The sequence below is a fragment of the Ruegeria sp. YTSA219 genome, assembly GCF_059609985.1.
This window is the reverse complement of the sequence record NZ_JBXWMT010000015.1, coordinates 1-55762: the sequence shown is the minus strand read 5'-3', so window position 1 is coordinate 55762 and position 55762 is coordinate 1. Positions and strand designations below refer to the sequence as shown.

At 57.8% G+C, this 55762-nt stretch carries 58 protein-coding genes (1 of these 58 cut by a window edge); 31 read left to right on the top strand and 27 right to left on the bottom strand.

Annotation, left to right across the window (positions count from 1 at the left end; translation table 11 throughout):
• On the bottom strand, positions 1-131 hold the beginning of the coding sequence (irrA, locus tag AC2FFB_RS17275; protein WP_142639421.1) for an iron response transcriptional regulator IrrA. The gene continues 286 nt to the left of window position 1, outside the view; the window shows 131 of its 417 coding nt (coding positions 1-131); the start codon lies at positions 129-131; its stop codon lies off the left edge, out of view.
• A 187-nt stretch (positions 132-318) separates the two neighbouring features.
• On the opposite strand from irrA, the gene fabA reads away from it, so the two are divergent.
• Genes fabA through AC2FFB_RS17255 form a run of 4 tightly spaced genes read left to right on the top strand, consistent with a single transcriptional unit; the run spans position 319 to position 3131 of the window.
• Positions 319-828, top strand: a complete 510-nt coding sequence (fabA, locus tag AC2FFB_RS17270) for a bifunctional 3-hydroxydecanoyl-ACP dehydratase/trans-2-decenoyl-ACP isomerase (protein WP_142639419.1) — start codon at positions 319-321, stop codon at positions 826-828.
• A 31-nt stretch (positions 829-859) separates the two neighbouring features.
• Positions 860-2089, top strand: coding sequence for a beta-ketoacyl-ACP synthase I (gene fabB / locus AC2FFB_RS17265; RefSeq protein WP_281973459.1), 1230 nt, complete (start codon positions 860-862; stop codon positions 2087-2089).
• 5 nt (positions 2090-2094) lie between these two features.
• Positions 2095-2886 carry an enoyl-ACP reductase FabI gene (locus AC2FFB_RS17260; RefSeq protein ID WP_271951566.1) on the top strand — a complete coding sequence of 264 codons (792 nt, stop codon included), beginning with the start codon at positions 2095-2097 and terminating at the stop codon, positions 2884-2886.
• Positions 2887-2945: 59 nt separating this feature from the next.
• Positions 2946-3131 carry a hypothetical protein gene (locus AC2FFB_RS17255; protein ID WP_142639413.1) on the top strand — a complete coding sequence of 62 codons (186 nt, stop codon included), beginning with the start codon at positions 2946-2948 and terminating at the stop codon, positions 3129-3131.
• A gap of 15 nt (positions 3132-3146) precedes the next feature.
• Here AC2FFB_RS17255 and AC2FFB_RS17250 read toward each other — a convergent pair whose 3' ends face one another.
• On the bottom strand, positions 3147-3575 hold the full coding sequence (locus tag AC2FFB_RS17250) for an FKBP-type peptidyl-prolyl cis-trans isomerase (protein ID WP_142639411.1): 429 nt from the start codon (positions 3573-3575) through the stop codon (positions 3147-3149).
• Between the two features lie 109 nt (positions 3576-3684).
• Here AC2FFB_RS17250 and AC2FFB_RS17245 point away from each other — a divergent pair, with 109 nt between their 5' ends.
• The 9 genes from AC2FFB_RS17245 (at position 3685) to AC2FFB_RS17205 (ending at position 11863) form a co-directional block, all read left to right on the top strand.
• Positions 3685-4371 carry a haloacid dehalogenase type II gene (locus tag AC2FFB_RS17245; protein WP_496729389.1) on the top strand — a complete coding sequence of 229 codons (687 nt, stop codon included), beginning with the start codon at positions 3685-3687 and terminating at the stop codon, positions 4369-4371.
• On the top strand, positions 4371-5198 hold the full coding sequence (locus tag AC2FFB_RS17240) for an alpha/beta fold hydrolase (protein WP_496694535.1): 828 nt from the start codon (positions 4371-4373) through the stop codon (positions 5196-5198). Before AC2FFB_RS17245 ends, AC2FFB_RS17240 begins: the two co-directional genes overlap by 1 nt.
• Positions 5195-6169, top strand: a complete 975-nt coding sequence (locus AC2FFB_RS17235) for a threonine ammonia-lyase (RefSeq protein WP_281995901.1) — start codon at positions 5195-5197, stop codon at positions 6167-6169. Before AC2FFB_RS17240 ends, AC2FFB_RS17235 begins: the two co-directional genes overlap by 4 nt.
• A gap of 57 nt (positions 6170-6226) precedes the next feature.
• Complete coding sequence (gene pcaD / locus AC2FFB_RS17230; RefSeq protein ID WP_281973454.1) at positions 6227-7015, top strand: 3-oxoadipate enol-lactonase; 789 nt, start codon at positions 6227-6229, stop codon at positions 7013-7015.
• A 12-nt stretch (positions 7016-7027) separates the two neighbouring features.
• Complete coding sequence (locus tag AC2FFB_RS17225; protein WP_496690369.1) at positions 7028-7753, top strand: alpha/beta fold hydrolase; 726 nt, start codon at positions 7028-7030, stop codon at positions 7751-7753.
• 73 nt (positions 7754-7826) lie between these two features.
• A complete protein-coding gene (locus tag AC2FFB_RS17220) occupies positions 7827-9026 on the top strand; it encodes a TCR/Tet family MFS transporter (RefSeq protein WP_496714065.1) in 1200 nt (399 codons plus the stop codon).
• A gap of 82 nt (positions 9027-9108) precedes the next feature.
• Positions 9109-10203, top strand: a complete 1095-nt coding sequence (locus AC2FFB_RS17215; protein ID WP_496875232.1) for a zinc-binding dehydrogenase — start codon at positions 9109-9111, stop codon at positions 10201-10203.
• A 24-nt stretch (positions 10204-10227) separates the two neighbouring features.
• Positions 10228-11460 (top strand): mandelate racemase/muconate lactonizing enzyme family protein, encoded by a 1233-nt coding sequence (locus tag AC2FFB_RS17210; protein WP_496703535.1) that lies wholly within the window; start codon positions 10228-10230, stop codon positions 11458-11460.
• A gap of 109 nt (positions 11461-11569) precedes the next feature.
• A complete protein-coding gene (locus tag AC2FFB_RS17205; protein ID WP_142639497.1) occupies positions 11570-11863 on the top strand; it encodes an ArsR/SmtB family transcription factor in 294 nt (97 codons plus the stop codon).
• Here the strand turns inward: AC2FFB_RS17205 and AC2FFB_RS17200 are convergent.
• Positions 11860-14856 carry an ABC transporter transmembrane domain-containing protein gene (locus AC2FFB_RS17200; RefSeq protein ID WP_416383940.1) on the bottom strand — a complete coding sequence of 999 codons (2997 nt, stop codon included), beginning with the start codon at positions 14854-14856 and terminating at the stop codon, positions 11860-11862. The genes AC2FFB_RS17205 and AC2FFB_RS17200 overlap by 4 nt on opposite strands.
• A 214-nt stretch (positions 14857-15070) precedes the next feature.
• Between AC2FFB_RS17200 and AC2FFB_RS17195 the strand changes: the two genes are divergently transcribed.
• On the top strand, positions 15071-15460 hold the full coding sequence (locus AC2FFB_RS17195; protein ID WP_416383939.1) for a DUF3307 domain-containing protein: 390 nt from the start codon (positions 15071-15073) through the stop codon (positions 15458-15460).
• 20 nt (positions 15461-15480) lie between these two features.
• Here the strand turns inward: AC2FFB_RS17195 and AC2FFB_RS17190 are convergent, their stop codons facing one another.
• The 7 genes from AC2FFB_RS17190 to AC2FFB_RS17160 form a co-directional block, all read right to left on the bottom strand.
• The gene (locus tag AC2FFB_RS17190) at positions 15481-16203 is read right to left on the bottom strand and encodes a hypothetical protein (RefSeq protein ID WP_142639393.1); all 723 of its coding nucleotides are present in this window, start codon (positions 16201-16203) and stop codon (positions 15481-15483) included.
• Positions 16204-16258: 55 nt separating this feature from the next.
• Positions 16259-17563: an NAD(P)/FAD-dependent oxidoreductase gene (locus AC2FFB_RS17185; RefSeq protein WP_496694538.1), complete on the bottom strand. Its 1305-nt coding sequence runs from the start codon at positions 17561-17563 to the stop codon at positions 16259-16261.
• Positions 17560-18234: a TetR/AcrR family transcriptional regulator gene (locus tag AC2FFB_RS17180; protein ID WP_282022267.1), complete on the bottom strand. Its 675-nt coding sequence runs from the start codon at positions 18232-18234 to the stop codon at positions 17560-17562. Before AC2FFB_RS17180 ends, AC2FFB_RS17185 begins: the two co-directional genes overlap by 4 nt.
• A complete protein-coding gene (locus AC2FFB_RS17175; protein WP_281973450.1) occupies positions 18235-19779 on the bottom strand; it encodes a trimethylamine methyltransferase family protein in 1545 nt (514 codons plus the stop codon).
• 2 nt (positions 19780-19781) lie between these two features.
• Positions 19782-22184: a GcvT family protein gene (locus AC2FFB_RS17170; protein ID WP_496714064.1), complete on the bottom strand. Its 2403-nt coding sequence runs from the start codon at positions 22182-22184 to the stop codon at positions 19782-19784.
• A 111-nt stretch (positions 22185-22295) separates the two neighbouring features.
• Entirely contained in the window at positions 22296-22925 is a 630-nt protein-coding gene (locus tag AC2FFB_RS17165; protein ID WP_496794166.1) for a glutathione S-transferase, read from the bottom strand.
• 18 nt (positions 22926-22943) lie between these two features.
• Positions 22944-23474: a class I SAM-dependent methyltransferase gene (locus AC2FFB_RS17160; RefSeq protein WP_496698819.1), complete on the bottom strand. Its 531-nt coding sequence runs from the start codon at positions 23472-23474 to the stop codon at positions 22944-22946.
• Positions 23475-23674: 200 nt separating this feature from the next.
• On the opposite strand from AC2FFB_RS17160, the gene AC2FFB_RS17155 reads away from it, so the two are divergent.
• From AC2FFB_RS17155 to AC2FFB_RS17135, 5 genes are read left to right on the top strand one after another with little or no spacing between them, the layout of a single operon-like run.
• Complete coding sequence (locus AC2FFB_RS17155) at positions 23675-25447, top strand: ABC transporter ATP-binding protein (RefSeq protein ID WP_271951542.1); 1773 nt, start codon at positions 23675-23677, stop codon at positions 25445-25447.
• A complete protein-coding gene (locus AC2FFB_RS17150; protein ID WP_496875223.1) occupies positions 25440-27350 on the top strand; it encodes an ABC transporter substrate-binding protein in 1911 nt (636 codons plus the stop codon). Before AC2FFB_RS17155 ends, AC2FFB_RS17150 begins: the two co-directional genes overlap by 8 nt.
• Positions 27351-27364: 14 nt before the next feature.
• A complete protein-coding gene (locus tag AC2FFB_RS17145) occupies positions 27365-28393 on the top strand; it encodes an ABC transporter permease (RefSeq protein ID WP_271951540.1) in 1029 nt (342 codons plus the stop codon).
• Complete coding sequence (locus tag AC2FFB_RS17140; protein WP_281995905.1) at positions 28390-29544, top strand: ABC transporter permease; 1155 nt, start codon at positions 28390-28392, stop codon at positions 29542-29544. The genes AC2FFB_RS17145 and AC2FFB_RS17140 overlap by 4 nt, the downstream gene beginning before the upstream one ends.
• Positions 29541-30884: a CoA transferase gene (locus tag AC2FFB_RS17135; protein WP_496690377.1), complete on the top strand. Its 1344-nt coding sequence runs from the start codon at positions 29541-29543 to the stop codon at positions 30882-30884. Before AC2FFB_RS17140 ends, AC2FFB_RS17135 begins: the two co-directional genes overlap by 4 nt.
• 97 nt (positions 30885-30981) lie before the next feature.
• On the opposite strand, the gene AC2FFB_RS17130 is transcribed toward AC2FFB_RS17135, so the two are convergent.
• Positions 30982-33357 carry a mechanosensitive ion channel domain-containing protein gene (locus AC2FFB_RS17130; RefSeq protein WP_496714062.1) on the bottom strand — a complete coding sequence of 792 codons (2376 nt, stop codon included), beginning with the start codon at positions 33355-33357 and terminating at the stop codon, positions 30982-30984.
• 368 nt (positions 33358-33725) lie between these two features.
• On the opposite strand from AC2FFB_RS17130, the gene AC2FFB_RS17125 reads away from it, so the two are divergent.
• The 7 genes from AC2FFB_RS17125 to AC2FFB_RS17095 are packed head-to-tail and all read left to right on the top strand — an operon-like array spanning position 33726 to position 40222.
• Positions 33726-34940: a glycosyltransferase family protein gene (locus AC2FFB_RS17125; RefSeq protein ID WP_185956733.1), complete on the top strand. Its 1215-nt coding sequence runs from the start codon at positions 33726-33728 to the stop codon at positions 34938-34940.
• A complete protein-coding gene (locus tag AC2FFB_RS17120) occupies positions 34937-36184 on the top strand; it encodes a glycosyltransferase (protein WP_496714061.1) in 1248 nt (415 codons plus the stop codon). The genes AC2FFB_RS17125 and AC2FFB_RS17120 overlap by 4 nt, the downstream gene beginning before the upstream one ends.
• A complete protein-coding gene (locus AC2FFB_RS17115) occupies positions 36184-37260 on the top strand; it encodes a glycosyltransferase family 4 protein (RefSeq protein ID WP_282027598.1) in 1077 nt (358 codons plus the stop codon). Before AC2FFB_RS17120 ends, AC2FFB_RS17115 begins: the two co-directional genes overlap by 1 nt.
• Complete coding sequence (locus tag AC2FFB_RS17110) at positions 37257-37841, top strand: histidine phosphatase family protein (protein WP_282027597.1); 585 nt, start codon at positions 37257-37259, stop codon at positions 37839-37841. The genes AC2FFB_RS17115 and AC2FFB_RS17110 overlap by 4 nt, the downstream gene beginning before the upstream one ends.
• Positions 37838-38986, top strand: coding sequence for a glycosyltransferase family protein (locus AC2FFB_RS17105; protein WP_282027596.1), 1149 nt, complete (start codon positions 37838-37840; stop codon positions 38984-38986). Before AC2FFB_RS17110 ends, AC2FFB_RS17105 begins: the two co-directional genes overlap by 4 nt.
• Positions 38976-39749: a polysaccharide deacetylase family protein gene (locus AC2FFB_RS17100; protein WP_282027595.1), complete on the top strand. Its 774-nt coding sequence runs from the start codon at positions 38976-38978 to the stop codon at positions 39747-39749. Before AC2FFB_RS17105 ends, AC2FFB_RS17100 begins: the two co-directional genes overlap by 11 nt.
• Positions 39746-40222 (top strand): class I SAM-dependent methyltransferase, encoded by a 477-nt coding sequence (locus AC2FFB_RS17095; protein ID WP_496690380.1) that lies wholly within the window; start codon positions 39746-39748, stop codon positions 40220-40222. Before AC2FFB_RS17100 ends, AC2FFB_RS17095 begins: the two co-directional genes overlap by 4 nt.
• On the opposite strand, the gene AC2FFB_RS17090 is transcribed toward AC2FFB_RS17095, so the two are convergent.
• A complete protein-coding gene (locus tag AC2FFB_RS17090) occupies positions 40223-41362 on the bottom strand; it encodes an alpha-D-ribose 1-methylphosphonate 5-triphosphate diphosphatase (protein ID WP_496690381.1) in 1140 nt (379 codons plus the stop codon).
• A 52-nt stretch (positions 41363-41414) separates the two neighbouring features.
• Here AC2FFB_RS17090 and AC2FFB_RS17085 point away from each other — a divergent pair, with 52 nt between their 5' ends.
• Positions 41415-42098, top strand: a complete 684-nt coding sequence (locus tag AC2FFB_RS17085; protein WP_496875222.1) for a DUF1045 domain-containing protein — start codon at positions 41415-41417, stop codon at positions 42096-42098.
• On the opposite strand, the gene phnN is transcribed toward AC2FFB_RS17085, so the two are convergent.
• The 9 genes from phnN to phnG are packed head-to-tail and all read right to left on the bottom strand — an operon-like array spanning position 42080 to position 47747.
• The gene (phnN, locus tag AC2FFB_RS17080; protein WP_496690383.1) at positions 42080-42628 is read right to left on the bottom strand and encodes a phosphonate metabolism protein/1,5-bisphosphokinase (PRPP-forming) PhnN; all 549 of its coding nucleotides are present in this window, start codon (positions 42626-42628) and stop codon (positions 42080-42082) included. The two genes, AC2FFB_RS17085 and phnN, sit on opposite strands and share 19 nt — an antisense overlap.
• On the bottom strand, positions 42625-43308 hold the full coding sequence (phnL, locus tag AC2FFB_RS17075; protein WP_496690384.1) for a phosphonate C-P lyase system protein PhnL: 684 nt from the start codon (positions 43306-43308) through the stop codon (positions 42625-42627). The genes phnN and phnL overlap by 4 nt, the downstream gene beginning before the upstream one ends.
• 11 nt (positions 43309-43319) lie before the next feature.
• Positions 43320-44090 (bottom strand): phosphonate C-P lyase system protein PhnK, encoded by a 771-nt coding sequence (gene phnK, locus AC2FFB_RS17070; RefSeq protein WP_271951522.1) that lies wholly within the window; start codon positions 44088-44090, stop codon positions 43320-43322.
• A 5-nt stretch (positions 44091-44095) separates the two neighbouring features.
• A complete protein-coding gene (locus AC2FFB_RS17065; RefSeq protein ID WP_271951521.1) occupies positions 44096-44500 on the bottom strand; it encodes a VOC family protein in 405 nt (134 codons plus the stop codon).
• The gene (locus tag AC2FFB_RS17060) at positions 44497-45357 is read right to left on the bottom strand and encodes an alpha-D-ribose 1-methylphosphonate 5-phosphate C-P-lyase PhnJ (RefSeq protein WP_142639343.1); all 861 of its coding nucleotides are present in this window, start codon (positions 45355-45357) and stop codon (positions 44497-44499) included. Before AC2FFB_RS17060 ends, AC2FFB_RS17065 begins: the two co-directional genes overlap by 4 nt.
• Positions 45350-45622, bottom strand: a complete 273-nt coding sequence (locus AC2FFB_RS17055; RefSeq protein WP_496714054.1) for a hypothetical protein — start codon at positions 45620-45622, stop codon at positions 45350-45352. The genes AC2FFB_RS17060 and AC2FFB_RS17055 overlap by 8 nt, the downstream gene beginning before the upstream one ends.
• Positions 45619-46710, bottom strand: coding sequence for a carbon-phosphorus lyase complex subunit (locus AC2FFB_RS17050; RefSeq protein WP_496714053.1), 1092 nt, complete (start codon positions 46708-46710; stop codon positions 45619-45621). Before AC2FFB_RS17050 ends, AC2FFB_RS17055 begins: the two co-directional genes overlap by 4 nt.
• A gap of 3 nt (positions 46711-46713) precedes the next feature.
• Positions 46714-47289, bottom strand: coding sequence for a phosphonate C-P lyase system protein PhnH (phnH, locus tag AC2FFB_RS17045; protein WP_496714052.1), 576 nt, complete (start codon positions 47287-47289; stop codon positions 46714-46716).
• Complete coding sequence (gene phnG, locus AC2FFB_RS17040) at positions 47289-47747, bottom strand: phosphonate C-P lyase system protein PhnG (RefSeq protein WP_496875221.1); 459 nt, start codon at positions 47745-47747, stop codon at positions 47289-47291. Before phnG ends, phnH begins: the two co-directional genes overlap by 1 nt.
• Positions 47748-47849: 102 nt before the next feature.
• Between phnG and phnF the strand changes: the two genes are divergently transcribed.
• A complete protein-coding gene (gene phnF / locus AC2FFB_RS17035; RefSeq protein WP_281973432.1) occupies positions 47850-48560 on the top strand; it encodes a phosphonate metabolism transcriptional regulator PhnF in 711 nt (236 codons plus the stop codon).
• A gap of 158 nt (positions 48561-48718) precedes the next feature.
• On the opposite strand, the gene AC2FFB_RS17030 is transcribed toward phnF, so the two are convergent.
• From AC2FFB_RS17030 to phnC, 5 genes are all read right to left on the bottom strand, one after another.
• Positions 48719-49333 (bottom strand): LbetaH domain-containing protein, encoded by a 615-nt coding sequence (locus AC2FFB_RS17030; protein WP_496690386.1) that lies wholly within the window; start codon positions 49331-49333, stop codon positions 48719-48721.
• A 23-nt stretch (positions 49334-49356) separates the two neighbouring features.
• Positions 49357-50724, bottom strand: coding sequence for a phosphonate ABC transporter, permease protein PhnE (gene phnE / locus AC2FFB_RS17025; protein WP_496875220.1), 1368 nt, complete (start codon positions 50722-50724; stop codon positions 49357-49359).
• Entirely contained in the window at positions 50721-51602 is an 882-nt protein-coding gene (phnE, locus tag AC2FFB_RS17020) for a phosphonate ABC transporter, permease protein PhnE (protein WP_496690388.1), read from the bottom strand. The genes phnE (AC2FFB_RS17025) and phnE (AC2FFB_RS17020) overlap by 4 nt, the downstream gene beginning before the upstream one ends.
• A gap of 63 nt (positions 51603-51665) precedes the next feature.
• Positions 51666-52568: a phosphonate ABC transporter substrate-binding protein gene (phnD, locus tag AC2FFB_RS17015; RefSeq protein WP_496875219.1), complete on the bottom strand. Its 903-nt coding sequence runs from the start codon at positions 52566-52568 to the stop codon at positions 51666-51668.
• 68 nt (positions 52569-52636) lie between these two features.
• On the bottom strand, positions 52637-53458 hold the full coding sequence (gene phnC / locus AC2FFB_RS17010) for a phosphonate ABC transporter ATP-binding protein (RefSeq protein ID WP_142639325.1): 822 nt from the start codon (positions 53456-53458) through the stop codon (positions 52637-52639).
• Between the two features lie 163 nt (positions 53459-53621).
• On the opposite strand from phnC, the gene rpe reads away from it, so the two are divergent.
• A complete protein-coding gene (rpe, locus tag AC2FFB_RS17005; protein WP_496690390.1) occupies positions 53622-54308 on the top strand; it encodes a ribulose-phosphate 3-epimerase in 687 nt (228 codons plus the stop codon).
• A 4-nt stretch (positions 54309-54312) separates the two neighbouring features.
• On the opposite strand, the gene AC2FFB_RS17000 is transcribed toward rpe, so the two are convergent.
• The gene (locus AC2FFB_RS17000; protein ID WP_142639321.1) at positions 54313-54744 is read right to left on the bottom strand and encodes a MarR family winged helix-turn-helix transcriptional regulator; all 432 of its coding nucleotides are present in this window, start codon (positions 54742-54744) and stop codon (positions 54313-54315) included.
• A gap of 79 nt (positions 54745-54823) precedes the next feature.
• Here AC2FFB_RS17000 and AC2FFB_RS16995 point away from each other — a divergent pair, with 79 nt between their 5' ends.
• Both AC2FFB_RS16995 and AC2FFB_RS16990 read left to right on the top strand, forming a co-directional pair.
• Complete coding sequence (locus AC2FFB_RS16995) at positions 54824-55192, top strand: antibiotic biosynthesis monooxygenase family protein (protein ID WP_142639319.1); 369 nt, start codon at positions 54824-54826, stop codon at positions 55190-55192.
• 21 nt (positions 55193-55213) lie between these two features.
• A complete protein-coding gene (locus AC2FFB_RS16990; RefSeq protein WP_142639317.1) occupies positions 55214-55663 on the top strand; it encodes a hypothetical protein in 450 nt (149 codons plus the stop codon).
• Positions 55664-55762: the final 99 nt, after the last annotated feature.

Sequence of the window (55762 nt, the reverse complement as noted above, 5' to 3'; positions counted from 1 at the left end):
CTTTCGGCGGTGACGTGGCGATGGCGGCCATCACCGACCAGCAGCTCTGCCAAAGCTACGCGCTGACGCGTCGGACGCAATCCGGCGTGAACCAACCAACCTGTGGCTATGCTCTGGCAATCTGCTGTCATCAGTCCAATACCAATTTGTTGCTGAGGTATATATAAGTGCTGTAGTCAGGTAATTTCAAATGAATTTCATTCGCAGAGAATAATGTAAACACAACATGATGTAGGCCACTGCTCTTGCAGGACCTTGCATACGGGTGCTAGACGAGACCAAATTAGATGGAAAGACCCCTGGCAGGAGAGGCGCAGAATGGCCCAATTCCCAAGCAGCTTTGACAAGGACGATCTGCTGAAATGCGCCCGCGGCGAACTATTCGGCCCCGGGAACGCACAGTTGCCCGCCCCGCCGATGTTGATGATGGATCGGATCACCGAGATTTCGGCCGATGGTGGCGCCCATGGCAAAGGTCATATTCTCGCTGAATTCGACATTACGCCCGACCTTTGGTTCTTTGATTGCCATTTCCCCGGCAACCCGATCATGCCCGGCTGCTTGGGCCTGGACGGTTTGTGGCAGCTGACCGGATTCAACCTGGGCTGGCGCGGCTGGCAAGGGCGCGGCATGGCCGTTGGAGTGGGCGAGGTCAAGCTGACAGGTATGGTACGCCCGGACCGCAAGATGCTGACCTATAAAATCGACTTCAAGAAAGCAATCCAGACCCGCCGCCTGACTATGGGTGTCGCAGATGGTATCGTCGAAGCCGACGGTGAGATGATTTACGATGTCAAGGACATGAAAGTAGTTCTGTCCGAAGCCTGAGCCTGACCGGCCCCAAATAAGGAGCACGCACATGCGTCGAGTAGTTGTCACCGGCTTGGGAGTTGTCTCTTCCATCGGGAACAATGCCGAAGAGGTTCTGACCTCACTCAAGGCCGGCAAGTCCGGCATCGTGGCCAATGACCAGATGGTCGAACATGGCTTTCGCAGCCAGATCGCCGGGTCGCTCAAAATCGACGTTAGCGAACATGTGGACAAGCGCACCCTGCGCTTTATGGGTCCCGGAGCGGCCTATGCGCATATCGCGATGAGCCAGGCGATTGCCGATTCAGGATTGACCGAAGACCAGGTTGCCAACCCACGTACCGGCCTTGTCGCCGGATCGGGCGGACCGTCGACCAGCGCCATGCTGACTGCGCATCAGACCGTTCTGAAAAACGGCGCGACCAAGCGGATCGGCCCGTTTGCAGTTCCTAAATGCATGTGCTCAACCATTTCGGCCAACCTTGCGACCGCCTTCAAGATCAAGGGCATCAATTACTCGATCACTTCGGCCTGTTCGACCTCGTTGCATTGCATCGGCAATGCCGCAGAGCAGATCATGATGGGCAAACAAGATATAATGTTCGCGGGCGGCGGGGAAGAGCTGGACTGGACCTTGTCCTGTCTGTTCGATGCAATGGGTGCCATGTCGTCGAAATACAACGATACGCCCGAAAAAGCTTCTCGTGCATTCGACCAAGACCGCGACGGGTTCGTAATATCCGGCGGAGGCGGTATTGTCGTGCTGGAAGATCTGGAACACGCATTGGCACGCGGCGCCAAAATCTATGCTGAAGTGACGGGTTTTGCAGCAACCTCCGACGGTCACGACATGGTAGCCCCCTCTGGCGAAGGTGGCGAACGCGCCATGCGTCTGGCGCTGGACACCCTGCCCGAAGGCCGCAAGGTCGACTACATCAATGCCCATGGCACCTCGACCCCGGTCGGAGATGTCGGCGAAGTCGAAGCTGTGCGCCGTATTTTTGGCGAGGGTAGCGTGCCGCCGATTTCCTCGACCAAGTCGATGACAGGCCACGCACAAGGTGCGGCTGGCGCGCTGGAGGCTATTTTCTGCCTTTTGATGCTGGAACATGATTTTATAACGCCGTCGATCAACGTCGACACGCTTGCCGAGGGCATCCAGCCCGGAGAAATTGCAACTCAGCTAGTTGAAAATGCAGGTTTGGACAGCGTCATGACCAACAGCTTCGGCTTTGGTGGGACGAACGGGTCCATGGTTCTTTCAAAGTATAACGGGTGAATGGAATGTCAGATCTAATGAAAGGCAAACGCGGCCTCGTTATGGGCGTGGCGAATGACCGTTCGATCGCATGGGGCATCGCAAAGGCCATGCACGAAGCGGGCGCCGAACTGGCATTCACCTATCAGGGCGAGGCATTCGGAAAGCGGCTGGAACCGCTGGCGCAAAGCCTTGGCAGCGATTTCATGGTCGATGCGGACGTCACTGATGATGAGTCGCTGGATCGTGCCTTTGACGAGTTGGCCCAGCGCTGGCCGACCATTGATTTTGTGGTCCACGCCATCGCCTATTCCGACAAGTCCGAGCTTACAGGCCGGTTCCTGGACACCAGCCGGGCGAATTTCAAGAATTCGATGGATATTTCGGCCTATTCGCTGATCGAAGTGGCCCGCCGCGCCTATCCGATGATGAAAGAAAACGGCGGTACGATCCTGACGCTGACCTATCAGGGGTCTAACCGGGTTGTGCCCAACTACAACGTAATGGGTGTGGCCAAAGCTGCGCTGGAATCAGCGACCCGTTATCTGGCCAACGATCTTGGACCTGACGGAATCCGGGTGAACGCAATCTCTCCGGGTCCGATGAAAACACTGGCCGGGGCGGCCATCGGTGGGGCCCGCAAGACCTTCAAGTTCTGCGACCAGAACGCTCCGATGCGCAGCAATGCCACGCTTGAGGCTGTCGGCGGCACCGCGGTTTATCTGGCTTCGGATGCGGGGGCCTGCACCTCGGGCGAGGTTATTCGTGTTGATGGTGGCTTCCACGTTCTGGGAATGCCTCAACCGGACCATATGTGACCATTTCTTTCCCTGTCAGTGCCAAGATTTGACCATCTTTCGCAGGCAGGGATAGTTGCATGAACAAAGCAGAGCAAATCATCGCCAGCAGCAAGCGGGTTTCCCGCCGAAAACCGGGTTTTCTGGGGTTTAGGGGCCGCGTCGCCTTGATGACCCTAACAATGCTGCTGATGCTGTTTGTATTCTTCACTCAGCCGCATGTACGCGAGATCTTTGCATCATGGACCAGCCTGTTTTCAGGCTGATCCAGATCACGGAACTCAATTCACCGAAACCACTTCGATTTCGAAAATCAGGTCCCTTCCGGCCAGAGGATGGTTCGCGTCCAGCGTGACGGTCACCTCATCAGCCTCGACAACAGTTACCGGCAATGCGTGCCCTTCGGGCGTTTGCATCTGCAACTGGGTGCCGGGTTCAAGCGGGATGTCGTCCGGAATACCTTCGCGTGGTATGCTCTGACGCATTTCGGGATTGATCGGCCCATAAGCATCAACGCAGGCGATCTCGACACGTTTTTTGTCCCCGGCCACCAGACCAGGCATTGCACTGTCCAATCCGGGAATAATCTGCCCGGACCCCACCTCGAATTCCAGTGGATCGCGCCCTTGTGAACTGTCAAAGACATTCCCGTCCTGCAACGTACCGGTATAGTGGATGCGAACTGTGTCGCCCTGTTTTATCGCTGTCATTTTGGCCTCCGGCCGATAAAAAATTGAGCGGTCAAACCTAGGCAATGAAGCAACATTGTAAACCCTTAGCACTTTTGCAAACCTGCACCGAATGAACGGAGGGGAATTGATGCCGATCACAACCTGCATTTTTGATGCATACGGCACGTTGTTCGATGTGGCCGCAGCCGCAAGGCAAGCTGCATCAGAACCCGGCTTTGAGGCGTTACAGCAGAAATGGCCGGATCTGGCCAATCACTGGCGCCTGAAACAGTTGCAATACACCTGGCTGCGTGCGGTGGCCGATGCACATGCAGATTTCTGGGACGTCACCCAAGACGGTCTGGATTGGGCACTAGAGGCAACGGGGCTGGACCAGCACCCGGCCCTACGCCAGCGCCTGCTTGATCTCTACTGGGAATTGCAGGCATATCCCGAGGTTCCCGAAATGCTGGCCACCCTTAAGGCCGGCGGGATGCAGACTGCGATCTTGTCGAACGGATCACCGCCGATGCTGGATGGTGCGGTTCAATCCGCAGGGATAAGCGGCGTTCTCGATGATGTTCTGTCGGTCGAAAGCGTCGGCGTCTTCAAACCGCATGCCAAGGTTTATGATCTGGTCGCACAGAGGTTCGGCTGCGAGCGCGACGAAGTCTTGTTCGTCAGCTCAAATGGCTGGGACGCGGCGGGGGCCAGTGGCTATGGTTTCGTCACTGCCTGGGTCAACCGTGCGAACGAACCAATGGATCGGTTGCCATGGCAGCCAACGCATGTACTGTCCGACCTGACATCCATTCCGGAACTTGCAGGATTCTGATGCCCTTTTTTTCGACCAACGACGGCAAACACCTCTATTTCGAAGACACCGGCAGCGGCAGGCCGATCCTGTGTTTGGCTGGCCTTACCCGAAACAGCCGGGATTTCTCATTTCTTGCCCCGCACATGACCGATTGGCGGATGATCGCGATGGATTATCGCGGGCGCGGGCAGTCCGAGCATGACTCGGATCACGGGAACTATAGCCTGTTACGCGAATCTCAAGACGTGATCGATCTGCTGGATCATCTTGACCTGGATCAGGTGACCGTGATTGGGACCTCACGTGGAGGCCTGATCGCGATGACCTTGGCCACCACCCACCCAAAGCGGCTGGCGGCTGTTGTGCTCAATGATGTTGGTCCGGTCTTTAACCCATCGGGCATCGCCAAAATAATGGAATATGTCGGCAAACAACCGGTCTCGAAAACCTATGACGAGGCCGCGCACGCGCTTCAGCACATGATGGGCCCGCAGTTTCCAGGGATTTCGCTGGAAAGATGGCGGCAGATGGCTGAATTTCAAAATCAGGAAACGACAGAGGGTTTGACCCTGCGCTATGATCCGGCCCTGCGCACAGCGCTGCTGGAACAGGCCGCAGCCGGGGCAATCCCGGATATGTGGATATTCTTCGAGGCCCTGCACGACATCCCAACGGGTGTCATTCGCGGTGAAAATTCCGATCTTCTGAGCGCGCAGACATTGGCCGAGATGCAGAACCGGCATCCGGGGTTGATCTCGGCTACCGTGCCCGATCGCGGACACGTGCCGTTTCTGGACGAACCTCAATCATTGGGCGTTATTCGCGAAGTACTGGACGCGGCATGAGCACACTTGAAATGATCGAAGCCGCAGCCCTGCGTCTGCAAGGGCACGTCAGAGAAACACCAATCCTGACCTCTCCGTTTTTGGATGAAATCGCGGGTCGCCGCGTGTTGGTAAAACCGGAATGCCTGCAGCACACCGGCAGTTTCAAGTTTCGCGGGGCGTGGTCGGCCATTTCGGGCCTCAGTGAAGCAGACCGAAAGAAAGGTGTGATCGCCTATTCCTCGGGCAATCATGCTCAGGGCGTGGCTTATGCCGCCGCACGGCATGGTATTTCGGCTGTTATCATCATGCCCTCGGATGCCCCAAAGCTCAAAATCGACAACACGCGCGCTCTGGGGGCCGAGGTGGTTCTGTACGACCGCTCCAATGAAAGCCGCGAAGAAATCGGGGAGGCCGTGGCGGCCAAGCGTGGCCTGACCCTGATCCGCCCCTATGATGAACCGCTTGTGATAGCCGGGCAAGGCACAACCGGGTTGGAAATCGCGCGCCAGGCGGCTGTGCTGGGCGTCGAACAGGCTGATGTGCTGGTCTGTTGCGGCGGCGGGGGGTTGACCTCGGGTATTGCGCTTGCGCTCGAGGGGCACGCACCCGGTCTGCGCGCCCGCCCCTGCGAGCCCGAAGGGTTTGACGACGTCAAACGCTCGTTGGCACTGGGACGAATAAAGAACAACGCGGCCACATCTGGCAATATCTGCGACGCCATTCTGACCCCGCAACCCGGCGACATCACCTTTCCGATCCTGCAACGGCTGTGCGGTCCCGGCCTGTCTGTGACCGAAGAAGAGTCGATGCGCGCCATGGCTTTGGCCTTTCTGCGCCTGAAGATCGTGCTGGAACCGGGCGGTGCGGTTTCCCTGGCCGCAGCGTTGTTTCGCAGGTCCGAAATTCAAGGAGACGCCGTTATCATTGTCGCATCGGGTGGCAATGCGGACCCGGACGTCTTTGCCAAAGCTATGGAGTTCCTGACCTGACAACCGCCGTCGGTTCCGGCAGCGTGTCAGTTCAGCATGCAAAGACAAAGGATTTTTATGCAGATAGCTGACCTTGGGGATGTACAGCTTCATTACCGGATCGACGGCGCCCCACAAGGCGCGCCGATCGTATTCGCGAACTCGCTGGGCACCGATCTGCGCCTGTGGGATGCGATGCTGCCATACCTGCCTGATGGGCTGCGAGTCATTCGATACGACAAACGCGGGCATGGCCTGTCCTCGGCGCCTCAGGCGCCCTATTCGATGGGGGCGCTGATCCGCGATGCCGAAGGCCTTCTGGATCACCTAAAGGTCCGAGATTGCGTTTTTGTCGGTCTGTCCATCGGCGGGATGATCGCGCAGGGTCTGGCCGTCAAACGCCTGGATTTGATTCGCGGGCTGGTTCTATCAAATACAGCGGCCAAAATAGCCACCCCGGCGATTTGGGCGGACCGTATGGAAGCCGTCCGGATCGGCGGCATCGAAATGCTAGCCGACGCAACTATGGAGCGCTGGTTCTCGCGGGCATTCCACGCGTCGCCCCAGCACCTGCTATGGCGCAACATGATGGTGCGGCAACCTGTTGAAGGCTATCTGGGATGTTGCGCCGCCATTTCCGGAACCGATTTTTACACGCCAACAAGTGGCCTGCGTTTGCCGACTTTGGGCATTGCGGGCAGTGAGGATGGCTCTACCCCGCCGGATCTAGTAAAAGAAACCATTGATCTTATTCCCGGTGCCCGTTTCGAATTGATACGCAAAGCGGGCCATCTGCCCTGCGTCGAACAACCCATTGAATACGCGGCCCTACTAAAAGACTTTTTGACTGGCATCGGTCATATCTGAAGGAGCATTGCTTTGGCGGATTTTCTGTTGGTCCATGGCTCATGCCATGGTGCCTGGTGTTGGAGAGACTTGATCCCAGCACTTGAAACACGCGGCCATTCGGTCCGCGCAATTGATATGCCCAGCCACGGATCTGACCCGACGTCGATCGACCAGGTGACCCTGGACAGTTGCCGGAACGCCGTTCTGGCTGCGAGCAGATCGGATACGATCATCGTCGGCCATTCTTGGGGGGGATACCCCATTAGTGCCGCCGCCGAATTGAGACCGGATGCGATGCGCGGACTTGTTTTCCTGTCCGCCTACGTCCCCGAGAACGGATTGTCGATGGTCGAGATGCGCCGGAAATCACCGCGGCAAACAATAGTTGATGCCGTCGAAAAATCGACTGACGGGCTGTCCTATACGGTCAAACCCGATAGCGTGAAGGCCTTGTTTTACCACGACTGCCCGGAAGAGGTCCTGCTTTATGCGCTGGCTCGGCTTTGCCCGCAGGCCATTGCACCTCAGGAGGCACGGCTTACCCTGACAGCACATTTTCAGGATATGCCCAAAGCATATATCCGAACACTCGACGACTATACCATCCCGCCTGAATACCAGCACATCATGAGCCTCAGCATGCCCGAGGGAATGCGCCATTCCATCCAAAGCTCTCATTCGCCATTCTTTTCGCACCCTGAAAAACTGGCCGATCTATTGGACGACATCGCGCAGGGCTTTGATACTCTTGACTGATCTGCGAAATCTTGCGGCTTTCCTCTGAACCTGACCCCCGATAGGGTGCCCGAAACTTTCTTTGTCGGTTCCCATGCGCTTACCTTTCCTGTTTGTTCTTGCCACTGTCATGATTGATGCAATGGGGATTGGCCTTGTGCTGCCCATTATGCCCGAGCTCATTATTGATGTTCAGGGTGGTACGCTGGCCAGCGCGGCGATCTGGGGCGGCGTCCTAAGCACCGCTTTTGCAGCGATGCAATTTATCTTTGGACCGATCCTGGGCAACCTGTCTGACGCTTTCGGGCGCAGGGGTGTATTGTTGGTATCGCTGTTTGTTATGTCGCTGGACTATGTGGTCATGGCGCTTGCTGGCAGTATTTGGCTATTACTTGCCGGTCGGATCGTCGGCGGGATCACAGCCGCAACTCATTCCACCGCCGCGGCGTTCATGGCGGATGTGTCGAAACCCCACGAAAAAGCTGCGAACTTCGGTCTGTTAGGGGCGGCATTCGGGGTTGGCTTTGTCCTGGGTCCGGTCATCGGCGGATTGCTGAGCGAATATGGAACCCGTGCGCCCTTCTGGGCTGCCGCAGCGCTTTCGGCCATAACATTCGGCGTCGGTTTGATGGTGATGCCTGAAACGGTGACCGATAAGAACCGGCGCCCGTTCAGCCTGCGCCGCGCTAACCCCGTGAATTCATTGCGTGCCATCGCGGCGCTGCCGGGAATCCGTCCGATGTTGTGGGTCTATTTCCTCTATTCAGTCTCAATCTACGTCTATCCGGCCATTTGGGCCTATTTCACCGCCGAGCGTTTTGGATGGTCACCCCAGATGATTGGTGTGTCGCTGGGTCTTTATGGAATTGGAATGGCCGCGGTTCAGGGCGGATTGATACGCCCCGCCACACGTTTTCTCGGCGAACGCGTAACAATCCTTCTCGGGATGGTGTTCGAGATTGTCAGCTTTCTGCTTCTGGCTTTTCTGACTAATGGAATAATCGCGCTGATGCTGATCCCGATCACGGCTATCGGCGCAGTCGCAACCCCGGCAATCCAGGCTCTAGCCTCGCGCGCAACACCAGATTCGCAACAAGGAGAGCTTCAGGGCGTGCTAACTTCACTGCACGCGCTTTCCATGGTGATTTCCCCTCTGGTCATGAGCAGCGTATTTGCCTGGTTCGCAAAGCCCGGCACCGCCATCTATTTTCCCGGCGCGCCGTTTCTTCTGGCCATGTGCCTTATGATTGTCGGCCTTATCCTCTTTTACAGATCTCGCCCCATTTCTGCATAACAACGACATGACGATGACGGTTTCGGCCTTGCAGGACATTCCGAACCGCGCCACCGTGATTCAAACCGAATACGAGGACAACATGCAATCCATCAAGGCGGCCGTATGTCGGGCATTCGACAAACCCCTGGTCATAGAAGACGTGCTGATCGCCCCGCCCGCCGCCGGCGAAGTCGAGGTCACCCTGGATGCAGTTGCGATCTGCCATTCCGACATTTCTTTCGCCAGCGGCGCCTGGGGTGGATTCCTGCCCGCTGTTTATGGCCATGAGGCAGCGGGTGTGATCACCGCAACGGGCGGCATGACCGAAGGGTTCGAGGTTGGCGATTCCGTCGTGGTGACGCTTATCCGTGCATGCGGTTCCTGCCCCTCCTGCGCGGGTGGCAAGCCAACCTTATGTGAAACACCCCACGACACTGTAAAAGGTCCGTTGCGCACCGCTGACGGGGGCCCGCTGGAGCAAGCAATGGCGTGCGGGGCTTTTGCCGAAAAAGTCGTGGTCAGCCACCGGCAGATCGTGAGAATTCCCGAGGCCCTGCCAAAGGATGTGGCTAGTCTGCTGTCTTGCGGGGTAATCACCGGTGTGGGCGCTGCCGTGAATGCCGCCGGTCTGCGCCCGGGTCAGGATGTCGTCGTGATCGGGGCCGGAGGCGTTGGCCTGAACGCCATACAAGGCGCACGGATTGCGGGTGCCCGGCGTATCGTTGCGGTCGACATGACCGAGGACAAACTGGCCATTGCAAAGGAATTTGGTGCAACCCACGGCGTTCTGGCCACTTTGGACGCACCATGGAAGGCAGCTTACCGCGCACTTGGCGGTCGAGGGGCCGATGCCGTGCTGATCACAGTCGGTGCAATCCCGGCCTATGACCAGGCCGTTCGCTATCTTGGCCGAGGCGGTAAGGCCATCATGATCGGGATGCCCCATTCCGGCGACATGGCAAGCTATGAACCTGTTGTCCTGGCCGCACTTGGTCAGGGGCTGATCGGGTCAAAGATGGGGGATGTGGTGATCCAACGTGATATTCCCTGGATGATCGACCTGTATGAACAGGGGCGGCTGAGGCTGGATGAACTGATCTCGGGCCGCTGGTCCTTGTCGCAAATCAACGAGGCGATTGCGGATACCAAAACCGGATCGGCCAAACGAAACGTCATCATGTTTGACAGGGCCTAAGCAGCCCCGGCTGGAGTATATCCTATGAAACTGCAGGATCTCGATATCATTGTCACGGCCCCCCCTGCTCCGGGTTGGGGTGGCCGGTACTGGATACTGGTAAAGGTTACCACCGACACAGGCGTCACCGGTTGGGGCGAATGCTATGCTTCATCCATTGGACCTGAAGCTATGTGTCATGTAATCCGGGATGTCTTTGAACGGCATATGCTCGGCGAGAACCCCGAGAACATCGAGCTTATGTTCCGCCGCGTCTATTCCAGCGGTTTTACCCAGCGCCCCGACCTGACCGTAATGGGTGCGTTTTCAGGGCTAGAAATCGCGTGTTGGGACATTCTGGGTAAAGATCGCGACCGTCCGGTTTATGCGCTTTTGGGTGGGCTGGTTAATCAACGCATCCGGGCCTACACCTACCTTTACCCCCTGCCCCGGCATGACCTGGCCGACTTTTGGACTTCGCCCGACCAGGCCGCGGAATGTGCAGCTGAAATGGTGAGCCGCGGCTTCACGGCAGTAAAATTTGATCCCGCTGGTCCCTACACGATCCGTGGCGGGCATATGCCTGCTATGTCCGACATCTCGATGTCAGTTGCCTTTTGCAAAGCGATCCGTGAAGCGGTCGGCGACAGGGCCGACCTGTTGTTTGGCACCCACGGTCAGTTCAACACCGCAGGCGCAATCCGGCTGGGTCAGGCGCTGGAACCCTATTCACCGCTTTGGTTCGAAGAACCTACCCCACCTGACATGATCGAAGACATGGCCCGCGTCGCTCGCAACGTGCGAATACCCGTGGCAACCGGGGAACGCATGACCACCAAAGCCGAATTCGGTGCAGTTTTGCGCGCAGGTGCAGCAGAAATCCTGCAACCCGCCCTTGGGCGTGCAGGTGGGATATGGGAGATGAAGAAAGTCGCAGCCATGGCCGAGATATTCAACGCCCAAATGGCTCCGCATCTCTATGCTGGTCCAGTTGAATGGGCCGCCAACATCCATCTGGCAGCCTCAATCCCAAATCTGCTGCTGCTGGAAACCATTGATACGCCGTATCACGACGCTTTGATCAAAGGTTCACTGCGCGTTGAAAATGGCTTTGTCGTGGCACCGAATGCGCCAGGGTTGGGGATCGAAGTGGACGAAGATCTGGCCCGCTCACACCCCTATACCGGCGATGGGTTGCATCTTCAGATGCAGGAAGAACCTTGCGACTATGCCAACGGCAACGCCTTTCAGGGCGGTGCCCCTGCTGCAAAGGGGTGACAAGTACTGAAATTCTGAGTCATATTGCGCCAAAGCCAAGTTTGGAACCAATACGCACGTGACAGTTCAAGACCACGAAACACTGAATTCGGACGAAACTCCGCCCGGCATGCAGGAAAGTGCAGCACGTGCCGCCGCGTACCTTAAGACGCTGGCGCATGAAGGCCGCCTGATGATTTTGTGCCATCTGGGTGATGGCGAGAAATCGGTTGGTGAGCTGGAAAAACTGCTGCAAATCCGGCAGGCCGCAGTCAGTCAGATGTTGGCACGCCTACGAGAAGAACAGCTGGTGTCGACACGGCGCGATGGCAAAACCATCTACTATTCCCTGCAGGACGGAAATACAGCGAAAGTCATCCAGCTGCTATACGACCTGTTCTGCAAACCTGAAGCCAACCCCTAGTTCGAAACATAGCCGGCGATCACCTGCATCAGCTTGAAAGCGGTTGCGGCATCGTTTTCGACCACGGCCAGGAATTCTTCCTCACCGATACGCAGACAAGACAGGTCGGTTTCCGCAATCATGCTCAGGGCGCGGGGTTCCTTTCGGATCAACCCCAACTCTCCGACCAATGCGCCGGAGCCAACCGTTGCGATCAGTTGATCGGGACCTTCTGGTTGCGGCAAATACAGGCCTGCCTCGCCTTCCAAAACGACATAGGCCCCATCGGTGGGCTGGTCGTCTTTCAGGAACACCACCTCTCCCGGTTGAGCCTGGAACCAGCGCGCACCAAATGCCAGAAGGCGCAGCTGCCTGCGGTCAAGACCGGAAAACAGCGGCGTCTGTTCCAGCGCACGAAGCTTGCGCGCCAAATCGGCTGATGCTGCGCTATCTTCTTCCACGTCGGCGGGTCCTTCGTCTGAAACCACACGACCTTGCCTTATTTCTATGAACATGTCGAATACGTCAGGGTTTTCGTACTGATCGTTCAGATAAATCACCGTCGCATTTGGCAATAGGGCGCGCAGGTTCTTATAGACCGCAATCTGAGTTTCCATGTCATAGCTTGCCAAGGCATTATCAAGGATCAGAATGTCGGGTTTCTTGATCGTAGCCCGCGTAAAGGCCAAAGGTTCGGCGAAAACCGCAGGCAGGTTCTGCCCGCCCAGCGAGACCGGTACATCGTAAATCAGCTCGACCACCAAAGGTCGGGCTCCGTTTTCAGAAAGGACATCAACGATCAGCTTACGGACCTCATCTGATCGCGCGCCGCCGATCTGGCTGACCTTACCGAACAAAGCGTTCTCCATCACGGTCAGACCGGGGGCAAACTCGGTTTCCTTCAGCGGCACGAAGACATCATTCAGATGTTGCAGCAGCTTTTCGGAGTGGCTTTGCCGCAATTCAAGTATGCGGTTTTTCAATTCATCCGTAAACGCGGGGCCAATCTGTTCTGCCGAGATGACAAACGGAACCGCCAGAAGGTTGGCCAGTTGCCCATCATCCAGACCGCTGACACCTTCGTTTCGGGTGCGCTCTACTAGTTCGACGGCAGCTTCGTAGACTTCGGCCTGCAAGCCAAGCTTGCGGAACAACGGGTGGTCCGTGCCGTCCAACCCAAAGATCTGGCGCAACATATCAATGACATCGCGCGTCAGGCCGACCAGGGTTTCGTCCAAGCCCAGCTCGCGCAGCTGCCCCAAAAACACGCCCTGACGGGTCAGTATTTCCTGAGTGACCGGAACGCAGGGTGTCGCGAAAAGCAGGTTTTCCGCGACCGGCAAGGCCGCATTATATGCATTGCGGTCAAAGATCAGAGCCTGCTGTTGCAGCCCAGCCTTGACTACCGCCTCCTGAACTTTGGGCCGTAGTTCAACCAGTTTTCTGACCAACTCGGGGTGCTCGTTGGCTTCGAATGTCTGTTCAGCACCGCGCTGAAACAGGGCAGCGCCCGAACCTAGACCGTCGATCAGTTGTAACCACCAGTCGCGCAAGTCTTCCACGGTGTTCAAACCAGCCAGCGACGGGTCCAGCCAATCAACTCTAAACGGGTCGGTACTGTTGCCCGCTCGTCTTGTTTCAGCAAAGCCGGGGTCGTCTGATTCTGTCGACAGAGGACGAAGACGCATCGGCATCATCACATTGTCGCCCAAAGTTCCCTGAAACATAACCGGTCGCGATGAGGCAAAACCGATCCGCGCAGCAATGACCCCCTGATGCAGCTTTGACAAATCTTCCTGCCCGACCGTTACCCTGCCGGAACTGGGCAGGATCTCTCGGGTCAGCAATTCCGAAACCGCACGCCGGTCTTCTTCGCTGGGCGCAGCGATTCCGATGGTTTTACCGCCTGGGAATGTCAGATCGAGGTCGTCCAGAACCAGATTCCCGTCCATGTCACGAACAGATGCATGTTTCAGAACAATATCCCCGTCCAGCCTGGGATGTTTGTCGGGCTCGCCTTCGAACAGGCTTTCGTCCTGCATTCCAGAGGGCGCAAAGCGTTCGATCACAACATCCCAGCGCAAGGACATATCCTGTGTCTGGTTGTAATATGTGAGCAACTCTTTCCAAGGCGAACTGAGGTCCTTGTAAGCCGCCAAAGCCGCAACCAACGCCCCCAACGAGACCGAGCCCTGCAAGACCAGAATGCCGCCAACCAGATAGAACAGGAATGGGGTAAGCTGCGAAATGAAGTTGTTGATGAACTTCATAAAGAACTTTTTCTGGTAGATATCGAAGCGGATTTCAAACAACCGGCCCAGCTGATCCGAGATCATGGCCCGGCGATACCGCCAGCCGCCATTTGCCCGCAGCGTTGACGCACCTGCTGCGTTTTCACCAATCTGTGCAGCCAGCACGCGCACTTCCTGGATGCGGCTTTTGTTCAACAGATTGATCTGGCGCTGCAGCTTTGGGATCAACCAGGCCTGTAACGGGATCAGGGAAACGGCAGCAAGCCCGAACCAAAAGCTCTGTAGGAACAGGAAGGACAGTATCGTGATCATCTGTCCCGCCTGCAATACCGGCTGGCTGATGGCATCGCCCATCAGCCCACCCATCGGCTCGCTTTCAGCGGTGATCATCGACACCATTTCGCCTTGGCTGACCCGTTCGAAATAGGGTTGCGGAAATCTCAAGGCGCGGCTGATCATCTGATACCGGAATCGGCGCAGCATCCGTTCGCTCAGGACGCCTTTCATGGTGTTGATGCGCATTTTCATCAAACCATGCGCCAGAACGGCGAGCAGAAACCCAATGCATAATATGATCAGAAAATTCGTTTGCGACAGGCTGTAGCCCAGCACATCAACAACAGGGGTCGCAGCCCCGATCGCGTCATTGATGATGCGCTTGGGCAGTTCCAGCGTCAGGTATAGCAGCGGAAACAAAGACGTGGTTACGGCCAGCAAAATCAGCTGGTCGCGCTTTGAATATTTCCAGATAAAACGGAAAATCGTGCGTTCTATGGAACCTGCCCCTGCTGCGGATCACTGACCCGGTCTTTACGAAATTCTCGTAAATTCAACAGTCTGAATTTACCGCAATCAAGCCTGCAGACGCAAATAGTTTCCGAATTGAACAGATATTTGCCGAATGTGAACAAGTTCATTTGCGCAACCTCACATTAGCCCCTACTGTTTGCTTCAGGACGATATCGGGAGGATTCATTTGCCTGCCACTCTAGGCACTGTGTTATTGATGCTCTGCTTATTGCAGATCAAACATATGTTTGCAGATTTTTACCTCCAGACGCCTAAGATGCTGTCCGGCCGAGGCGAATATTTTCACTGGGGACGCGCCCAACATGCCGCTGTACATGTTATTGGGTCGGTGTTGGTTTTCTTGGTATTCGGCACCCCGCTGCCGTTTATCGTAATCATTGCCGGGCTAGAGTGGATCGTTCATTTCAACATCGACTTTGCCAAAGCCAGCTATTCCGACAAAAAACAGCTTATGCCAACCCAGGCAGCCTTTTGGCGGGCAGCCGGGCTGGATCAGTGCATGCATAATCTGACCTATGTGGCAATGGTCTGGGCCTGGGCGACATTCGCGGCCTGAACCAGAATTACCACAGCAATTCAGAGCTGAGTGGCCGATGGATAGAGCGATAGCCACCTCTGGTCTATGGCATCGATCTTCTGCGGGTCGAACTCGGTCTCAACTTCCCAGTACCGGCCAGACTCCACGAAATATCCAAGATCCGACTCCGACCGTATGATCTCAGCCATCCCCGATGTAGAAGGCATCTCGACCGAAGACAAATCTTCGCTGTCGACCGAGGGGTAAACCAGTCGGCTTGGCCCTTCGAACAATCGCACTGTGCGACAGCCCTGCGCCGCAGCAAACAATCCTAGTCGCGCCGACTTCGCCTCAAGCAGTCGCAAGGTCACATCGGATCGCAACGGATCTGCAGCTCCGTTGCCGTAGAAATGCGTCCGACCCTGTCCGGAATAGATCATATCGCAACCGCAATAAGCCAGAACCGAGGGCTGTAATGCAGACAAAGCCCAGTATCCGGCGGTAAAGGCCATCGTTCCCCCGGCATAGACAAACCCACCGAAACCATTCTGTATCGGAACGTATTCATTTGCAGTGACTATACGCTGGATGTCACTGACAGATGTGGGCATGTTCTTGGTCGGGAAATCCTCGGGGTGGATCAGAAAATCCCAGTCTGCGCGGACCCGCCAGGCATTGTTGATAGCGACGATATGCGTGAACGGCGTACGCGCCCAGTCCCGCGCACGCAGCGCGGTGGGGGCGCTGCCGAGGATCAGAACCTTGTTCTTCGATTTGGTCATTATGCGTCCGGGCTCAACTCGATCCCGTGAATGCTAGTGCATCAGGACGCGTCGGCTAGCCCAAAACGGAAAAACTGCTTTCTTTGTTGATCGGGCGCTTGCGGGAATAGAAACCGACATCGATTGTGCGTCCAATATAGGGCAGTTCAAATTGTAGCGGCGCACTGTCATGATCCGCGCCGTCTTCGCAATACCCGATCAGCGCCGTCATCATCTTGCCTGCAATCGGCGCGTTCTTGTACTGATTTCCACTGGATCCGCAGGCCATATAAAAACCGGGAAGGCTGGATTTGTCATAGATCGGAATCCAATCCGTAGACGCATCATACAGGTCCACCACACCGCGGGTCTTGGAAGGAATGCCAAGACTGGGCACTCTCTGGGCATAGCGCATCGCTTGCGTCGTCCACTGGTCGGTAAAGTCACGATAATAGGTTACGTCATCTTCGCACCATTGATGTGGGTCGCATTCGGGGTCTTCCGAGCCCACCAGGATGTGGTTGCCATGCTCTGGCCGGCAATAGCAGGCGATATCGCTGTCCGACACGATTGTCCCGTCATTTTCAAAGTCAAACCCCTCGGGCGCAGGGACGTGAACGACCTCTTGGCGCAAGGGGCGGGTCTGAATGGTCATGTCATCCAGAACATCTGCCATCCCGTTGATGATGGCCGAACCCGGCCCGGCTACGTTAACCACAACTTTCGCATGAATGTCTTCTCCCGATGCCAACCTGACACCAGAAACTCGCCCGTCATCAGTCAAAATCTCGACCACTTCGGCCCCGGTCCGCACTTCGGCCCCGTGCTGTTTGGCGGCATCCATCAGGTTCTGTGCGGATAGGGCCGGATCGGTGACATACCCGGCTTGAGGCCAGTAAACGCCGCCTTGCATCTTGCGTCCGTTGGGCTGCCCAAACTCGGGGTCATCCATGCGACGAGCGGGGGCAAAACTGTCCTGCGAATAGACCGGCAGCCGGTCGGTGACCTGTTCGGGGGACCATTCCTCGAACGGGCAATTCAGCGCGGAGCTGTTCTTCATGTGTTTTTCCAGCAGCCCGTTCGCCTCGGTCTTCATGACCAGACAGCCGGTTTCGCGGAATTGGGCCAGATCGGCGCCTTGCGGCAGGCCAAGATACTCGGCCCAGTCGCGCCAATAATGATAGCCTTCCCAGGCGAATGCCGTGCCGTCAAAGGTGGAATAATGCATCCGAATGATCGCGCAGGATCCGGCGGTTGAGCCATGGCCAACCTGAGCGTTTCGGTCCAGAGATACGGTTTTCCACCCGGCCTTGGCCATTTCAAATGCGATGGCCGCCCCGATCACACCGGTTCCGATGATGATTGCATCTGGTTGACTCATGATGGCTCTCCTTTCCAGTGATGGCGCGAATAGGCGCTGAATTCTTCTACTTCCTCTGGCCTCGGCTCGACCCCGGTGAAGACATATAGATAATGCGGCACCATTGATATCCGCGTGGACATCGGTTCATTCAGCTGCGCCAGATCGTATCCTATCTGCATGTAATACAGCACGCGCGCACGGGTTTCCGCCTCGACCTCGGAATAGCCAAAGCGGGCAAACATGGCGTGCAGCGCTAGCAACCGTCGGGCGTCAGACTGGTCCAGCGCGCGCCGCACCTTGCCCGATTTGCGCGCCCAGTCGCGCACCGCGAAATCCAGCGCGGTGTCAAACAGGTCGGTATTGACGACACAGCGATGCACATTGCACACCGCACCGGTTATCGTCTTTGCCGGAGCTTCGGCCTGCGCGACCAATGCCGCGGTATTGGTGGCCTGCCACCGTGCCAGAAGAGCATCCAGCAGTTCCTGGCGCGATTTGAAGTACCAATAGAAGGACGACCGAGACACGGCCATCCGTTCCGCCAGATTCATCACCTTGATCTGATCGACCCCGTCCGAGATTAGCACATCCAACGCCACGTTCAGCCAGTCGTCGCGCGTGACCTTGACATTTCCGATCAGCGGTTCAGCTTCCGGGTCGTCCCGGTGCAGGATGGGTTTCGTATTCATTTAACTCTCCGGCGGCGCGCCGCCCTCTTCGGTACGTTTGGCAATAAAGTCCTTCAGCGCGCCAATCTGGTCGCTGTTTTGCTCAGGTGGCTGAAAATTGGCCAAAATCTCCTTCCATACACCGGTCGCACGACTGTTTGCGTCCAACGATCCACGCTCGGCCCAGGTGCCGAAATTGGCATAATCATGGACATGCGGCTCATAGAATTCGGTATTATAGCGGTCCATCGTCTGGCTGGATGCAAAGAAATGTCCGCTGGGCTCGACCTCGCTTAGCGCGGTGTCGAACCCAATTTCAGCCTCGCCAGCCTGCGCCCCGGTGCACAGCTCGGCCACCATGTTCAGCACTTCGGCGTCGCAGACCAGTTTTTCAAAGGACACGGTCAATCCGCCCTCTAGCCATCCCGCCGAGTGAATGATCACCGTCGCCCCGGCCATCAGGCACCCCCACAGGCCAAACTGGTTTTCATTTGCCGCCTGCACATCATTGATGTTTGAAGCCGACCCCGCAGCCGAGCGCCACGGCAGGCCCAGATGCCGCGCCAACTGCCCGGCCGCCAGTGAGGCCTGAAAATGCGAGGGCGTTCCAAAGGCCGGAGCACCGGATTTCATATCCACATTGCTGGTGAAAGTGCCATAGCACACAGGCGCACCGGGACGTGCCAATTGCGTCAGGGTCAGTGCGGCCAACGCCTCGGCATGGGACAGGGTGATGGCCCCCGCCACCGTGATCGGTGCCATCGCCCCCATCAGCGTGAAGGGCGTGATGATTGACATCTGCCCGTGCCGAGCAAAGTCGATCAGCCCCTGCGCCATCGGAATGTCCAGCGTGCGCGGGCTGTTCGTGTTGATGATCGTATAGCTGTGCGGGTGGGTCCTAAATTCGTCATCCGACAGGCCCCGCGCGGTCGTCAGCATCTCAAAGCAATCCATCACCTGCGGTGTCCCGCGCGAGAAGAAGAATGGGAACTTGTCTGTCAGCTCCATCTGCGCCTGCGTGGTGAAATAGTGCCGCAGAGGGGTTGGGACATCCTGCGGTTCGACCTGCGGCGAGATCATTTGAAAGACGTCGAAATGATGGGTGAGTTTCAGGAACTCCAGATAATCCTGCCCCGTCGCCGGGCGACGCCCGCGCACCAGATCGGTGGCATTGGGGGCCCCTGCCCCCGGTTGAAACACAAGGCTACCCAGTTCCAGCGTGAAATCCCGGTGCGACGCACCGGCTCGGCAGGTGATGGATTTCGGGGCCGAGGCAACGGCGGCCTCGACCATGTCGCGACCAATAAAAACCATTTCGCTATCGACATCAACGCGCGCGCCAGCTTTGGCAAAAATGCTCCGCGCCTCAGGCAGCAGCACCTTGATGCCCAACTCTTGCAACAAACGCAGCGCGGTTTCGTGCATGTCAGCGATCTGATCCGCCGGAAACACCTCCATCACCGGGAATGGATTCCTCAGCTGGCGGTAGTCGACCTTGCGGTTGGTCGCAGGCGCGGCATCAGCGCCACGCCCTCGCCTTCGCCGTCCACGTTCGGGGTTGGTCATTGTCAGCCCCGCATCGCTTTGCCCTGTGGATCATAGGGCGACGGCGCGATGACCCGCGCAGGTCGTTCGACCCCAACCACATGGACAGACAGTTCAGTGCCTGGTGCGGCCTTGTCACGATTGACCAGCGCCATCGCCAGGGACTTGCCGGTGTAGTGGCCATAGCCGCCCGAGGTGACAAAACCCACGTGCTCTGCCCCTGACCAGACAGGTTCGTATCCGCTGGCATCTGCGTCCAAAGCATCAACCTCAAGCGTCACCTGAACCTGCGCAGGACCATTGCCATCGCGTTCGGCCAAGGCGGCCTCTTTACCGACGAAATCCTTGTCCCAATCGATCCAGCGATCCATACCTGTCATGCCCGGCGTGTACGCTTGCGTGAATTCCGCCGACCAGATGCCAAAGCTCTTCTCAAGCCGCGTGGACAGCATCGCGTTGAAACCGCACTCGCGGATGCCCGCGTCGGCCCCGGCCTCAAGCAACATCCGGCGCAGCTTGATGTGATCGCCATAGCGGCAGTTGATCTCATAGCCTTTTTCACCAGTGACTGACATGCGCGCAACGCGAGCCCTGACAAGACCGATATCAAAATCACCACAGCCCATGAATTTCAGGCCCGAGACGTCCTGCTCGGCCAGTTTTTGGATTACTTCCTGCGATTTCGGCCCGACCAGACCGAACCCGCAATACTCCTCGCCCAGATCGCGAACCTCGACTCCGTCGATCATATGATCGTCGAACCAGCGCATATGCCAGGCGCGCAGGTAATAGCTGCCCATGATCCACCAGGTGCCATCGCCCCAATTCAGAACGGTCAGATCCCCTTTTAGCCGCCCATTCTCACCCAGCATTGGTGCCAACTTGGCCAGTCCCGGCGCGGGCAGTTTCGAAGCCATCACGTGATCCAGCCACAGCTCGGCATTTGGTCCGGTGACCTCGAACCGGGAAAAGCCAGAGATGTCCATCAGGCCGACGCCCTCGCGGATCACCTTGCATTCCTTGGCCACGATGTCATGCGCGTTGGATCGCTTGAGGGTCGGCGTTTCTTCGAACCCTTTCGGCGCGAAGTACAGCGGCACCTCAAGGTCCCAGCTGACACCCCATTTGCATCCCGCTTCAGTCATCGCGTCATGAGCTGGCGCCATCTTCAGCGGACGACCGGCAGGCAGCTGTTCGTTCGGATAATTCATCACGAAACGGCGGGAATAGAATTGCCCGGTGGTTTCACGGATATAGCGTTTGTTCTGGGCAAAATCGCCATAGCGGGCAATGTCCATCGGCCATGCATCGGCCTCGGGCTCGCCATGGATCATCCACTCAGCCAGCGTTTTGCCAACGCCGCCGCCCTGCAGGAACCCGGCCATGACAGCGCAGGCGGTCCAATACCCGCGTTTGCCTGGAACCGGCCCGACCAGCGGGTTACCATCAGGCGAGAATGTAAACGCCCCGTTGACCCAGGTTTTGATGCCGACATTCTGGATCGACGGATAGCGTTCAAAGCCCAACGTCAGTTCATTCTCGATCCGGTCAAGCTGCTCCTGAAACAGTTCCTCGCCATAATTCCACGGCGCGCCGTCCATGGCCCAATGTTCATGGTCGACCTCATAGATACCGACCAGAACGCCCTTTTGGTCTTGCCGCATATAGGTGAACCCCTCGAGGTCCACGGTCATTGGCATCTCAAAATCCGCCGCCGCCACTTCGGGTACTGTATCCGTGATCAGATAGTGATGTTTCAGCGGCGACACTGGCAGCTCAACACCCGCCATGCGCCCGACCTGCTTGGCCCAAAGCCCCGCGGCATTGACCACGTGCTCGCAAGTTATTGTGCCCCTGTCCGTCACGACCTGCCAGCCATCATCGGTCTGGATCAATTCCTCGACCTTGGTCTCCTCGTAATACTCGGCACCGCGTTTCTTGGCGGCAGTTGCATAGGCCTGAACCGTACCGGTCGTGTCGATATAGCCCTCTCGATCGGCCCACATCGCGCCCAGAACGCCGTCAGTCGACATGATGGGACAGCGCTTTTGCGCCTCTTGTGGGGTCAGCAATTCGCAATCATCGATGCCGATGGACTGGAATATACGATAGTTGGCCTGCAGCCACTCCCACCGCTCGGGCGTTCCAGCCAAAGTCAGACCACCAGTCATGTGCAGGCCGATATTCTGCCCGGATTCCTTTTCGATCTCGCTGAGAAGGTCGATTGTATAGGCCTGCAGCGATGCCATGTTCGGATCCGCGTTCAGCGCGTGAATACCGCCCGCCGCGTGCCAGGACGATCCCGACGCCAATCGCCGCCGTTCCAGCATGACCACATCTGACCAGCCGAATTTGGCCAAGTGATACAGAACCGAGGCGCCCACAACGCCGCCACCGATGACCACAACGCGATATTGAGATTTCATTATGCTCTCCCCTGCATGACTCGAGGGAGACGCTAGTGATACTGTTCACACCTGTCTAGACATTTCTGTACAGTGCAAGTGAGCAAGTTCAGACAGCTCAATTTCAACGCCTTAAAGCTGTGCGCTTGGACGCGATGCGATCTTGTCGAACCAAGACAGCGTCGCGGTATTTTCCTGTGGAATCCGCATCTTGATCACACGGGCAAAGTCAACGAACACAAAGGTCGAGATATCGGCCAGCGTGAACTCAGCCCCCGCAACAAACGCACTATCCTTCAGCCGCGTTTCAAGCAAATCGAAAAACCGGCCAACCCGGTCCATGCCACGCTGTGCCAGCTCGGGTATCTGGGCATAGTTCGCCGGGCCAGGAACCGCCCGATCCTTGAACGCGGGATGGGTGTTGCGCAGAGCCTCAGCAATAGGCACTCCACCCTGCTGCTCGACAATGCTGTTCCACATCAGGACCAGCCCCTTTTCATCTGGCGTACGTCCCATCAAAGGTGGTTCGGGAAAGCGCGCCTCAAGATAGGCGGCAATGCCCAGGTTTTCGGTCAGCGTTGCGCCCTCATCCGTCACCAGAACAGGGATCGTCGCATTGGGGTTTACTGCAAGGAAAGCGTCATCCAACTGTTCCGCCTTTGCAATCGAGATATTGCGCGTTTCAATCTCCAGCCCTTTTTCTGCGATGAACATGCGCGCGCGGCGCGGGTTTGGAGCGGTCGTGCAATCATAGAAAAGCATTTGGCAACCCTTTCGCACTCAGCGGCGGTAGATGAAACAACGTCCGTCTACCGCATGCTCAGGCAAGGGCATCTCGGTCAGGTTTTCGAAATACATCCGGTCGCTGGACACCATCAGCCCGCCTTCTGCCAACAACGGTTCTATCAGGGGGGAAACCAACCGCGCGAAAGCATCGTTCTTGTCCCTGTTATGGCCGCCAAGATCCGCATGGATCAAACTGGCCGTCGCCCCAAACCGTTCCAGCGCCGCAGGCAGAGTCTCACGCACATCCCCCAGAATCACCAGATCCTCGGGCGGGGTAGAGTCCGGATGGGAGGCCACGGCGCGCTCGAAAACATAGACCGGACGGTTTTGAATGTACTGAACCATGTGATGATAAGTACGACCATTCCCCAATCCCAGCTCGAACACCGGACCGGACATGGTGCTTGTCTGTGCAATGGCATGGTCCAGGCAGGCACGCTGCGACACCATACGGTCGATGAACAGGTCAAGACGGCTTTGGGGATCGGGCACTGGGAAATCTCTCCTTGATATTTGACGACACATAACCTGTGACCGACATCGCATGTGATGACAAATCCTCAAGGCATTGTGTAGGCAAATCGGCCTCAGTTTCACGTTTTCGCGACATTTCACCCTAAGAACGGGTTTGACTATACAGGCACAACCGCGCGAAACTGCGACAAAAAACACAGGGAGTTGATCAAGCCTATGCCGAGCTACGGCCTAACGGGTGGAATACCCGCATGACTGCGTTGTTGTCTGTCCGGGACCTCAGCATCGGATTTGGTGCCGGAGAGTCTGTGGTTCAAGGCGTCAACTTCGACGTCGAAGCGGGACAGACACTTGCGCTTGTGGGTGAATCAGGGTCGGGGAAAACGATCTCATGCCGGGCTGCGTTGCGCATTCTTCCCCGAGCAGCCCAAATTCGAAGCGGCACGATTACTCTAAATGATTCCAAAGGTATAGAGGAACTGACTCAGATCAGCGAGCGTCAGATGCGCGGCATTCGCGGCAATCGGATCTCGATGATATTTCAAGAGCCGATGCGCTCGCTCTCTCCCCTGCACAAAATTGGCAATCAGGTCAGCGAAGTTCTTTGGCTGCATCGCAATGCCTCCGAGGCACAGGCCCGCAAAACGGTTCTGGAACAGTTCGAACGCGTGGGTTTTCCAGACCCTCAGCGCGCCTATGATTCTTACCCGTTCGAGCTGTCCGGCGGGATGCGCCAACGCGCCATGATCGCTATGGCCATGGTTTCCAAACCGGAATTACTGATCGCGGACGAGCCGACGACAGCATTGGACGTTACGACACAGGCCCAGGTGCTGGGGCTGATCAAGGAGCTTCAGCGTGAAACGGGAATGGCACTGATCCTTGTGACCCATGATTTGGGGGTCGTCGCCAATATGGCCGAACAGGTCGTGGTCATGCACAAAGGCCGCGTGATGGAGGCTGGAGCTGCGGCACCGATCCTGACCAGCCCTGCTCACCCCTATACCCAACAGTTGTTCAACGCCGCGCCCGAGATTCCGGATCAGGACGCGGTTGGCATCCCGATGCCCGACGAAGATCTGATCCTTCAGATGAAGGCCGTGTCGAAAACCTATACGATGCGATCCAGCAAGGGCTGGCAGGGCGAACGCCTGATCCATGCCTGCCGCGGAGTCGATCTGAACCTCGCGCGGGGCAAGACGCTGGCGATCGTCGGCGAAAGCGGCTCGGGCAAAACTACGGCCGCCCGCATCGCACTAGGGGCTGAGCCGCCTGATCCGGGCGGAGAGGTTCTGTTTCGAACCTCCCCCGATGAAGAAGCGATCACCGTTCACAAGATGACCCGGACCCAGCGCACCGCGTTTCAGCGCAAGGCGCAGATGGTGTTTCAGGATCCCTACAGCTCTCTCAGCCCTCGCATGCGCATTCAGGATGCGATGACCGAACCGTTGGAGATTCACCGTATCGGATCGACCGCCGAGCAGCGCGAAAAAGCGGCCGAGATGCTGACACGTGTTGGCCTGAACGCCGATATGCTGAAACGCTATCCCCATGCTTTTTCCGGCGGCCAAAGACAGCGCCTGTCGATTGCCCGCGCAATGATGCTCGACCCTCAGCTTATTGTCTGTGACGAACCCACTTCGGCTCTGGACGTATCGGTTCAGGAACAAATCCTGACGTTGCTGGAACATTTGCAGGACAGCCTGAATTTGTCGTATTTCTTCATCTCGCACGACCTTGCGGTCGTTGCACGCATTGCCGACGAAGTTGCTGTGATGCGTCGTGGGCTTGTCGTGGAACAGGCCCCGCCTGAGACACTGTTTTACAACCCTCGTCACCCTTACACCAAGGCACTGATTGCTGCGCAGCCAGAGCCCGACATCAACCGCCCCATCGACCTGAATTTGGTTGCTTTGGGTGCTGGTTCACCTGACAGTTGGGATGACGCCTTCCGATTTACCGACTCCGTGGTACCTTCATTGGTAGAGATGGAGCCCGGCCATAAGGTACGATGCCATGTTTAAGACCACTCGCCCGCTGTTACTGGCCGTTGCGCTGGCCGCAACATGGGCCCTGCCCGCCACGGCAGACATGCCCGAGTTGCAAGAAAGTACTTTCTGGGAAACCGAAGTGAATGCGGGGAACCTTCCCCCCATACAGGACCGAATTCCCGCCGAACCCCTGATTGTGGATCTTGCTGCAAAAGGCAGGGAATTCGGCAAACAGGGCGGCACTTTGCGCACAATGATTACTCGGTCCAAAGACATCCGGCAGATGGTCGTTTACGGATACGCCCGCCTTGTTGGGTTCGACCAGACCTATCAGGTCGTTCCAGACCTGCTTGAATCCTTCCAGAACGACGACAACCGCAAATACACCCTCAACCTGCGTGAAGGTCACAAATGGTCGAATGGCTCTCCGTTCACTTCCGAGGACTTCCGATACTGGTGGGAGGATGTGGCAAATAATGAACTGCTCAGCCCGTCGGGACCACCGGATTTTCTGATCGTCGAAGGCAAGACTCCGACCGTGACCTTCCCCGATGAAACGACCGTTGTGTTTGAATGGGAAGATCCCAACCCCGGCTTCCTGCAGGCTCTGGCACAAGCGCGCCCGCCTTTCATCTACCGCCCTTCCGAGTTCCTGAAACAGTACCACGAGAAATACGCTGACGCAGAAAAGCTTGCCTTTCAGGTTGAAGATGCCCGCGTCAAAAGCTGGGCGGCTTTACACAACAAACTCGACAACCTTTACAAGTTTGACAACCACGAGTTGCCAACCTTGCAGCCCTGGTTGAATGCAAGTTCGGGCAAAAAGATCCGTCACAACTTTGTTCGCAATCCCTATTTTCATCGCATCGACAGCCATGGGGTGCAGCTTCCCTATATCGACGTGGTCGAGATGGAGATCGTGGCCGGGGGTCTGGTTGCTGCAAAAACCAATGCTGGCGAATCCGATCTACAGGGGCGCGGACTGGCGTTCCGCGACGCTTCGATCTTGAAAAAAGGCGAGGCTGGTGGAGACTACAAAACCTTGCTGTGGAAAACCGGGGTTGCCTCACAGATCGCGATTTACCCCAATCTGAACTACGAAGACGAAGCATGGCGTGCCGTTTTGCGTGACGCGCGTGTTCGCCGCGCGCTGTCTCTGGCAATCGACCGCAATACGATAAATCAGGCGCTGTATTTCAAACTGGCCCATCCCGCCGCGATGTCGGTCTTGCCCGCTTCGCCCTTCTTCAACGAAGAAAACGCAAAGGCATGGGCACAGTACGACATCGAATTGGCGAATGCGCTGCTTGACGAGGCCGGCCTGACCGAACGTGACAAGAACGGCACGCGGCTGTTGCCGGATGGCCGCCCGATGGAACTGGTCATCGAAACTGCAGGTGAGCGGCAAGAGGTCGAAAACGCCTTGCAAATCGTCACAGACACATGGCGCGACATTGGCGTCGATCTTATTATGCGCCCATTGGACAGGGACATTCTGCGCAACCGGGTGTTTGCCGGCAGCACAATGGCGTCCGTCTGGTACGGCTGGGATGACGGCATCCCGCAACACCACACCTCACCAGCTTATCTTGCCCCTACCGATCAGGTGTTTTTGGCCTGGCCAAAATGGGGGCAGTACCATCAGACCGGAGGCGATGTTGGTGAGAAACCCGATATGCCCGAGGCCGAGCGCCTGATGGAACTGGCCCATAACTGGGAGGTCGCCTCGACTGATGAGGAACGCAAGGCCGCATGGGATGAGATGCTGAAAATCCACGCTGACCAACTTTATGCCATTGGCATTCTGAACGGTGCGCCTCAGCCTATCGTCGTATCGAACCGCCTGCGCAACGTCCCCGAGCAGGCCATGTGGGCCTGGGAACCCGGCGCACATTTCGGCATTCACCGGCCGGACGAATTCTTTTTCGCCGACTGATCAGGAGCAGCTACATGGTCATGCTGCGCTATGCAGTCTATCGCTTTTTCACGATGCTGCTGACCCTTCTGGTGGTGTCGGTTCTGGTATTCGTGATTATCAACCTGCCCCCGGGCGACTATCTCAGCAATCAGATCGCTGAACTGCAGGCGTCCGGACAATCGGCGGGTGTGGCCAAGGCAGAATTCCTGCGCGCGGAATATGCTCTGGATCGCCCCATGTGGGAGCAATATCTGATCTGGATCGGTTTCTGGCCTGGCCCGCATGGGTTCGATGGGCTGGTGCAAGGCAACTACGGCTGGTCCTTTGAATTTGACCGCCCTGTCGCAGAAATCGTGGGCGACACGCTGTGGCTGACCGTCGTGGTCAATCTGGCCGCCATCCTGTTCGTATATGCGGTGGCCTTGCCACTGGGTGTCCTTGCAGCCGCGAAGTCGCGGACCTGGATCGACTATACCTCGGCCTTTGTAGGCTATTTGGGTCTGGCAACGCCGAACTTTCTACTGGCACTAATCCTGTTTTACTATGGGCACCGCTATTTCAACCTACCAATCGGAGGCCTGATGGACCCGTCCTTTGAAGGGCTGCCGATGAGTTGGGAAAAGCTGAAATCCATCCTCGTCCATTTGATCGTACCGACCTTTGTGATCGGCACATCGGGCGCCTCGGCCATGATGCAGCGGCTGCGGGCGAATATGCTGGATGAGCTGGGCAAGCCCTATGTGGAAACCGCCATTGCCAAAGGCATGGCCCCGTCACGGATGCTGACCAAGTACCCGCTGCGCGTGGCCTTTAACCCCTTTGTCGCGGATATCGGCAACCTGCTGCCTTCGATGGTGTCCGGCTCGGTTCTGGTATCGGTTGTTCTGGGCCTTCAGACCATCGGCCCGACATTGCTGACGGCGCTGAAGACCCAGGACCAGTTCCTGTCCGCCTTCATCCTAATGTTTGTGGCTTTGCTGACACTGATCGGTACGATGATCTCTGACATTCTGCTGGTCATGCTGGACCCGCGCATCCGATATGAGGGGCGTGAAGCATGACCCAACATCCTGATGGTCGCTATGTCGACGACGCCCCATTCGATCCCGATGCCGCCCTGCAACAGCTTGAGCGCGCCGATTTGGATGCTCCGAACTGGATTCTGGTCTGGCGCAAATTCCGAACCCACAAGCTGGGCCTGATTTCCGGCGTCTTCCTGTTGCTGTGCTATCTCATGCTGCCCTTTGCGGGTTTCATCGCGCCTTATGGCCCGAATGAACGTAATGACGAGCACCTCTATGCCCCGCCGCAAAGCATCAACTGGTTCCATGAGGGCAAATTCATCGGGCCTTATGTCTATTCGATGGTGGCCGAGGCGGATCTGGAGACCTTCCAGTGGAAGTTCGTTGCCGACACCGACACACCGCGGCCAATCAAGTTTTTCTGCGAAGGGGCCGAGTACAAGCTGGCGGGTCTGATCAAGTCGGACACGCATCTGTTCTGCGCGCCTGAAGACGCGACTTTGTTCCTTTGGGGGTCGGATCGTCTAGGCCGTGATGTATTCAGCCGTATCCTCTTTGGCGCCCAGCTGTCATTGACGGTGGGTCTGATCGGGATTTCAGTGTCCTTCTTTCTTGGTATCCTGTTCGGCTCGATTGCGGGATATTTTGGCGGCAGAATCGACTGGGTGATTAACCGTATAATCGAAATTCTGCGCTCACTACCTGAATTGCCCCTTTGGCTCGCGCTATCAGCGGCGGTCCCCTCGAATTGGAGCCCGGTCGCGGTATTCTTCATCATCTCGATTATCCTGGGGATTCTCGACTGGCCTGGCCTTGCGCGATCTGTTCGTGCCAAATTCCTATCGTTGCGCGAAGAAGAATACGTACGTGCAGCCGAAATGATGGGAGCAAGCTCGGGCCGGGTGATCCGCAAGCACCTGCTACCCAACTTCATGTCGCACCTGATCGCATCGGCAACCCTGTCGATCCCGGCAATGATCCTGGGCGAAACGGCGCTCAGCTTCCTTGGGCTTGGGCTGCGCGCCCCGGCCGTCAGCTGGGGTGTGATGCTGAATGATGCGCAGAACCTTGCGTCGATCGAGATCTACCCCTGGACGGCCATCCCGATGCTGCCGATCATTGTCATCGTGCTGGCATTCAACTTTCTGGGTGACGGGCTTCGTGACAGCCTGGATCCATATCAGCAATGACGCTGTTATCCGTACTGCCATCACCCGAAGGGTATCGGACAACCGGCACCGGAGCCCGACCCAGCGTGTATGCAGTCTCCGAACTGGCGACCGCCAGCTTTGCGGCTGTTGGTCAGGAACTGGCACGCCTGATGGGCGCGCTGAACCTGACCCAATGCCCGCCCGAGATTTTGGTCGATCACCGGTTGGCGTCTCTCTGGTACGGATATTCTTTCAAACCCGATGGCTGGGAAATGCCCAACCTCTGGGACAGTATCGCCGGTGATTACCTTGCCAATGACGGTTGGATCAGATTGCACACGAACCTGCCTCAGCACCGTGCGGCCGCCCTGAAAGTCCTGAAGGTCAAAGGAGATCGGGACGCGGTTACAAAGGCTGTTGCAACTATGTCGGCAGCCAGTCTTGAAAACGCTGTCGTGGCTGAGGGCGGTGTCGCAGCCGCCATGCGCAGCCGCGGGGAATGGCAGGATCATCCACAGGGGCGCGCGGTTTCACGGGACCCGCTGATCGGATGGCACAAACCCCGACAGATTAAGCTTCGCGACCGGCCAGAGGCAACGGCCAAGCGCCCGCTGGCAGGTCTGCGCGTGCTTGATCTGACCCGCGTTCTGGCCGGTCCGGTTTCAACTAGAACTCTGGCGGGGTTCGGGGCAGAGGTTCTGCGCATTGATCCTCCGGACTGGGACGAGCCGGGTGTGATCCCGGATATTTCTCTGGGTAAGCGCTGTGCCTATCTGGACCTGAAATCCCCCGCAGGGATCGAGTTGCTACACGGCTTGCTGACCCAGGCGGATGTCTTCATTCACGGCTATCGCCCTGGCGCATTGGACGCGCTGGGCCTCACCCAAGCCAAACGGGACGAGCTTGCCCCGAACAGAGTAGAAGTCACACTGAATGCCTATGGCTGGCAAGGCCCTTGGTCTTCGCGGCGCGGATTTGACAGCCTCGTACAGATGAGCAGCGGGATTGCCGATGCAGGTCGGGTATGGGCCGGTGCAGACAAGCCGACACCCCTGCCGGTGCAGGCGCTGGACCACGCGACTGGATATCTGATGGCTGCCGCCGTCCTGTCAGCATTGTCCGAAGCCGCGAAGGGTGCGCCGATCATGCAGGCCCGATTGTCGCTGGCACGCTCGGCTGACCTGCTGACCATTCTAGGCAAGTTCGACACCAAGACAGAAATTGGCGCTTCGGTTCCTGCTGATTTCACGACCAAGACCGAAACCTCTGGATGGGGACCGGGCCACAGGTTGAAGCCCGCGCTCTCGGTTGGTCCGGCCCAGATGTCGTGGGACCTGCCCGCAAGCAAGCTGGGCACGTCGAGCGCCACCTGGTCATAGCCCTACGCCTACACCCTCGCCGGCAGCCGCGCGGTCCGGCCCAACGCTTTGGAAGGGGTCTCGTCAAAGACGCAGCCCAAAGAGGCGGGTGCGGTCCCTAGCGATCGTCGCCTCCAGGACCGATATCGTCCAGATAATCCTCGTCGATGGCCGCATGCACTGCACCGGTCACCGCTTCGCGTTCCTGCGGTGTCAGGTTTTCGGCCTCTTTTCCGTCAGCAAGCCTGACGGTCACCTCACGATGAGCAAACTTGATCCCTTCGCGAGCAAACAATTCGCGGATATCCTGATAGACCTTCTTACGCACCAGCCACTGATCGCCCGGCTTGGTCATGAACTTGACCCGAATAATCATCGCCGAATCCTGCATTTCGATCACGCCCTGCGATTTCAACGGCTGGATAAAGTTATCCCCAATCACCGGATCGCTCAAAAGCTCTTGGCCCAAATTCTTGATGAGTTTCCGTACTTTTTCGACATCGGTGTCATAGGTCACCCGCAGGGGCAGCTTCATGATCACCCAATCACGCGAATAGTTGGTAAGAACCTTGATCTCGCCAAAGGGGATCGTATTCAGTGCGCCCAGATGGTGCCGCAACTGGAACGACCGGACCGAGATTTTCTCGACCGTCCCCTTCACATCGCCAATGTCGATATATTCGCCTTTGCGGAAGGCATCATCCATCAGGAAGAACGCGCCCGAGAATATATCCCGGACAAGCGTTTGCGACCCGAACCCAACGGCCAGACCCACGACACCGGCACCGGCGAACAGCGGGCTGACATTGATACCCAATTCCATCAGGACAATCAGAACGATGGTCACAACAACAACCGCCAGAATTGCGCCACGGAACAACGGCAGCAGTGTCGCAAGACGGCTTTGCCCGCCTTCCCCGCCCTCGTCGCCCAGTTCAACCTCTCCACCGGCTACGTCTTCTTCCTCAGCAATCTTGGTATCAATCCAGACACGGAAGAAATGGAACAAGATGTAGCCCATGAACAGGATAACCATCACGTCCAGAGCCCGTTCAATAGGTAGGTCTTCGCTCCAGCTTGCGTCAGGATTCCAGATCACAACCAGAGCATATAACCCGACGACAAATGCCAGGATACCGGCCACACGTCGCGCCAGATCCTCATAGGTGACGATCGAGTGCTTTCTCTTTTCCGCTTGCGGGGTTTGAGGAACCTCATCCTCTTCAACACCGACACCAGTCTCTGCGTTCAGCTCTTCAATCTGGCGATTGCGGACGAAGTAGCGTTCAAGCAGATAGTTCATCGCGCCATAGGCAATGACCACAGACATGAAGATGGCATAGCTGCTGGCAACAATCGGAATGGAATTCTCGTTCTCAAGCACCAGATCAACAGCCAGTTTGAACCAGCTGAACACGATATAAACTGCCAGAACCGGCGCCCAGGCAATCGATATCAGGCGCAAAATCCAGGATACCTGTTCCTTTGACCGCCCGCCTCGGATCGCGTTCGAGATGGCGCGCGCGTTGAACAGAATCATCAGAACATTGCCCAAGGCGCCAAACATGGTCAGGCCGCCATAGACCATCGCATAGACATTGTAGTTCAAACCAAAATCCGCAACCCAGGTAGAAAACAATACCACCGAGATATCATATGTCGCGATTGCCGAGGCCCAGACGTAAAGGCGTTTTGCCTCCCGGTCGGAAAAGGGCGGCAGCCGGTACTGACTGAGGTAAGGAGACAACACCATACGCCAAAGATCGGAAACTGTGCGTGCAAGAAAGAATGCCGTGAATATGGCGGTGGTCGTGAACTGAATCGAAAGATCTTCAGCCTCGCCAAAGATCAGATAGCCCACGATCAGGGCCATCAGCATCGCGAAGATCGTGGCCCCAACACCCATGAAAAAGCGAAAGACCAGAAAGGGCATTTTTTCGCGATAGCCCTGCGGATCTTCTTTTGACCGCGCCACCACCATCCTTTTTGCAAGACGCTTGCCGTAGATTTCTATCGACAGCCAGCGCCCCAGAAGAAGGAAGAGTATATTCCAGCCCAACACTTCGACATAGGTCTGTATTCGGCCGTCCGGGCTGGTCTCTCGCAAAACATATTGCACTTCGAAGATCGAATACGGCAAAGCCTGCAGGCGCGACTCCATCGACTCGCGGAACTTCGAGAACCGCTCTTGCGCCTTCATCAACTGTGACCCTTCGGACATCGGGTCATGGGCGATATCGTCGTGCGTCGAGGCGGCATTGCCACCAGATGAGACAAGCTGACCGGCGCTGTCGATGACGATGACGCTTGCACCCGCTTCGGTGGCTGATCGGATCGCGTCAGCCAGTTCGCTTTCCTTATCTGCTTCAGATGTCGTGCCAGACCCCGAACCATACCCGGGTATAAGCGAAGTCTGCGCCGTCGCTTCCGACCCCAGAGATAGCATAGCCACCCAGACGAACAGGGCCATTGCAGCCAATAGGTTAAATCTCATGAATTCTCGCTTCCGGGTCGCATGTTGTCGCAGGTTACAGAAGCTTTCCGAACACTTCAATTTGTGCGCCGCTGCGGTCCCGATAAAGTGCACAGGCGTGTTCCGGGTGCAATGAGTTGGAATCGGATGTTTTCATCCGCTTCAAAACTGAATATGACGGGCTGGGCATACACTTTCGGGCAAGCAGCTAAGGTCTTTGCGCAAAAACGAAAAGGCACCTTGCGGCTTGCCAGAGGAATGGCTGACGTTTTACGCAGTCCCTTCCAGTCGGCGGGTCACAAGGCCCTTTGGCAAGACGGGTGAAAGACGATAAGCTAACAGGTGCCGATGCGCGGACCGACACCAAGACACTTAAGACAGGCGAAGGCATGAGCCTAGGAAGACAAAACGATACTACTGGCCGCGCGCCACGGATCCTGTTCTACAGCCATGACACGTTCGGGCTGGGCCATCTGCGCAGGTCTCGTGCACTGGCCGCCGCAATTACGCAGGCGGATCCAACGGCATCATCCCTGATCCTGACCGGATCGCCTGTCGCTGGCCGGTTCACATTTCCGCGCAGGGTCGACCACGTGCGTCTGCCTGGCGTGACCAAACGGGCGGACGGGTCATACGCGTCTCAGACAATCGGGATGGGGATCGACGAGGTGACCGAGTTGCGATCGGGGTTGATTCAGACCGCCGTTCAGCAGTTTGACCCGGACATTCTGATCGTAGACAAAGAACCCACCGGGTTCCGCGGCGAGCTATTGCCAACACTCGAAAACCTTTTGCTCTCGCAGCGCACGAAACTGGTGCTGGGTTTGCGTGATGTTCTGGATGAACCCGAAGTTCTGGCCGCAGAGTGGGAACGGAAAGAGGCAACTGCAGCGACCGAAAGATTCTATCATGAAATCTGGGTTTACGGGCTGCGTTCGATCTATGATCCGACCAAGGGGCTGCCTCTGAATCACGCGGCCCAGTCGCGCATTCACTGGACTGGCTATTTGCGTCGTGATCTGGGGCCAATCGGTACCCCACCGGAGCAGCCCTATATCCTGATTACCCCAGGTGGTGGTGGGGACGGCAAGGCGATGGTGAACCTGGTTCTTTCGGCTTACGAAAAGGACCCCGACCTGTCACCACGCGCGGTACTGGTCTATGGCCCGTTCCTGTCTGGTGATCTGCGGGACGAATTCGAAACACGTGTGGCTGCCTTGAACGGGCGTGTGACCGCCGTCGGCTTTGAATCCCAGATCGAAACGCTGTTCCACGGCGCGGCTGGCGTCGTCTGTATGGGTGGGTATAATACGTTCTGCGAGGTCCTGTCCTTTGACAAACGCGCCGTCATTGTTCCACGGACCAGTCCGCGTATGGAACAGTGGATCCGTGCCTCACGCGCCGAGGATCTGGGACTGATCCGGATGTTGGACGAGTTCCGTGACGGGCTAACAACCGATTCCATGGTCCGTGCCATTCGCGACCTACCACATCAGCCATTGCCGTCTCAGGCCATTGAACAGGGCCTGCTGGACGGGTTGGACTATGTCACCGGTCGTATTGAGGTATTGCTGAATCAGGAACAGGAACGGGCAACCGGATGACCGCAGGCGCGCCCAATCTGGCGGTGTTGGTCAAAGGGTGGCCGCGCCTGTCCGAAACGTTCATCGCGCAGGAACTTGTTGCTCTGCAAGAGGCCGGCCATGAGTTCGACATCTGGTCCCTGCGTCATCCAACCGATATGAAACGGCATCCGCTGCACGACAGGTTTCGTGGCCAGGTTCGGTACTTGCCGGAATATCTGTATCAAGAACCTCAGCGCATATGGGCTGCCCGCGAACAAGCGCAGCGTCTGCCGGGATACGGCGCGGCCTATAAGGTCTGGCGCGCTGATTTGCGCCGCGATCCCACGCACAACCGCATCCGTCGGTTCGGTCAGGCCTGCGTTCTGGCTGCGGAATTGCCCGCCAGCACACAGGTTCTCTATGCGCATTTCATGCATACGCCCTCGTCGGTCGCGCGCTATGCCGCGATCATGCGCGGCCTTCCGTGGAGCTTTTCAGCCCATGCAAAAGATATCTGGACGTCACCGGACTGGGAAAAATCGGAAAAGTTGCACTCCGACACTTACGGAGCAGCTTTTGGTGCAACCTGCACCGCGATCGGCGCCCAGCATCTGCGCAGCCTCGCCGACGATCCGGCACGGGTTGAACTGATCTATCACGGGCTGGACCTGGGCCGCTTTCCAGCCCCGCCGGAACGCGGCTTACGCCCCGCTGACAGCCCTTTTCATATGCTGTCCGTTGGGAGGTTGGTCGAAAAGAAAGGCTTCGATCGCCTGATTGATGCATTCGCCATGCTGCCGGACGATCTTGACTGGCACTGGACGCATATCGGCGGAGGAAGCCTGAGTGATACTTTGCAGAACCGGGCCGCATCGGCCGGGTTGTCCGGGCGCATCACCTGGAAAGGGGCCTGTGACCAACCTGAGGTCATCGCCGCGATGCGCACAGCAGACCTGTTTGTTCTGCCCAGCCGGATTGCCACAGATGGGGACCGGGATGGCTTGCCCAATGTGTTGATGGAAGCCGCCTCGCAGTATCTGCCGATCCTGTCGACCCCCGTTTCTGCGATTCCTGAGTTTATCGAGACAGGCACGCATGGCGTCCTGACGGATGACGATCCGGACGCGCTGGCAAATGCGATTGCACAGCTGGCGGCCAACCCCGCGCAGGCTGCAGCAATGGCGGGTGCTGCCTATGATCGTCTGATCGCCGACTTCCGCATGGACCCGGGCATAGCGCTTTTGTCTGCCAGGTTAAGCGCGCTGGGCGCGCATAAGAGCTGATGCCGCGCATCGCCTTCTACGCCCCGATGAAATCCCCCAACAGCCCGGTGCCGTCGGGGGACCGGGAAATGGCCCGAAATCTTCTTCTGGCAATCCAAGCCCGAGGGGATGCGGTGGATCTGGCCTCGGACCTGCGCGTATTCGACAAGCACGGCGACAAAGAGGTCCAGGCCAAACTGCGCCATGAGGCTGATGCCGAGGTGCTGCGCCTGACCTGCGACCTGCCTGCTGACACTGCACTATGGGTGACCTATCACAATTATTACAAGGCCCCTGATCTGATTGGACCCCGTGTAAGTACGGCGCGAAACATACCCTATGTTCAGCTTGAAAGCACCCGTGCCTACAGCCGCCTTCAGGGGCCATGGTCAGGGTTTGCCCAAGCGGCCCATCAGGCCTGCGACGCGGCCCGGGTGATCTTTTATCACACCGCCAATGACCTCATCACGCTGGAACGCGAGCAGTTCGGAAATCAGGCGCTTGTCGAGCTTCCGCCGTTTCTTCCCGCCTCCTCGCTGCCGCAGGCCTCTAGCTGCGATGGCCCGATGCTGGCCGTGGGCATGATGCGACACGGCGACAAGCAGGCCTCTTACCGGGTGCTGGAACAGGCACTGCGCCACCTGCAGGGCGATTGGTCCCTGTCTATTGCTGGCGATGGTCCCGCCCGCGCCGAAATCGAAGCGCTGATGGCAAAGTTTGGCACGAAAGTCCGGTTTCTGGGGCAGCTTGATCGCGACGCGCTGCGCAAGGCTTATGCTACCGCATCCCTGATGGTCTGGCCCGGCGTGAATGAGGCTTATGGCATGATCTATCTAGAGGCTCAGGCCCATGGCATCCCCGTTGTTGCACAGGACAGGCCGGGCGTTCGGGATGTGCTGATGCCGTCCGACTATCCTTCGGTTGCTGAAGGGGCCAAGGGGCTGGCCGCAAGGCTGCGCACTCTTCTGGACAATCCGGCACTGCGGTCTTCTCAAGGCAGCCAATCGGCCGCATATATAGCCGCGCGCCACCTGATGCCCGATGCAACTGATCGGTTCTGGACGGCTGTTGATCCTTTGCTGGAGGCATCCACATGAGCAAGCTCGCCCTATTGCGCCACGGGCATACGGCGTGGAACCGCGCCGGGCGCATTCAGGGGCGCAGCGATATTCCATTGGATGAACAGGCTCGGACAGAACTGGCATGCTATTCCCTGCCCTCCCCTTGGGATCAGGCTATGGTCTGGTCCAGTCCCTTGGCGCGTGCGGCCCAGACGGCACAACTGGTTTCAGGGCGCGAACCGTTGAAGTCCGAGGCCCTCATGGAAATGAACTGGGGCGCTTGGGAGGGGCAGCACGGCACCGATCTCATTGCCGATCCCGCAAGCGGTTATCGCCATATCGAGGATTGGGGTTGGGATTTCCTACCCCCCGGAGGCGAAAGCCCCGCCGAAATCTGGCAGCGGCTGGAACCTTGGCTTGCCAGTCTTGGCGAAAATACCGTAGCCGTTTGCCATATTGGTATCATGCGGGTCATTCTGGCCCGCGCCTGGGGATGGGATTTTGACGGCCCCGCCCCCTTTAAGATCAAGCGCAACCGCCTCTATATCGTGGACATGGAGTCCATGCGCCCCGAAACTGACCCTATCCGTTTGATCCGGCAGGAGACCCGCATATGAGGGTGATGATCGTTGTGACCCATCTGCTGGGCACCGGACATCTCAGCCGCGCGCTTACATTGGGCCGGGCCTTTGCCGCTGAGGGTCACAAGGTATTGCTCGTCTCAGGCGGAATGCCCGCGCCGCAGCTGGACCATACCGGGATCGACTTGCTAGGGCTGCCGCCATTGCGCTCGGACGGCACCAATTTCACGCGATTGCTGACGCAAACGGATGAGGCCGCGCATCCTGCCTATTTCGACGCTCGCAAGGTTGCCCTGACAGAGGCGCTGCGGAGCTTTGCCCCGGATGCGCTGATCACCGAGCTGTACCCCTTTGGTCGCAGATCCCTGGCGGATGAGTTTGACGCCCTGTTGGATGCTGCCCACGCACAGGGTCGCCGTCCGGTTATTTTGGGATCAGTCAGGGACATACTGGCGCCCCCGTCCAAACCTGCCAAAGCCCAGCGCACCGAGGAAATCATTCTTGACCTCTTTGACGGTGTCCTTGTCCATTCAGACCCAAGCATGATCCCGCTGAGTGTAAGCTGGCCAGTCTCGGAACGTCTGGCGCATCGCCTGTTCTATACCGGGTTCGTGGCCCCTACGGCACCGACCCCGCATCCCGACGGGATTGGTAAAGGTGAGATTCTGGTAAGCGCTGGCGGTGGGTCGGTGGGCGAGCCGATCTTTCAGGCGGCCATCGAGGCCGCACGAAAGATGCCCAACATGCACTGGCGCCTGTTGGTGGGCGGACAGGACGCCTCGGCACGTATAAAACACCTGACAAAACTGGCTGGCGACGCTCCTGTGACGTTAGAACCGGTGCGCCCGGACTTTCGCCAAATGCTGCCCTTGGCCGCCGCGTCGGTCAGCATGTGCGGTTACAACACTGCGTTGGACATCTTGCAGTCTGGCACACCCTCGGTCTTTATCCCCTTCGACGACGGAAGCGAAGTCGAACAGACTTTGCGCAGCCAAAGCCTGTCGAAGCTCAGCGCGATCGACGTATTGCCGAGTGACCAATTGACCGGAGAAACACTGGCGCAGGCTGTCGAGGCCATCCTAGCTGCCCCCAAACGACCAAGCACCAGCCAAGGTTTCAACGGGGCAGAAAAGTCTGTTGAGATTGTAAGATCACTGTTGGATCACGCTCATGACCGGTGATTGGCACCCCCTGATGACCGAGCTTGATATGTGGCGGCGGGACGGGCTGTCTCTGCCGCTGTGGTGGAGGGATGATGACGCGGTCTGTGTCACGCCACAGTTGGAACGTCTAGAGGCGCTGTCCGCATCACTGGAACTGCCGGTACATCTGGCGATTATTCCGCGTGACGCAGATGAAGATCTGGTTACCCATGTCGAAGGCTCGTCCGCATTGATACCGGTGGTCCATGGCTGGGCCCATCAAAACCACGCTTCGACAAACGAGAAGAAATCAGAGTTTCGACTGCATCGCCCCTTTCAGGACATCCGCAGCGATGCGCGGGCCGGGCTGACCCGGTTACAGAGCCTGTTCCCAGACAAGCTGTGCCCTATGTTTGTGCCACCCTGGAACCGGATCGCGTCAGAGATGGTTCAGGAATTGCCGGGCCTAGGATATCAAATCCTGTCCACTGCGACGCCCCGAAAGGAAAAGATGGCGGCACCTGGCCTGATGCAGATCAACACGCATCTGGACCCGATCGACTGGCGCGGGTCACGGGGGTTGGTCCCTCGGGACAAGCTGATCGCGCAGACTGCTGATCTGCTTCGGAACCGGCGCGAAGGGCCTGCGGACAATACCGAGCCGTTTGGGATCCTGACGCATCACCTGGTGCATGATGAAGATATCTGGTCCTTTACGCGAGACATTCTGACGCGGTTTCTGGATGGTCCGGCGACCGTCTGGACCGCCCCAAAAAACGATAAATCACGGAGACCCGAATGAGCCGATTGGATTCAATGCTGCGCCGCCTGACGGCCCAACGCGACGGGCTGAACTGGGCGGTCGATCAGATTACAGATACGAGCGGCGATATACTGGACATGGGTTTGGGGAATGGCCGCACCTATGATCACCTACGTGAAATTCTACCAGACCGGCGCATCTGGGTCATGGACCGGATTTTACAGTGCCACCCGTCCAGCACCCCTCCGGCAGAGGATTTTCTGCAGGGCGAAGCGGGTCCTATGTTAAAGAAACTAGCAGCCGGTGGCCCGAAAATAGCATTGGCACATTACGATTTCGGGCGCGGTATCAAGCAGGATGATGTGGCTGAGGCGGCGATGCTCAGCCCGTTGATCTCTCAGGTCATGCTGCCCGGTGGGCTGCTGATATCCGGCCAACCACTGGTTGGGTTTGAACAGATCACCGGACCGGAGACCATCGCACCCGACCGATACCTTTTCTACAGGGCCTGATCAGGCCACACGTCGCCCTCGCGACCACACTCCGTTCAGGGCAGGCGCCCCTTCACGCATCCGGAACCGAATGACGTCGGCGCGCGCGCCTGCGCGCAGCTCGCCACGGTCTTCCAGCCCGACCACCTGCGCCGGGGACATCGTAACGGTCCGCAGTCCACGGGCCATGTTGTCCCACATCTCGCCCAGCCGTGCCGCCGACAGCAACAGCGCGGCCGGCACATAGTCCGAAGACAGAATATCCAGATGTCCCAGATCGGCCAGTTCTTTGGCGGCCACATTCCCCGAATGTGACCCGCCCCGGATTACATTTGGCGCCCCCATCATCACCTTGATCCCGTGATCATGGCAAGCCCGCGCCGCTTCGACGGTAGTGGGGAATTCGGCCAGCCGGATACCGTGGCCCGCTGATACATGTACCTGTTCCCGGGTGGTGTCGTCATGGCTGGCCAGCATGGCCCCAAAACGTTTGGCCGCCTTTACGGCTTCCACCTCGTGCTTTTCGCCGTTCCTGTCCCGCATCGCCTTGAGGTCCGCGACATGCTGCTGGAATTCCTTGCCCTCCAACCCCAGCTTTCCTTTCAGATAACTTTCGAGCTTTGAGATATCACGGAATTGACGCTGACCGGGCGTGTGGTCCATCAGTGACACCAGCCCGACACGGTCCTCGAGGCCGAATTCATCCAGTTCTTCGACCAGCGTTTCTGAACACAACTCGGCCCGCAAATGCAAGAAATGGCTGATTTTTAAGGCGTCTTGCTCTCGTAACTGCCACAGCTCGCGGGACAGGCCACGTGCGTATTTGTTGTAGCGCGGACCAGTCGGGATCGACCCGACGCGCATCGCATCGAACACGGTTGTGATGCCCGTGCTGGCCAGTTCGGCGTCATGGGCAAGAATTGCCGCCGCATGGGGCCAGTCGACCTTGGGGCGGGGCTGGATATGACGTTCCAGATTGTCTGTGTGCAGCTCGACCAGACCGGGGCTGACATAGTCACCCTCACAATCGATTGCACCGCTTGGAACCGCCGCGCCTGTATCGATCTCGGTGATGCTGTCGCCCTGAACCCGGACGCTGCCGTTAATGGTTTCGTCGGGCAGGATCAGCGTGGCATTGGCAAGGATCAATTCTTCTGTCATCTGAACTTCACACAGTTTGAGGTATTGGAAGGCCACGCAATAGGAGGCCAATGTGACATTCACGCGATACGCGATCTATTTTGCGCCACCCGCCACGGCGGAGTGGACGCAATTCGCAACCCGTTGGCTGGGCTGGGACATGGAGGCTGGCACCGAGTTCGCCCATCCTGGGCTGGATGGTGTGGATGTTGCAGCGGTTACGGAGGTACCGCGAAAATACGGGCTGCACGCGACCATGAAACCCCCGTTCCGCCTGCGCGAGGGGCAATCCGTCACAGCGTTGCAAGAGGCCTGCGCCACCCTTGCTGCCAGCCAATGCGCAATCATGATGGAAGGTCTTGAGATTGCCCGCCTTGGCCGGTTTCTGGCCCTGCGACCACTTGGCGACACAGCCGCGCTGAACACGTTGGCCGCCGCCTGTGTTCAAGAGCTTGATATGTTCCGGTCCCCACCGTCGGCGGCTGAACTTGACCGTCGCCGCGCCTCCAGACTGACACCGGATCAGGACGCCAACCTGGTCAAATGGGGATACCCTTATGTGCTGAACGCGTTTCGGTTTCACATCACCCTGAGCGGCAGGTTGGACAAGCCCGTGCTTGCTTCGGTCCAGCGCACCCTGGAAAACCATCTGGGGCCGCTTTTGCCAAAACCCTTTCGAATTGCGGATCTGGCCCTGATGGGCGAGGCCGAGGATGGACGGTTTCACCTGATCCATCGCTATGCGCTTTCCAACTGAAGGCGGGACAAAATTTTGGCCACCGTATCCTGCAGAGCACCAGAATTGTCGACCTCGATCACCCGGACCAGCCCCTTAGGCAAAGGGGTCTTGGCCTGGCCCAACCGACGCGCCTGTTCGCTGTCACTTTCGCGCCCGCGCAATGACAAGCGTTGCTCTAGAACGCTCGCGTCTGCCGTCAACGAGACAACAATCAGATCGCCAAAGATCTCTTGCGCCTGCAACAACACAGCGCGCGACAGGTTGACCAGAACTGCCTCCGCCACCTGACGTTGCTGCGCGATCTCTTTCGGCACACCATAGAGCAACCCATGTGCATGCCAGCTGAGCGCGAATGCGCCTTCATCTTCCATCTGTCGAAACGCGTCATCGGTGACCCGTTTGAAATCTTCCCCCGCTTCGCCTTCGGGGCGGGTGACGACACGGCGCAGCCGCTGGATACCTTTTGCGCGGGCTTCTAACGCCTCAATCACACTGTCTTTGCCGACACCTGACGGACCGACAACCGCTATGACCGGGGCAAGCGTCATGCCGCAATTCCCGGCGTGAATTGCGAAACGTTGATCTCGCGATCGCAAACCTGCTTCCGCGCGTCAACATCATGGAAGATACCGATAATCGCCGCTCCGCGCTCTTTCGCCTCAAGGATCAGGGACAGGACGGTTTCACGATTCTGCGCATCCAGACTGGCTGTGGGTTCATCCAGCAGCATGGCCGGGTATTCATGGGCAAAGCCGCGCGCGATGTTCACGCGCTGCTGTTCGCCGCCCGAAAAGGTCGTCGGACTAAGGGGCCAGAGCCGTTCAGGAATATTCAGACGCTCGAGCAAACCCGCGGCCTTGTCCAGTGCCTTCTGTTTATCGCAACCAACGGCAAGAAGCGGCTCGGCCACGACCTCAAGCGTAGGCACTCTGGGCACAACACGCAGGAACTGGCTGACATAGCCCAGCGTTTCGCGCCGCAGGGTCAAGATCTCGCGCGGTTCAGCCTTGGCGACGTCTAAACCACCGACCAGAACCTGACCCGAGGCAGCCAGATAGTTGCCATAGATCACCCGCATCAAGGTGGATTTACCTGCCCCCGACGCGCCGGTCAGCGCCACACACTCACCCGGTTCAACCCTGAGCGTAGCGCCCTGCATGACCGGGATCACCGCGCTCCCCTGATTGTGCAGGGTAAAGCTTTTGCTGACATTGTTCAGTTCAATCATTGTCCCGGCCCTCATACCTGCAACACGCTGGACACCAGCAGTTGCGTATAGGCATGCTGCGGATCGTCCAGAACCTGATCAGTCAATCCGGCCTCGACCACATGACCGGCTTTCATCACCATCAGCCGATCCGCCAGCAGACGGACAACGGCAAGATCATGGGTGACAATGATGGCGCTCAGCCCCATTTCCCGAACCAACCCGCGCAACAGGTCCAACAGGCGAGCCTGTACCGAGACGTCCAGACCACCAGTCGGTTCATCCATGAAGACCAGCCTGGGGCCGGTCACAAGATTCCGCGCGATCTGCAGGCGCTGCTGCATGCCACCGGAAAACGCGGACGGACGATCATCAACCCGCTCCGCTTCGATCTCAACCCGACCCAGCCAGTCGATCGCCTTGTCGCGGATATCGCCATAGTGGCGGTCACCTACGGCCATCAGTCGTTCGCCGATATTTCCGCCCGCACTGACAGACATACGCAAGCCATCGCGCGCATGTTGGTGCACGAATGCCCAATCGGTGCGGCTCAGCATCCGGCGTTCAGGTTCCGACATGGTCACGGTATCCACCGGACCGTCTGCACGAGTGTCAAAGATCACCTGCCCCGCATCCGGCACCAGATGACCCGCCAGACAGTTCAGCAGGGTTGACTTGCCCGAACCACTCTCACCCACGATCCCCATCACCTCGCCGGGATAGAGATCAAAACTCACATCGGTACAGCCGATACGGGCCCCGTAGGATTTTCTGATATCCTGTACACTCAGCAGCGGTGTCATTTCATTCACCTTGGGTCATATGAAAACTCGATCCGATTGCCGCCCGGCTCTCGGATCATGAAATGGAGTTTCGGACCTGAACCCGAGGGTTCAGGTGCAAACTCGACAACGACGGCAGGCCAGTCTTTGACCGCATCGAAAACCGCAGTCAGCGCTTCTTCATCGGGAACTTTCAAGGCAACATGATGCAACCCGACGTTCTTGTGCCGGTCAAACCCCTGTAGCCCCTTGCCTTTTTGCTGCCAAAGCGTCAGCTTCGCCGCGCCATTGGTCACATAAACCGCCGGATAATCCGGATTGCTGCCGAAGACCTCCCAACCCAGCGCATCGACAAAGAACGTCCGCGTGGCGTCGAGGTCCGAAACCGTAAGGCCAAGGTGGTCAATTCCAAGCACATCTTCTCGTTTCATGCGGCATCCTCTCTGGCCAAACGGCCCACATGGCCCGCCTCGCGGCGCGACCGGCAATAATCAGTGTCCGAGCAAACAAACATGCGGGTGCCTGCATCATCCATGATGACTTCATCCAGATAGCTGTCCTCGGCCCCGCACAGATCACAGGGATGGTCGGCCTTGGTGGCCTCGAACGGGTAGTCCTGGAAATCGAGGCTGACGACCTTGGTATGCGGTGGCACCGCGTAGATACGTTGCTCGCGGCCCGCGCCAAACAGCTGGATCGCGTCCATCTCAAGCTTTGGGTTGTCGAATTTCGGGATGGGGGACGGGTCCATCACATAACGGTCCGAGACCATCACAGGATAAGCATAAGCGGTTGAGATCGCACCATGCTGGCTGATGTCTTCGTACAGTTTCACGTGCATCAACCCGTATTCTTCGAGGCTGTGCATCTTGCGTGTCTCGGTCTCGCGCGGTTCCAGAAACCGCAGCGGTTCCGGGATCGGCACTTGATAGACAAGAATCTGATCCGCGCGCAGCTTCGCCTCGGGGATGCGGTGGCGGGTCTGGATGACCGTCGCCTTCTCGGTTTCCTCGGTGGTGGCGACGCCCGCCGTATTCTCGAAAAACTTACGGATAGACACGGCATTGGTCGTATCATCCGCGCCCTGATCAATCACCTTGAACGTATCGTCCGGGGTCAAAGTTGCGGCAGATACCTGCACGCCTCCGGTACCCCAGCCATAAGGCATCGGCATCTCTCGGCTGGCAAATGGCACCTGATATCCGGGAATAGCCAACCCCTTGAGGATCGCCCGACGGATCATCCGCTTGGTTTGTTCGTCCAGATATGCGAAGTTATATTCAGTCATTTGATGTAACTATTTTGTTTCTGGTGTTTTTATGGACGTACTTGGTATTTGTTCGCTCTTTTTGGCGATTATGCTCTATTTTATCTGGCGCAATTTTCGCGCAAAGTGGCGCCTCGGGGCCATGGCCCGCGACCTTTTGTGCGAATGGGAATCGCTTGAAATCGTGAATTCGCGCGAAGCTTTCGGCAGGAAATCGCCCAATCAGGGCAGCGACTGGTTTTTGAACCGTAGGACGAGCCTGTAGGGCAAAGCGTTCAGAGCTCATTCCGCAGCCTCCCTCGATGCAGTCCGTTCCTCGGCCTCGCGTCGCAGCTTGCGCACCAGTTCCAGTTCGGATTGAAAATCCACGTAATGCGGCAGCTTGATATGTTCGAGGAAACCCGTTGCCTGAATATTGTCTGAGTGGCTCAGGACAAATTCCTCGTCCTGTGCAGGTGCGCCCAGATTGTCCTCGCCCAGCTCCTCCCACCGCAGCGCCCGGTCGACCAGAGCCATGGCGATGGATTTGCGTTCAGACTGGCCAAAGACGAGCCCATAGCCGCGTGTAAACTGTGGCGGCTCAGTCTTTGAGCCTTGGAACTGGTTCACCGTCTCACATTCGGTCAACTCGACTTCGCCGATCTCGATGGCAAAGCCCAGTTCGGGAATGTCCATTTCGACCGCGACCTTGCCGATCCGCAGCTCGCCAACAAAGGCGTGGTTGCGGGCATAGCCGCGCTGAGTCGAATAGGCCATGCCCAACACAAACCCTTCATCCCCGCGCGCCAGCGATTGCAACCGCAGCGGACGGCTCGCCGGAAACTCCAGCGGCTCGCGGGTCAAGTCGCCGGGCGTAGCATCACTGACCGGCTCGTCCTGAATGATATCCTCACTCTTGAGGAATTTGGTGATATGCGGGGTCGGCTCGTGTCGCGCCGTACCTTTGGGCGCGGGTAGAGTTTCGCCATCCGCAGCCAGTTTGAAATCTAGCAGGCGGTGGGTGTAGTCGAATGTCGGGCCCAGCACCTGCCCGCCCGGCGCATCCTTGAACGTCGCCGATATCCGACGGTCACAGGCCATATTGCCCGTTTCAACCGGTTCGGAATAACCAAAACGCGGCAATGTCGTGCGATAGGCGCGGATCAGAAAGATCGCTTCGATCAGATCGCCACGCGCCTGTTTGATCGCCAGTGCGGCAAGGTCCGGATCATACAGCGATCCTTCTGCCATCACCCGGTTCACCGCCAGGCTCAGCTGCTCCCGGATCTGGACCAGGCTAAGCTCGGCCACATCCGGGGCGCCTCGGCGCTCTTCGGCCAACCAGGCATGGGCATTCTCAATCGCCTTTTCGCCTCCTTTGACGGCAACATACATCGCTTAACCCTCCGCGCTGATCTGGGTACTACGCGGCAGGGCCGCGACCTTGTCACCGCAGGTAAAGAAGAAGTCACATCCCAAAGGGAAAAGAGCCGCATTACGTTGCAATGCAGGGATATCGGGTAGGTTCAAGCCTGCGCTCTGCTTGATACCGGGACCGTGCAAAATGGCACCGGACTGATCCAGGCTGTCACGCTCAACAATCAGAGTGGTTGACCGATCCGGATACTCAGCAGTTCCGATACGATAGCGATCCATCCCACCAATTTCGCCCCAAGTGCCGACGGCGAAATCTGCCTCGGCAGCAGGAACCAGCGGCGCGCCGGTGTGGAAGGTCAGCCATTCGCGCAGAGCGCCGGTGTCGAGCTCACCCGCCAGATGTACCTTGGTTTCCGGGTCGCATAAAGTCAGCAACAAGGTGCCCGCTGCTACCGACAAAGGCGCTGGGGGCACGGCCCCTGACAGGCTGCGGATTTCGCCTGGGCGTGCCATCACCGTCATCGCCGCGCGAAAAGCATGTGCGGAATCAACCGGTATGTTCTGGAACCCGCCCGAGAATTGAGTTTGCGCAGTCATCAATCTTCTCCCCGAACCAGCGTGAAGAATTCTACTTTGGTTGCCGCCGCCTTTGCCGCCCGCGCGATTTTGACCGCCTGCATTTTCTGTTCCAGCGGACCGAGCAGGTTTTCCCGCACATGGTCTGCTGCCGCAGTCTGCATCATCGCATCAATCACAGCTGCAGCTTCGGCCTTGGGCTTTGACCGGCCCTGAACATAGCCATGTCCGACCGTGCCATCCTGCAAGACCACCGAGCAGCGCGTGACCGTCATTTCACCCAGGTTGAACGGCGCCCCGGTGGCGCCGGTACGTCCGCGCACCATCACGCCGCCCACTTCGGGGCTGCGCAGCCATTCAAAGCCGGGACGGTCCGTGAGACCCTCCCACAGCGCCAACGTGGCTTCATCTGGCGCGCGGGCCAGCAGGCCCATCCAGGTCTTACGCGCCTCGGTCGCGGAATCTGTCTGTTGTGTCATCAAAGCCTCTTGGCGGGGTTGTCTACTTATCCTATACAACTATACAAATCATAGACCGCCGCCCGGCGACTCGCAATCGCAACTGTGTGAATTTTTGGTGACATGAACAAAACGCCGATCTGGAAAAGCATCGCCCTAAGCCTGACGTCGGACATTGCCGAAGGGCGATATCAAACCGGTGACCGGTTGCCGACCGAAGCGCAACTGGCCGCAACGCATGGCGTTAACCGCCACACGGTTCGCCGGGCGCTGTCTGACATGGCCGACCAGGGGCTGGTCCATTCTAGGCGCGGGGCCGGTGTATTCGTCGCCACCCGACCAACCGAGTATCCGATTGGTAAGCGGGTGCGATACCACAAGAGCATCTCGGCCAGCGGCAAGATGCCCGGCAAGAAGATCCTCGCCCTGACCACACGGGCCGCGGATGAAGCCGAGGCCGATGCATTGGGGCTTGAAACCGGCGACACGGTGCATGTCTATGACGGTCTGTCTCTGGCCGACGGGCAACCCATCGGCCTGTTTCAAAGCGTTTTTCCGGCCAAGCGATTTCCTGACATTCTGCAGATTCTAACCGAAACCCAATCCGTCACCAAAGCCCTGCAAAGATGCGATGTGCCAGATTACACGCGCATCTCAACCCGCCTGACCGCGCGCGCGGCCACGGCAACTCAAGCTCTGCACTTGCACCTGCCCGAGGGCGCACCAGTCTTGTTTTCGATCGGCATCAATGCAGACCCCGATGGCAATCCTGTCGAGTATGGAAGAACAACCTTTGCCGGAGAGCGAGTCACGCTGACCCTGAACGAGGATTGATCCCGTAGGTCTCCCGCCCGTCTTCAACCTCCTATCGGAGGTCTCATCCCGTTGGGCGTAGCGCCGCGCAAAGCGCGGCGCCCGGCCCAAGGCCGCAAAGGGGGATCGGCGAAACCGATGCTTCTGCGAGCGCGGAGCACCTGGGGTCACAGGGCCAGCTATTCGTATTTCTCCAAAAACGCCTCAGCCTCTAGTTTGCGAAAATCCGGCAATGCGTCACGCAAGCGGCTGTTGTCCCAGTCCCACCAGGCCAACTGCTCCATCCGATCCGCAACCGCTTGTGGGAACCTGGGGCGGAGTGGTTGGGCCGCCACCCCAGCAACGATCATGTAGGGCGGCACGTCTTTGGTCACCAGCGCCCCGGATGCGATGACCGCACCATTACCGATTGTCACCTCGGGCTTGATGATCGCCCCGTGACCGATCCATGTGTCATGCCCGATAAATGCGATCCGGCTTGCGCGATGGACAAACCACTCCGCATCATCCTCGGCATCGTCCCAATAGTCAGCCGACCGATAGCTAAAATGATGCAGCGAGGCCTTTTGCAACGGGTGATCCGTAGCGCCGATCCGGGTAAAGCTGGCAATGTTCGAAAACTTACCGATCCTTGCATTAGCGATGTCGCAGGTCCGGTCGCAATAGGAATAGTCGCCCCAGACCGCGTTGGCGATCCGGCTGCCGGTGCCAATCTCGACAAATGCACCAAAGCTGCTGTTGGTAATCTGGCAATCGGGATGGATGAACGGTTCATCCGCGCGCAATCGTGCCATAGTCCTGACCTTTCAAGCTGCGCTCACGGCAGAATAAAATCTTTGGTTTTCGCGTTGCTCGGCTTGCTCTTCTTGCCGCCGTCGCCCTGGATCAAACGACGCCGTAACCAGCCCGAGAACCAATCCATCAACATCACCATGAGAATGATCAGAACGATGTAATAGGCGACCTCTTCCCAATCTTTCTGAGTGATGATCGCCTGCGTCAGCAACAGACCAATGCCGCCGCCAGTAATCGCGCCAATTATGGTCGCGCTGCGGGTGTTGGATTCGAGAAAGTACAAAAGCTGGCTCAACAGCACGGGAGTGATCTGTGGGATCACGCCAAAGCGATAGCGCTGCGGCGCATTCGCACCGGTCGACTGCACGCCCTCGATCTGCTTCTCATCCACATTCTCTAGCGCTTCTGAGAATATCTTGCCGAATGTCCCGGTATCGGTCACCAGAATTGCCAGCGCTCCGGTCAACGGCCCTGGGCCGAAGGCCCGTGCCAGAACAACGGTCCAGATCAAGGCGTCCACACCGCGTACAAAGTCGAACACCCGCCGTGTGGCAAAGCGCACCGACCGCAAGGGGTTAAAGTTCCGCGTCGCCAGGAACGCCAGTGGCAAGGCGATAATCCCTGCCCCCATGGTGCCCAGAAACGCCATCAGGATCGTCTCAAAGATGGCCCAGGCCACATCCTGATGCCGCCAGATCTTGTTGGTCCAGAAATCGTTGAAAATAGCACCGGCCTCACCGGCGGTGGCGCGGCTGACCAACTCGGGGAAAGATTTGCCATAATACGGGCTGTCGAGGGTGAACCAAAACAGCTCCCACCCTGGGAAATAGCGAAACACTTCGGACCGGTTGCGGGTCACGGTCAGACGCCCGGCATCGGTGGTGATCGCCAGCCGATTTTTCGAGACATTGATCCAGTCTGGAACATCGCCCGCCGGTAACTCTGCTTGCACCCCAGAGGCCCGGCTGGGCGTAGCGCGCACGACGCCATAGCCAGGGATATCGTATTCGATTGTCTCGGGGCCGAATCGCACCAAGTGACCATCCTCCAGGTCAATGATCGTGGTTTCGCCCAACGCCACCCAGTCGGGTGCTGTCCCGTCAGGATAGGTGCCTTTGCGGTCCCCTTCGACCGCAACGGACACATCACCATTGCGGTTATCCCGCGTGACATGGGTTTTGTAGCTGTAACTGTCGGCAACAAGCGTCTTGCCGTTTTCCCAATTTGCACGCCCGGCAATACCAGGCACGTCAAAGGCAAAGAACACGTAAATCAGGTAAAAAGCGACAAGGCCGGGCAACCCGAAATTCACGATCCGTTTGCGGTTGAACAGACGACCGGCCTCGGCCTTGAGGTCATCTGTCGACAGATCAGTGGCAAAGGTCGTCATGCCGAAGCTCCTTTTTCAGACCCGTGGGTCAGGCGATCCCGCAGATAGCCGGACAGCTGATCCACGACCATGATTGTGACAAAAAGCAGAAGGAAGATGGCCGCGGCCTCGTCGTAGCGCCCCTGCCCCCATGACATCGCGTTGCGCAGCTCATAGCCCAGACCGCCAGCACCGACGAAACCGAGGATGGCCGAGGCACGGATGTTGATCTCGAACCGCAGCAAGGCATAGCTGACATAGTTCGGTCCGACCTGTGGGATCACGCCCAAATACATCCGTTGCGACCAGTTCGCGCCCACCGAATGCAGCCCCTCAACCGGCTTCAGCGAAGCGTTCTCGTTCACTTCCGAGAACAGCTTGCCCAACGCGCCGGCGGTATGGATGGCAATCGCAATCATGGCCGGAACCGGACCGCCGCCGAGAATAAAGATCAAAACCAGCGCGATAACGATTTCAGGGATGGCCCTGCAGATATCGGAAATCCGCCGAAACAAAGGGATCAGAGATGGCCTTTGCGCCATGCCCCGTGTCGACATCAGGGCTAGAAATGTGCCCGCAATCGTACCGATCAGGGTTGATGCTGCCGCGATATTGATCGTCTCAATCAGGGCCGGAAAGAACCGGATCAGATTCTCCGGCATCGCGCCGATCTTTTCCCACGCTTCCGAGAGAACCTCGGCCGGATAGTCGAAAACCCTGCGCCAACCGTCAACGAAACTGCCTGCGTTTCGATCATCCGCAGTTCGGAACCCTGCGGCCATCAAAGCCACAAACAGGATCAGGAGAATGCCACCATAGGCCCGTTTTCGCCGGGTCATTTCTGAGTATTCGTCGCGGATCTGATCGACACTGTGGGACCCTGCGGTCAGGTCTGTCATAGAATGCTCCTGAGAAAACGGGGTCCGGTATAACACCGGACCCCGATCATGTGAGTTGCAGGCTTAGTTGGATTTCAGCTTGCGGGCTTCAATGATGACCTCGTAGGCCTCATGCGTGATGGGATCAAAGCTCTTGGCTTTGCCTGCTGCCACGCCGTAGAAACACTCGCGGTCTTTTTCATCCAGCGTGTTCCACAGTTCAGTGACCTGAACTTTGACATCTTCGGGCAAGGCCTTGCGCAGAACGACCGGGCCTTCCGGGATCGGCGCCGATTTCCAGATCTCGACCAGATCGTTCATGTCGACCAGACCGGCATCAACAGCGCGGCGCAGCGCGCCCGACTGATAGCCATCTTCCCAATCACCCAGGCCGTCGGCCCAGGTCACGCCGCCGTCAACGTCACCGTTGTTTACCGCAACGATAGTCTGTTCGTGACCGCCGGTGAACTTGACCTCACCGAAGTAATCGCCCGAGTCCATGGTGGCGCCGGTGGCCTGTGGAATCTCGATCGAAGGGATCAGGTATCCTGAGGTCGAGTTCGGATCACCAAAACCAAAGGCCTTACCCTTCATGTCTTCCAGCGAGGCGATGCCGCTATCTTTGCGCGCAAAGCCTACCGAGTAGTAGCCATAGCCGCCATCACTGTTGACCTTGACCAGAACCGGCTCAACCGCTTCGGGATCGCTCAGATAGGTTTTGGCGTAACCCGACGCACCCAACCAAGCGACGTCAATCGTGCCACCCAGCAGGCCCTGAATCACACCGTTATAATCGGCAGGGGCGAACAGCTTGGTCGGAACGCCCAACAGCTCTTCGGTGTATTCGCGCAGGCATTCGTTTTTGCTCATCCGGTCCTGAGCGTTTTCGCCGCCCAGAATACCAATTCGGAATTCGCTGATTTCCTGCGCCATAGCGGGCGCGGCCATGGCAGTGGTCGCAACAAGGGCAGCAATTAGGTTTTTCATCTGTCTCTCTCCAGGTTGATGTCCCCGACCTCTCATCGGGTCGGGCGATGAAAGGTGGTTGGGGTGGCTCAGATGGTGGCTTCGGCTTCCATCAGGGCCTTCTGGGTGGCGTCGAGCGTTTCGATCTCGGTCGAGGTCGCCTCTTCCGAGAAACTCGCATCGGCCCCATAGATCTCGCGGGCGACGCCGGTGGTCAGTTGTTCGGGCAACCCGTCAAAGACGATGCGGCCGTCGCGCATGCCGACAACGCGGTCGCAATAGCGGCGCGCGGTATCCAGCGTGTGCAGGTTGGCGATGACCGTGCGGCCATCCTCTTCGTGGATGCGGCGCAGGGCCTGCATCACCACCTGGGCATTCATCGGGTCCAGCGATGCGATCGGCTCATCCGCTAGAATGATTTTGGGGTCCTGCATCAAAGCCCGCGCGATGGCGACACGCTGCTGCTGTCCACCCGACAGCGCCTCGGCCCGTTTCGGCGCATGTTCGGCGATGCCCAGACGATCCAGAATGTCGATGGCGCGGTGGATGTCCTCCATCGGGAACAGGTTGAACATGGTGGCCAGTGTCGATTGGCGGTTCAGTGTGCCATGCAGCACGTTCGACACCACATCCATGCGCGGCACCAGATTGAACTGCTGAAAGATCATGGCGCATTCGGCCTGCCACGCCCGCTTCTCTCGCCCCTTCAACTGGGTGACATCGCGGCCTTCGAACAGGATCTTGCCTTCGCTGGAATCGGTCAGGCGATTGACCATCCGCAAAAGGGTGGATTTCCCGGCGCCGGATCGCCCGATGATGCCGATCATGCACGGCTTGTCTACATCCAAAGTCGCCGCATCCACGGCTATGTTTTCGCCGAAGCGTTTGGTCAGTTTGTCGATACGCAGCACAGGCCACCCCCAATTCGTCTTGGCGGTGAGCTACAGGCACTGTTCAACGGCTGTGTGTCAGTAAGGTGAAAGTTTTGTTACGGCGCGATTGTCGCGGGGGCTATCCATCAACTGACCTCAACGCTATACGCATCCTCAACTGTTCAGATGACACGAGGCAACCATGAGCTTTGACCGCAGCATCAAGATCGCCCCATCGATCCTGTCCGCCGATTTTGCCAATTTCGGCGCCGAGATTCAGGCCATTGAGGCTCAGGGCGCCGACTGGGTGCATATTGACGTGATGGATGGCCATTTTGTCCCCAACCTGACCTTTGGTCCACCCGCCGTCAAAGCCTTTCGTCCGCATGTCAAAACGGTGATGGACGTGCATCTGATGATCACCCCAGTCGATCCCTACATTCAGGCCTATGCGGATGCTGGGGCCGATGTCCTGACCGCCCATATCGAGGCAGGGCCGCATTCGCACCGCACCTTGCAGGCCATCCGCGCTGCAGGAATGAAGGCCGGTATCGCGCTGAACCCGGGCACTCCGGCCAAAGCGGTGGAGCACCTGTTGGATCTGACCGATCTCATCTGCGTTATGACCGTAAACCCCGGCTTTGGCGGCCAGAAGTTCATCGACATGACCAGCAAAATCCGCCGCCTGCGCCAGATGATTGGCGACCGTCCCGTCCATATTGAGATTGATGGCGGCGTTGATCCAAACACCGCCCCGCTGGTCGCGGCCGCAGGCGCCGACGTTCTGGTTGCCGGCTCAGCTGTGTTCAAAGGTGGATCGGTAGATCAGCCCGGGGTCTATGGCGACAACATCCGCGCCGTGCGGGCCGCTGCGAATTCCGCGCTGTAACTCATTATTCCTGGCGCATGCCCGAAATCACCCTGTGCATGAGGTCCAGAAACTGACGTTGTTCCTCGGCGCTCAGCCCCGCAAGCGCCTGCGCGTTTACGGTCTGGGCGGCCTCATATGCCTCCGCGCGTATCCCTGACGCCTTTTCGGTCAACCAGATCAGCTGAGCTCTGGCATCGGTTGGGTTTTTGGTTCTCTTGACCAAACTGTCCCGCTCCATCCGGTTGAGCGTGTTGGCCAACGTCGCCTGCTCGACGTCGATTTTGCCAAGCAGCTCTTTTTGCGACACGCCGTCCTTTTGCCAAAGCTCCAGCAAAATGGGGAATTGCCCAACGACGATCCCCAAAGGAGAGATACGCTGCTGCAGGTCCCGGGCAAACAAGCGCGCCATGTGATTGACCAGATATCCGGCAGAGTCTTCTTTCGTGAAATCCATGTCGGATAAATACACTTGCATAGCATGCTATGCAATATTATATAGCTTGCTATGTTATTTTCTGAAAGAGGATCAAAGAATGGCACGCATCGTAGAACTGGACGAAATCGCAACCCTGGCTGACCAGATGGAAACCGAGGAAGGCCCCGTCGTTCTGATCAACCTGTTCACGGTTGACGCCAAGGACGAAGACGCCCTGCTGACCGCCTGGTCCCACGACGCGGATTTCATGAAATCGCAACCGGGATACATCTCGACGCAACTGCACAAAGGCATCGCCAACAGCGCGACCTTCGTGAACTATGCTGTCTGGCAAGATGTGAAGAGTTTCCGTCAGGCCTTTACCAATCCTGAATTCCAAAGCCGTATCGCCGACTACCCGGACAGCGCAGTGACGCGACCACATCTTCTGCGCAAGCTGACGGTCGACAACCACTGTGTTGCCTAAGGCAAAAAGTGGAGGCGACCCATGATCAGAACAATCCACCCCATCGCTGGAGTTATCGGATTTCTAACAATCCTGACATTCTGGACATCTACTTTGTACAGCGAGATCTTCGCTTCCCACGCGACCGTGGCATCAGTAAAAACCATGATCGTCTATGGCCTGTTCTTGCTGGTCCCGGCCATGGTAATTGTCGGCGCCACAGGAATGTCGATGGGAAGCCGGCGCAAAGATGCTTCGGCATTGGCCAAAAAGAAAAGAATGCCGATCATCGCAGCCAACGGCCTGCTTATTCTGGTACCCGCAGCACTCTACCTGAAAGCAAAGGCCGGAGCCGGGGCCTTCGACACCAGCTTCTACCTTGTTCAGGTCATCGAATTGGTCGCTGGTGCCACCAATCTGACATTGATGGGTATGAGTATCCGTGACGGCCGGGCAATGACCGCGCGCAGGCGCAGTCAGTCCCAGAAATAAAGATGCATTCCAAACAGAAAAGGCCCGCCCCCGTTTGGGGCGGGCTTTTTTGTTTCGACGGTTAGGTCTGAGACTATTCGACGAACGATCTCATCACCG

Excerpts from the sequence above, each read along its gene's own strand:
- fabA (WP_142639419.1), top strand. The coding sequence starts at position 319 with ATGGCCCAATTCCCAAGCAGCTTTGACAAGGACGATCTGCTGAAATGC.
- fabB (WP_281973459.1), top strand. The coding sequence starts at position 860 with ATGCGTCGAGTAGTTGTCACCGGCTTGGGAGTTGTCTCTTCCATCGGG.
- AC2FFB_RS17260 (WP_271951566.1), top strand. The coding sequence starts at position 2,095 with ATGTCAGATCTAATGAAAGGCAAACGCGGCCTCGTTATGGGCGTGGCG.
- AC2FFB_RS17255 (WP_142639413.1), top strand. The coding sequence starts at position 2,946 with ATGAACAAAGCAGAGCAAATCATCGCCAGCAGCAAGCGGGTTTCCCGC.
- AC2FFB_RS17250 (WP_142639411.1), bottom strand. The coding sequence starts at position 3,575 with ATGACAGCGATAAAACAGGGCGACACAGTTCGCATCCACTATACCGGT.
- AC2FFB_RS17245 (WP_496729389.1), top strand. The coding sequence starts at position 3,685 with ATGCCGATCACAACCTGCATTTTTGATGCATACGGCACGTTGTTCGAT.
- AC2FFB_RS17240 (WP_496694535.1), top strand. The coding sequence starts at position 4,371 with ATGCCCTTTTTTTCGACCAACGACGGCAAACACCTCTATTTCGAAGAC.
- AC2FFB_RS17235 (WP_281995901.1), top strand. The coding sequence starts at position 5,195 with ATGAGCACACTTGAAATGATCGAAGCCGCAGCCCTGCGTCTGCAAGGG.
- pcaD (WP_281973454.1), top strand. The coding sequence starts at position 6,227 with ATGCAGATAGCTGACCTTGGGGATGTACAGCTTCATTACCGGATCGAC.
- AC2FFB_RS17220 (WP_496714065.1), top strand. The coding sequence starts at position 7,827 with ATGCGCTTACCTTTCCTGTTTGTTCTTGCCACTGTCATGATTGATGCA.
- AC2FFB_RS17215 (WP_496875232.1), top strand. The coding sequence starts at position 9,109 with ATGCAATCCATCAAGGCGGCCGTATGTCGGGCATTCGACAAACCCCTG.
- AC2FFB_RS17210 (WP_496703535.1), top strand. The coding sequence starts at position 10,228 with ATGAAACTGCAGGATCTCGATATCATTGTCACGGCCCCCCCTGCTCCG.
- AC2FFB_RS17205 (WP_142639497.1), top strand. The coding sequence starts at position 11,570 with ATGCAGGAAAGTGCAGCACGTGCCGCCGCGTACCTTAAGACGCTGGCG.
- AC2FFB_RS17190 (WP_142639393.1), bottom strand. The coding sequence starts at position 16,203 with ATGACCAAATCGAAGAACAAGGTTCTGATCCTCGGCAGCGCCCCCACC.
- AC2FFB_RS17185 (WP_496694538.1), bottom strand. The coding sequence starts at position 17,563 with ATGAGTCAACCAGATGCAATCATCATCGGAACCGGTGTGATCGGGGCG.
- AC2FFB_RS17180 (WP_282022267.1), bottom strand. The coding sequence starts at position 18,234 with ATGAATACGAAACCCATCCTGCACCGGGACGACCCGGAAGCTGAACCG.
- AC2FFB_RS17175 (WP_281973450.1), bottom strand. The coding sequence starts at position 19,779 with ATGACCAACCCCGAACGTGGACGGCGAAGGCGAGGGCGTGGCGCTGAT.
- AC2FFB_RS17170 (WP_496714064.1), bottom strand. The coding sequence starts at position 22,184 with ATGAAATCTCAATATCGCGTTGTGGTCATCGGTGGCGGCGTTGTGGGC.
- AC2FFB_RS17165 (WP_496794166.1), bottom strand. The coding sequence starts at position 22,925 with ATGCTTTTCTATGATTGCACGACCGCTCCAAACCCGCGCCGCGCGCGC.
- AC2FFB_RS17160 (WP_496698819.1), bottom strand. The coding sequence starts at position 23,474 with ATGTGTCGTCAAATATCAAGGAGAGATTTCCCAGTGCCCGATCCCCAA.
- AC2FFB_RS17155 (WP_271951542.1), top strand. The coding sequence starts at position 23,675 with ATGACTGCGTTGTTGTCTGTCCGGGACCTCAGCATCGGATTTGGTGCC.
- AC2FFB_RS17150 (WP_496875223.1), top strand. The coding sequence starts at position 25,440 with ATGTTTAAGACCACTCGCCCGCTGTTACTGGCCGTTGCGCTGGCCGCA.
- AC2FFB_RS17145 (WP_271951540.1), top strand. The coding sequence starts at position 27,365 with ATGGTCATGCTGCGCTATGCAGTCTATCGCTTTTTCACGATGCTGCTG.
- AC2FFB_RS17140 (WP_281995905.1), top strand. The coding sequence starts at position 28,390 with ATGACCCAACATCCTGATGGTCGCTATGTCGACGACGCCCCATTCGAT.
- AC2FFB_RS17135 (WP_496690377.1), top strand. The coding sequence starts at position 29,541 with ATGACGCTGTTATCCGTACTGCCATCACCCGAAGGGTATCGGACAACC.
- AC2FFB_RS17130 (WP_496714062.1), bottom strand. The coding sequence starts at position 33,357 with ATGAGATTTAACCTATTGGCTGCAATGGCCCTGTTCGTCTGGGTGGCT.
- AC2FFB_RS17125 (WP_185956733.1), top strand. The coding sequence starts at position 33,726 with ATGAGCCTAGGAAGACAAAACGATACTACTGGCCGCGCGCCACGGATC.
- AC2FFB_RS17120 (WP_496714061.1), top strand. The coding sequence starts at position 34,937 with ATGACCGCAGGCGCGCCCAATCTGGCGGTGTTGGTCAAAGGGTGGCCG.
- AC2FFB_RS17115 (WP_282027598.1), top strand. The coding sequence starts at position 36,184 with ATGCCGCGCATCGCCTTCTACGCCCCGATGAAATCCCCCAACAGCCCG.
- AC2FFB_RS17110 (WP_282027597.1), top strand. The coding sequence starts at position 37,257 with ATGAGCAAGCTCGCCCTATTGCGCCACGGGCATACGGCGTGGAACCGC.
- AC2FFB_RS17105 (WP_282027596.1), top strand. The coding sequence starts at position 37,838 with ATGAGGGTGATGATCGTTGTGACCCATCTGCTGGGCACCGGACATCTC.
- AC2FFB_RS17100 (WP_282027595.1), top strand. The coding sequence starts at position 38,976 with ATGACCGGTGATTGGCACCCCCTGATGACCGAGCTTGATATGTGGCGG.
- AC2FFB_RS17095 (WP_496690380.1), top strand. The coding sequence starts at position 39,746 with ATGAGCCGATTGGATTCAATGCTGCGCCGCCTGACGGCCCAACGCGAC.
- AC2FFB_RS17090 (WP_496690381.1), bottom strand. The coding sequence starts at position 41,362 with ATGACAGAAGAATTGATCCTTGCCAATGCCACGCTGATCCTGCCCGAC.
- phnN (WP_496690383.1), bottom strand. The coding sequence starts at position 42,628 with ATGACGCTTGCCCCGGTCATAGCGGTTGTCGGTCCGTCAGGTGTCGGC.
- phnL (WP_496690384.1), bottom strand. The coding sequence starts at position 43,308 with ATGATTGAACTGAACAATGTCAGCAAAAGCTTTACCCTGCACAATCAG.
- phnK (WP_271951522.1), bottom strand. The coding sequence starts at position 44,090 with ATGACACCGCTGCTGAGTGTACAGGATATCAGAAAATCCTACGGGGCC.
- AC2FFB_RS17065 (WP_271951521.1), bottom strand. The coding sequence starts at position 44,500 with ATGAAACGAGAAGATGTGCTTGGAATTGACCACCTTGGCCTTACGGTT.
- AC2FFB_RS17060 (WP_142639343.1), bottom strand. The coding sequence starts at position 45,357 with ATGACTGAATATAACTTCGCATATCTGGACGAACAAACCAAGCGGATG.
- AC2FFB_RS17055 (WP_496714054.1), bottom strand. The coding sequence starts at position 45,622 with ATGAGCTCTGAACGCTTTGCCCTACAGGCTCGTCCTACGGTTCAAAAA.
- AC2FFB_RS17050 (WP_496714053.1), bottom strand. The coding sequence starts at position 46,710 with ATGTATGTTGCCGTCAAAGGAGGCGAAAAGGCGATTGAGAATGCCCAT.
- phnH (WP_496714052.1), bottom strand. The coding sequence starts at position 47,289 with ATGACTGCGCAAACTCAATTCTCGGGCGGGTTCCAGAACATACCGGTT.
- phnG (WP_496875221.1), bottom strand. The coding sequence starts at position 47,747 with ATGACACAACAGACAGATTCCGCGACCGAGGCGCGTAAGACCTGGATG.
- phnF (WP_281973432.1), top strand. The coding sequence starts at position 47,850 with ATGAACAAAACGCCGATCTGGAAAAGCATCGCCCTAAGCCTGACGTCG.
- AC2FFB_RS17030 (WP_496690386.1), bottom strand. The coding sequence starts at position 49,333 with ATGGCACGATTGCGCGCGGATGAACCGTTCATCCATCCCGATTGCCAG.
- phnE (WP_496875220.1), bottom strand. The coding sequence starts at position 50,724 with ATGACGACCTTTGCCACTGATCTGTCGACAGATGACCTCAAGGCCGAG.
- phnE (WP_496690388.1), bottom strand. The coding sequence starts at position 51,602 with ATGACAGACCTGACCGCAGGGTCCCACAGTGTCGATCAGATCCGCGAC.
- phnD (WP_496875219.1), bottom strand. The coding sequence starts at position 52,568 with ATGAAAAACCTAATTGCTGCCCTTGTTGCGACCACTGCCATGGCCGCG.
- rpe (WP_496690390.1), top strand. The coding sequence starts at position 53,622 with ATGAGCTTTGACCGCAGCATCAAGATCGCCCCATCGATCCTGTCCGCC.
- AC2FFB_RS17000 (WP_142639321.1), bottom strand. The coding sequence starts at position 54,744 with ATGGATTTCACGAAAGAAGACTCTGCCGGATATCTGGTCAATCACATG.
- AC2FFB_RS16995 (WP_142639319.1), top strand. The coding sequence starts at position 54,824 with ATGGCACGCATCGTAGAACTGGACGAAATCGCAACCCTGGCTGACCAG.
- AC2FFB_RS16990 (WP_142639317.1), top strand. The coding sequence starts at position 55,214 with ATGATCAGAACAATCCACCCCATCGCTGGAGTTATCGGATTTCTAACA.